Source organism: Vibrio caribbeanicus ATCC BAA-2122, from assembly GCF_000165125.1.
Taxonomy (GTDB): domain Bacteria; phylum Pseudomonadota; class Gammaproteobacteria; order Enterobacterales; family Vibrionaceae; genus Vibrio; species Vibrio caribbeanicus.
On the sequence record NZ_AEIU01000002.1, the window covers coordinates 1 to 57,671 of the forward strand.

At 41.6% G+C, this 57,671-nt stretch carries 49 protein-coding genes, 2 tRNA genes and 2 pseudogenes; 34 read left to right on the top strand and 19 right to left on the bottom strand.

The features are described from left to right. Both RH40_RS00010 and RH40_RS20870 read right to left on the bottom strand, forming a co-directional pair. Positions 1-269, bottom strand: a 269-nt coding sequence (locus RH40_RS00010; RefSeq protein WP_009599173.1) for a disulfide bond formation protein B, incomplete at its 3' end; no start/stop codon positions are given. 12 nt (positions 270-281) lie between these two features. Next, a complete protein-coding gene (locus RH40_RS20870) occupies positions 282-437 on the bottom strand; it encodes a DUF5993 family protein (RefSeq protein ID WP_167317714.1) in 156 nt (51 codons plus the stop codon). Between the two features lie 597 nt (positions 438-1,034). Here RH40_RS20870 and RH40_RS00015 point away from each other — a divergent pair. Next, positions 1,035-2,252 carry a S1 family peptidase gene (locus RH40_RS00015; protein ID WP_009599174.1) on the top strand — a complete coding sequence of 406 codons (1,218 nt, stop codon included), beginning with the start codon at positions 1,035-1,037 and terminating at the stop codon, positions 2,250-2,252. 461 nt (positions 2,253-2,713) lie between these two features. After that, positions 2,714-3,946, top strand: coding sequence for a serine protease (locus RH40_RS00020; protein ID WP_009599175.1), 1,233 nt, complete (start codon positions 2,714-2,716; stop codon positions 3,944-3,946). A 43-nt stretch (positions 3,947-3,989) separates the two neighbouring features. Here the strand turns inward: RH40_RS00020 and RH40_RS00025 are convergent, their stop codons facing one another. Next, on the bottom strand, positions 3,990-4,562 hold the full coding sequence (locus RH40_RS00025) for a UPF0149 family protein (protein ID WP_009599176.1): 573 nt from the start codon (positions 4,560-4,562) through the stop codon (positions 3,990-3,992). A 129-nt stretch (positions 4,563-4,691) separates the two neighbouring features. On the opposite strand from RH40_RS00025, the gene RH40_RS00030 reads away from it, so the two are divergent. The 3 genes from RH40_RS00030 (at position 4,692) to sph (ending at position 9,966) form a co-directional block, all read left to right on the top strand. Next, entirely contained in the window at positions 4,692-6,887 is a 2,196-nt protein-coding gene (locus tag RH40_RS00030; protein ID WP_009599177.1) for a hybrid sensor histidine kinase/response regulator, read from the top strand. A 478-nt stretch (positions 6,888-7,365) separates the two neighbouring features. Further along, entirely contained in the window at positions 7,366-8,205 is an 840-nt protein-coding gene (locus RH40_RS19980; protein WP_009599178.1) for a winged helix-turn-helix domain-containing protein, read from the top strand. Between the two features lie 291 nt (positions 8,206-8,496). Next, entirely contained in the window at positions 8,497-9,966 is a 1,470-nt protein-coding gene (gene sph / locus RH40_RS00040; protein WP_009599179.1) for a sphingomyelin phosphodiesterase, read from the top strand. Between the two features lie 67 nt (positions 9,967-10,033). Here the strand turns inward: sph and manA are convergent, their stop codons facing one another. Together manA and RH40_RS00050 are read right to left on the bottom strand one after the other, a co-directional pair. After that, the gene (gene manA, locus RH40_RS00045; protein WP_009599180.1) at positions 10,034-11,251 is read right to left on the bottom strand and encodes a mannose-6-phosphate isomerase, class I; all 1,218 of its coding nucleotides are present in this window, start codon (positions 11,249-11,251) and stop codon (positions 10,034-10,036) included. Positions 11,252-11,309: 58 nt separating this feature from the next. Continuing rightward, positions 11,310-13,208: a PTS fructose transporter subunit IIABC gene (locus tag RH40_RS00050; RefSeq protein WP_009599181.1), complete on the bottom strand. Its 1,899-nt coding sequence runs from the start codon at positions 13,206-13,208 to the stop codon at positions 11,310-11,312. A gap of 377 nt (positions 13,209-13,585) precedes the next feature. On the opposite strand from RH40_RS00050, the gene RH40_RS00055 reads away from it, so the two are divergent. Further along, entirely contained in the window at positions 13,586-14,425 is an 840-nt protein-coding gene (locus RH40_RS00055) for an AraC family transcriptional regulator (RefSeq protein ID WP_009599182.1), read from the top strand. 163 nt (positions 14,426-14,588) lie between these two features. Here RH40_RS00055 and RH40_RS00060 read toward each other — a convergent pair whose 3' ends face one another. Then, a complete protein-coding gene (locus RH40_RS00060; RefSeq protein WP_009599183.1) occupies positions 14,589-15,368 on the bottom strand; it encodes a PTS sugar transporter subunit IIA in 780 nt (259 codons plus the stop codon). 9 nt (positions 15,369-15,377) lie between these two features. Continuing rightward, positions 15,378-15,680 (bottom strand): PTS fructose transporter subunit IIB, encoded by a 303-nt coding sequence (locus tag RH40_RS00065; RefSeq protein ID WP_009599184.1) that lies wholly within the window; start codon positions 15,678-15,680, stop codon positions 15,378-15,380. 200 nt (positions 15,681-15,880) lie between these two features. Here RH40_RS00065 and RH40_RS21270 point away from each other — a divergent pair. The 7 genes and pseudogenes from RH40_RS21270 to RH40_RS00100 form a co-directional block, all read left to right on the top strand. Beyond that, positions 15,881-16,274: pseudogene (locus RH40_RS21270) on the top strand (PTS sugar transporter subunit IIA); the annotation flags it as partial. A gap of 134 nt (positions 16,275-16,408) precedes the next feature. Beyond that, a pseudogene (locus tag RH40_RS00070) lies at positions 16,409-17,743 on the top strand (PTS fructose transporter subunit IIBC); the annotation flags it as partial. 215 nt (positions 17,744-17,958) lie between these two features. After that, positions 17,959-18,046: transfer RNA gene (locus tag RH40_RS00075), tRNA-Ser, on the top strand. A gap of 230 nt (positions 18,047-18,276) precedes the next feature. Further along, entirely contained in the window at positions 18,277-18,564 is a 288-nt protein-coding gene (locus RH40_RS00080) for a Bor family protein (RefSeq protein ID WP_009599186.1), read from the top strand. Between the two features lie 318 nt (positions 18,565-18,882). Then, entirely contained in the window at positions 18,883-20,664 is a 1,782-nt protein-coding gene (locus RH40_RS00085; RefSeq protein WP_009599187.1) for an AIPR family protein, read from the top strand. A 71-nt stretch (positions 20,665-20,735) separates the two neighbouring features. Next, positions 20,736-20,815: transfer RNA gene (locus RH40_RS00090), tRNA-Ser, on the top strand. Positions 20,816-21,042: 227 nt separating this feature from the next. Beyond that, the gene (locus RH40_RS00100; protein ID WP_009599189.1) at positions 21,043-21,327 is read left to right on the top strand and encodes a Bor/Iss family lipoprotein; all 285 of its coding nucleotides are present in this window, start codon (positions 21,043-21,045) and stop codon (positions 21,325-21,327) included. 96 nt (positions 21,328-21,423) lie between these two features. On the opposite strand, the gene pyrF is transcribed toward RH40_RS00100, so the two are convergent. Continuing rightward, a complete protein-coding gene (gene pyrF / locus RH40_RS00105) occupies positions 21,424-22,236 on the bottom strand; it encodes an orotidine-5'-phosphate decarboxylase (RefSeq protein WP_009599190.1) in 813 nt (270 codons plus the stop codon). Between the two features lie 836 nt (positions 22,237-23,072). Here pyrF and RH40_RS00110 point away from each other — a divergent pair. The 11 genes from RH40_RS00110 to RH40_RS00160 all read left to right on the top strand — a co-directional run bounded on the left by RH40_RS00110 (position 23,073) and on the right by RH40_RS00160 (position 33,116). Then, positions 23,073-23,477 carry a hypothetical protein gene (locus tag RH40_RS00110; protein ID WP_009599191.1) on the top strand — a complete coding sequence of 135 codons (405 nt, stop codon included), beginning with the start codon at positions 23,073-23,075 and terminating at the stop codon, positions 23,475-23,477. Between the two features lie 177 nt (positions 23,478-23,654). Next, positions 23,655-24,563: an HNH endonuclease gene (locus RH40_RS00115; RefSeq protein ID WP_009599192.1), complete on the top strand. Its 909-nt coding sequence runs from the start codon at positions 23,655-23,657 to the stop codon at positions 24,561-24,563. Positions 24,564-25,182: 619 nt separating this feature from the next. Further along, entirely contained in the window at positions 25,183-26,487 is a 1,305-nt protein-coding gene (locus tag RH40_RS00120) for an MATE family efflux transporter (RefSeq protein WP_009599193.1), read from the top strand. Positions 26,488-26,677: 190 nt separating this feature from the next. Next, the gene (locus RH40_RS00125; RefSeq protein ID WP_009599194.1) at positions 26,678-27,289 is read left to right on the top strand and encodes a hypothetical protein; all 612 of its coding nucleotides are present in this window, start codon (positions 26,678-26,680) and stop codon (positions 27,287-27,289) included. A gap of 182 nt (positions 27,290-27,471) precedes the next feature. Then, positions 27,472-28,329 (top strand): endo alpha-1,4 polygalactosaminidase, encoded by an 858-nt coding sequence (locus tag RH40_RS00130; protein WP_009599195.1) that lies wholly within the window; start codon positions 27,472-27,474, stop codon positions 28,327-28,329. Positions 28,330-28,883: 554 nt separating this feature from the next. Continuing rightward, positions 28,884-30,005, top strand: coding sequence for a CRISPR-associated ring nuclease Csm6 (gene csm6 / locus RH40_RS00135; RefSeq protein WP_039953901.1), 1,122 nt, complete (start codon positions 28,884-28,886; stop codon positions 30,003-30,005). A 178-nt stretch (positions 30,006-30,183) separates the two neighbouring features. Further along, entirely contained in the window at positions 30,184-30,378 is a 195-nt protein-coding gene (locus RH40_RS20750) for a hypothetical protein (protein ID WP_009599198.1), read from the top strand. A gap of 2 nt (positions 30,379-30,380) precedes the next feature. Then, complete coding sequence (locus RH40_RS00145; protein WP_050790404.1) at positions 30,381-30,905, top strand: outer membrane beta-barrel protein; 525 nt, start codon at positions 30,381-30,383, stop codon at positions 30,903-30,905. Positions 30,906-31,105: 200 nt separating this feature from the next. Continuing rightward, positions 31,106-31,753: an outer membrane beta-barrel protein gene (locus RH40_RS00150; RefSeq protein WP_039953904.1), complete on the top strand. Its 648-nt coding sequence runs from the start codon at positions 31,106-31,108 to the stop codon at positions 31,751-31,753. 135 nt (positions 31,754-31,888) lie between these two features. Then, positions 31,889-32,149 (top strand): DUF5062 family protein, encoded by a 261-nt coding sequence (locus RH40_RS00155; protein ID WP_009599201.1) that lies wholly within the window; start codon positions 31,889-31,891, stop codon positions 32,147-32,149. A gap of 331 nt (positions 32,150-32,480) precedes the next feature. After that, positions 32,481-33,116, top strand: a complete 636-nt coding sequence (locus RH40_RS00160; RefSeq protein ID WP_009599202.1) for a class I SAM-dependent methyltransferase — start codon at positions 32,481-32,483, stop codon at positions 33,114-33,116. Between the two features lie 354 nt (positions 33,117-33,470). Here RH40_RS00160 and RH40_RS00165 read toward each other — a convergent pair whose 3' ends face one another. Together RH40_RS00165 and RH40_RS00170 are read right to left on the bottom strand one after the other, a co-directional pair. Beyond that, a complete protein-coding gene (locus RH40_RS00165) occupies positions 33,471-33,869 on the bottom strand; it encodes a cytochrome C (protein WP_206536081.1) in 399 nt (132 codons plus the stop codon). After that, positions 33,866-35,092 carry a sulfite oxidase gene (locus RH40_RS00170; RefSeq protein WP_039953874.1) on the bottom strand — a complete coding sequence of 409 codons (1,227 nt, stop codon included), beginning with the start codon at positions 35,090-35,092 and terminating at the stop codon, positions 33,866-33,868. Before RH40_RS00170 ends, RH40_RS00165 begins: the two co-directional genes overlap by 4 nt. Positions 35,093-35,769: 677 nt before the next feature. Between RH40_RS00170 and RH40_RS00175 the strand changes: the two genes are divergently transcribed. Continuing rightward, on the top strand, positions 35,770-38,133 hold the full coding sequence (locus RH40_RS00175; RefSeq protein WP_009599205.1) for an SGNH/GDSL hydrolase family protein: 2,364 nt from the start codon (positions 35,770-35,772) through the stop codon (positions 38,131-38,133). Positions 38,134-38,237: 104 nt separating this feature from the next. Here the strand turns inward: RH40_RS00175 and RH40_RS00180 are convergent, their stop codons facing one another. The 4 genes from RH40_RS00180 to RH40_RS00195 form a co-directional block, all read right to left on the bottom strand. After that, a complete protein-coding gene (locus tag RH40_RS00180; RefSeq protein WP_139056825.1) occupies positions 38,238-38,759 on the bottom strand; it encodes a hypothetical protein in 522 nt (173 codons plus the stop codon). 313 nt (positions 38,760-39,072) lie between these two features. After that, positions 39,073-39,918 carry a sulfurtransferase gene (locus tag RH40_RS00185; protein WP_009599207.1) on the bottom strand — a complete coding sequence of 282 codons (846 nt, stop codon included), beginning with the start codon at positions 39,916-39,918 and terminating at the stop codon, positions 39,073-39,075. A gap of 8 nt (positions 39,919-39,926) precedes the next feature. Continuing rightward, on the bottom strand, positions 39,927-40,391 hold the full coding sequence (locus tag RH40_RS00190) for a cupin domain-containing protein (RefSeq protein WP_009599208.1): 465 nt from the start codon (positions 40,389-40,391) through the stop codon (positions 39,927-39,929). Between the two features lie 49 nt (positions 40,392-40,440). Continuing rightward, positions 40,441-40,806, bottom strand: coding sequence for a nuclear transport factor 2 family protein (locus RH40_RS00195; RefSeq protein ID WP_009599209.1), 366 nt, complete (start codon positions 40,804-40,806; stop codon positions 40,441-40,443). Between the two features lie 164 nt (positions 40,807-40,970). On the opposite strand from RH40_RS00195, the gene RH40_RS00200 reads away from it, so the two are divergent. After that, complete coding sequence (locus RH40_RS00200) at positions 40,971-41,840, top strand: LysR family transcriptional regulator (RefSeq protein ID WP_009599210.1); 870 nt, start codon at positions 40,971-40,973, stop codon at positions 41,838-41,840. A 556-nt stretch (positions 41,841-42,396) separates the two neighbouring features. Then, positions 42,397-43,053, top strand: a complete 657-nt coding sequence (locus RH40_RS00205; protein WP_009599211.1) for a hypothetical protein — start codon at positions 42,397-42,399, stop codon at positions 43,051-43,053. Positions 43,054-43,201: 148 nt separating this feature from the next. Here the strand turns inward: RH40_RS00205 and RH40_RS00210 are convergent, their stop codons facing one another. After that, positions 43,202-44,410 carry a hypothetical protein gene (locus RH40_RS00210; protein WP_009599212.1) on the bottom strand — a complete coding sequence of 403 codons (1,209 nt, stop codon included), beginning with the start codon at positions 44,408-44,410 and terminating at the stop codon, positions 43,202-43,204. A 236-nt stretch (positions 44,411-44,646) separates the two neighbouring features. Between RH40_RS00210 and RH40_RS00215 the strand changes: the two genes are divergently transcribed. The 4 genes from RH40_RS00215 (at position 44,647) to RH40_RS00230 (ending at position 50,358) form a co-directional block, all read left to right on the top strand. Then, positions 44,647-45,603, top strand: a complete 957-nt coding sequence (locus tag RH40_RS00215) for a hypothetical protein (RefSeq protein WP_009599213.1) — start codon at positions 44,647-44,649, stop codon at positions 45,601-45,603. 178 nt (positions 45,604-45,781) lie between these two features. Then, entirely contained in the window at positions 45,782-47,077 is a 1,296-nt protein-coding gene (locus RH40_RS00220; protein WP_009599214.1) for a sphingomyelin phosphodiesterase, read from the top strand. 69 nt (positions 47,078-47,146) lie between these two features. Further along, positions 47,147-48,154 (top strand): TAXI family TRAP transporter solute-binding subunit, encoded by a 1,008-nt coding sequence (locus tag RH40_RS00225; RefSeq protein ID WP_009599215.1) that lies wholly within the window; start codon positions 47,147-47,149, stop codon positions 48,152-48,154. A gap of 68 nt (positions 48,155-48,222) precedes the next feature. Continuing rightward, the gene (locus RH40_RS00230; protein ID WP_009599216.1) at positions 48,223-50,358 is read left to right on the top strand and encodes a TRAP transporter permease; all 2,136 of its coding nucleotides are present in this window, start codon (positions 48,223-48,225) and stop codon (positions 50,356-50,358) included. Positions 50,359-50,372: 14 nt separating this feature from the next. Here the strand turns inward: RH40_RS00230 and RH40_RS00235 are convergent, their stop codons facing one another. From RH40_RS00235 to RH40_RS00245, 3 genes are read right to left on the bottom strand one after another with little or no spacing between them, the layout of a single operon-like run. Then, positions 50,373-50,795, bottom strand: coding sequence for a PPC domain-containing DNA-binding protein (locus tag RH40_RS00235; RefSeq protein ID WP_009599217.1), 423 nt, complete (start codon positions 50,793-50,795; stop codon positions 50,373-50,375). Next, positions 50,796-51,110: a DUF1496 domain-containing protein gene (locus RH40_RS00240; RefSeq protein WP_009599218.1), complete on the bottom strand. Its 315-nt coding sequence runs from the start codon at positions 51,108-51,110 to the stop codon at positions 50,796-50,798. A 9-nt stretch (positions 51,111-51,119) separates the two neighbouring features. Beyond that, on the bottom strand, positions 51,120-52,016 hold the full coding sequence (locus tag RH40_RS00245) for a pyridoxal-phosphate dependent enzyme (RefSeq protein WP_009599219.1): 897 nt from the start codon (positions 52,014-52,016) through the stop codon (positions 51,120-51,122). 406 nt (positions 52,017-52,422) lie between these two features. Between RH40_RS00245 and psrA the strand changes: the two genes are divergently transcribed. The 3 genes from psrA (at position 52,423) to fabV (ending at position 56,776) form a co-directional block, all read left to right on the top strand. After that, positions 52,423-53,049, top strand: coding sequence for a TetR family transcriptional repressor PsrA (psrA, locus tag RH40_RS00250; RefSeq protein ID WP_009599220.1), 627 nt, complete (start codon positions 52,423-52,425; stop codon positions 53,047-53,049). Between the two features lie 57 nt (positions 53,050-53,106). Next, a complete protein-coding gene (locus tag RH40_RS00255) occupies positions 53,107-55,398 on the top strand; it encodes an acyl-CoA dehydrogenase (protein ID WP_009599221.1) in 2,292 nt (763 codons plus the stop codon). A gap of 175 nt (positions 55,399-55,573) precedes the next feature. Further along, positions 55,574-56,776: an enoyl-ACP reductase FabV gene (gene fabV, locus RH40_RS00260; RefSeq protein ID WP_009599222.1), complete on the top strand. Its 1,203-nt coding sequence runs from the start codon at positions 55,574-55,576 to the stop codon at positions 56,774-56,776. A gap of 42 nt (positions 56,777-56,818) precedes the next feature. Here the strand turns inward: fabV and xthA are convergent, their stop codons facing one another. Further along, the gene (gene xthA, locus RH40_RS00265; RefSeq protein WP_009599223.1) at positions 56,819-57,625 is read right to left on the bottom strand and encodes an exodeoxyribonuclease III; all 807 of its coding nucleotides are present in this window, start codon (positions 57,623-57,625) and stop codon (positions 56,819-56,821) included. Positions 57,626-57,671 lie beyond the last annotated feature (46 nt).

The following is a 57,671-nucleotide window of genomic DNA, read 5'->3' on the forward strand; positions in this document are numbered from 1 at the left end:
GGGATCACATGCAAGGAGATTTGTCTAAGCGCGGTTGCGGCTCCAAATAGTGCCCCCAGAAGGATAACGCCGTAGTGTCTTTGCGTAGGCCCATATTTAACATTGAGCAGAAAGCCGAACATAACCATAGCAAAGCCGACACGCTGAAGCAGACACAGCGGACACGGAAGCTCATTTAGGGCAAATTGGAGCACAAAGCCTATCAGCAGAACAGCGGTTAATCCGAGCAAACCTAGAGTGTTTAAAAAGTTAATATGATCACGATTCATTCCGCAGACTCCTTATAACAAGATGGAAAGAGAGTCAGTAGCATGGTGATTAAACCAATACAGCCCGACGATAACGGAAACACTGAAAAGACCATATCCGAGTGATTTTTTGCCGCAAAATGCTACGAGCATTGCAGCAAATAAGATGAAAAAAATGAGTGACATCATAAGGAAACCCTTACCTATAGTTTAGATATGTCCAAAGCAATTCAGTTCGTTGTCTCTACGATAGAACAAATTATCCGAAGGCATGAATGTAAATCGACTTGAGTATTGCTTTTGTTAGCATTGAGAGCCTGTCACTTCCTGTGTACTACTCTTGGACATAAATTTATGTTTGTATTATCCCTCAACTACCTTAGATTGACTTAAGCCATCCTTCAATCTTTAAAGCAACAAGATAAGGTTGCGAAAACGTAAAGCACGAATGTCAGTAAGAAATAGGTTGAGAGCTCTGCCTTGTATACAGAACCCGAAATGTGCTGCAAAAATTATCTTGAAAGGTCCAACAGACCCTTGCAATGCGGGTATAACTACACGTTGATGATTTAGTATTTCGCGGAGTTTGATTATTAAAACGACGTTATTACGTAAAATTGATTTTGATAGGCACAGAATATTAATTATAAGTCAATGAGTTAGGGTTGGTTAGCTAATCTATGGTCACCCTTGCTGTATGTGTTGCTAACTAATTATGTGAATAATTGATTGGTTTATTATATTTCTGTAATATCCCCACTATTATTTAACAAGTGTTACATAAAAATGAATAAAAAAAGGTTTGTTTTAGCAAGTTGTTTTGCAACAACATGCGCAGTTTCTGTGTCTCAAGCGTTTGCGAGTGGAATTGAGCCACGCATAATTGGCGGTGGTGATGCTGTTAAAAGTAAGTGGCCTTTTATGGTCTCTTTAGCCAACAAGAGTTCATTGTCAGGTTTTTGCGGTGCAAGTTTTCTGGGTGGGCGGTATATTTTAACGGCTGCACATTGTTTAGTGAAGAAAAACGGTCACGTAAAAAATCCAAGTGATATTAAAGCTTATGTTGGCGCCTATAACCTGACTAATGGTACGGCAGACAAATACTCTGATATTGCAGCAGTTTATATCTATCCCGCATACGACGCTTCTCGCTTCAAGAATGATATTGCAATTTTAGAGTTAGTTCAGCCAATTTCCTCTGCCTCTGCCTCTGCCTCTGCCTCTACTATTGCTGCCGCTCCCACGATAAAAGGAGATCTTGACGTTGCTGGCTGGGGAAAAACCCGTGCTAATGATAACAATTCCTCTCCCTATATCTTACAAGAAGTAGAGGTTCCGTATGTCGATCACGGCACATGTACCAACCTCGGAAATAATTACAGTAATATTGATGAAAGGACTGCGTTTTGTGCAGGTCATCCAGCGGGTGGCAGAGATTCATGTCAGGGTGACAGTGGCGGGCCGATTATTAATGATTTGAATAAACAGGTTGGTATTGTCAGCTGGGGAGACGGGTGTGCCAAGGCGGATGCCTACGGCGTTTATACAAGGGTTCAAGCCTTCAATGATTGGATAGAAAATAGTAAGTCTGACATTAGTTATCAGCAAGTACATATTTTGCCTTCTAAAGAAGGGGTTCACCAAGTTGATGTTGAATTTACTAATCTTAGTTCCAAAGCCTATGCAGGCTTAGACTTTAATTTGCCGTCGGGCGTTACACAAGAATCTCTAGATTGTAATGTGGCTCCAAATGGTAAATGTAATGTAAGATTTAAAGTTAATGCGAGTGAGGCGCTGGCCACCAGTGATAAAGTCGTTATTCCTATGGAGAGTGTTAAGGAAGGTGCTACGAAGCAAAATCCTTCACTGGTCATTGGTACCAATGTTTTTAATGTTAAACGATCAGAACCAGTAAATACGCCTAAGGGTGGTGGAGGCGGCTCCACTTCACTCGGATTTGTGCTCCTCTCTGTATTGGCGTTATTTACCAGACGCTTTAAATAACAGGACACTCTTAGCGACTCTGTATTCGCAGGGTCGCGTTCTTCCCAGAATTATCTTGATTAGACCATATCGCCGTTTTTTCTCGTCTCTACTGCCGTTTTACCACAATCATCGTAGTGGTATCTATTTGGCTTTGTTCATTCTCTTCATATTCGTTGTTTTATTTATTAATCAATACTTCCAATGACTTGAGTTTTAAAATAGAGTCTTAACTCTGCTCCTTCTATTTCTCAAAAAAGATAAAATTTACTTTATTGTAAAAATATTACTTTAAATTTAATTTAATTAGTTCATAAGCCGTGTCGAATCTGCTTAAATTCCCGCCTCAGTAAATTTGTTCAAACAACATCCAAGGAACCGGTTAGCCAGCTTCTTTCATTTCTCGATAGATCAAGCTCGCGTTTGCTGCTCAATTTACTTCACTATCTCTTTTATCCAAGAAATTAAACGAGCATTTTAAAATGAAAAAAACAGCAACACTCTTGACACTTTTATCGCTAGTGGGGGTGGCTTCTTTTGTCCCAGCAGTAAGCAGCGAACCAGTTCCTGCTCAGTCAAAAATTATCGGCGGGGTCGATGCCAATAGAGGCGATTGGCCCTTCATGGTGCGTGTAGCTCCGAGTGGGGTTGATGTGAACTTAGGTTTAGGCTGTGGGGCCTCCTTCCTGGGGGACAAATATATCCTTACAGCGGCACACTGCTTGGACTTTCAGAAAGACAATAAAATCGCAGACCCGAGTAACATTGATATTTATGTTGGAATTTATGATTTAGACAATCCGACTCAGGCGTTACCTGTGAAAACCTATTATGTGCACAAAGACTACAACAGCAAAACGATGCACAATGACATAGCGATCATTGAACTCGAAAACTCGTTCTCAGGTTCACGTGTAGAGCTTCAAACTAAGCCTTATGCGTTCGTACCTAACGCTAATTTATCAGTAGCTGGGTGGGGAGTCATTGATGAAGTTACAAAGCAAACTCCAACGATCCTGAAAGAAGTGAAGGTGCCTTTTGTTGACACGCTTACCTGTCAGGCAGCTGGTGGTAGCTATCTCGATGTTGATGATTCGTCATTCTGTGCTGGCCTGCGATCTGGTGGAAAAGATTCATGTCAAGGTGATAGTGGGGGGCCTATCGTCAACCAAGATGGAAAGCAAGTTGGGGTTGTGAGCTGGGGTGTCGGGTGTGCACAGCCCGGTAAGTACGGTGTTTACACCAATACAGTTGAGCTTGGAGATTGGATTGATGGTCACTCTTCGGGAATAAATTACTCACAATTCCTCTTGGCTGATTCGCGCACTGGTGTGTATCATTTTAACGTGCCAATCAAAAATGACAGCCGGGATGAACTGGATATAAGAGGCGCCGTTTATGCCAATGGTATTACGGTGAGCAATAATAGTTGTGTTGGGGTTATTCCAGCAGGAACAGAGTGTTCATTTGATATTCACGTGGATGCTGGAGTGGCGATTACCGATAAAAAAGGTGCTCCGATCACTATCCGTGCTCAACATGGAGCTAAAATGATAGACCTCGATATGGCAGTTCGAGATGCCAAGTATAAAGAAGCACTATCTTGGCCTAGTAATGATATATCTTGGCCTAGAGGTGGGGATAGTGGTGGATCAACTTCGCTAGGATTTGTGATCCTCTCTGTATTGGCGTTTTTTACCAGACGCTTTAAGTAAGCTTTGAGATAGACGAAAAGCGGCCGTAGGGCCGCTTTTCATTTTATTGCCCGTTTTCGACTATCAGGGCACCACGAATGGATAACCCGCACAACATGGTGGGCATAGCGTTATAAATCTCCTCGAACTGTTCGAGACCCTCGATACCTTGTTCTGCAAGCGTGGCAATTGAAGTGGCCGGATCATAGAGCATACTGATAGAGAGGAGCACACCACCGAGAAGTGCGTTGTCTTCACTATCTTCTGGCATCACGGTTTCCCAATCATCCCTTGCTAAGTTCCAACCTTGTAACATACCTTCACAAAACTCTCTCGTTGCCTCATTAACGATATCTTGTTCATCGAGTGAGCAGCTTTGCGGCCACTGCCAGCGATTCTCAAGAAGTGCTGGTCGATATTCGTTCCAGATCGCAATAATATGTTCGATATAGGTTTCGAGTAATTCACCGTCGCCAAAAGGAGCCACTTCTTCTCCTCCCCATAAAAATGGTAGCCATTCTTGAGGAGAAAGTTCATGGGGCGCTGCGGCCATCGCGGTCACGAATCCGTGTGTCTTGGGTTCATTGACGAGTTTGCCTTGTAATTCGGGCAATGCGAGAACTTCGGTTAGTGTCACAGTAGACATCCTTTATCTTTCAGAGAAATATTGATTGGAATATGGTAACAGCCAATCGTTGATATAAAAAGGTTGCTACTACGATATCTTCGCTATAATTTTGGATAAACAGTCGAATTCTAGGGCGTCATGGATATACGTTCATCACTCAAGAAAAAGAGCATATTTGCGCTGGCGATCTATTTAGCTATGGCAGTGTCTCTTATTGGCACGGTAAGTTACTTAGTTGTAGAGCCGCCTACTCGAACGCAATTGGAGAAAAATCTCGATGCTCGTACTGAGTTAATATCAACGGAAATACGAGAGCCCATTAATGGTTCGCTTGGTATTCTTCAAAGTGTGGTGAGCATAGGCAGCATCGACGAGCCGCAAGAGCGACAAGCCATAATGCTTGCAAGTTTGTTTGGCCTTATCGATGGTGTGACAGTGAGTGGTGGCCTTTGGCCAGTTCCTTACACTATTAGTGACACTGTTCCTTTTCAGAGTATTTTTTTCAATCGTGCCGCAGACGGTGCTGTTGATCGTGTCTACTCATGGGATAACCCAGCATCTGGAGGCTATGATAAAGAAGCGTGGTATACCTCGGTGATTGATGCCCCTGTGGGGACCGTTTCTTGGTCTTCAGTCTATATTGACCCATTCACTCACGTTCAGATGATCACAGCTTCCTCCCCTTACTACGTCAATGATCGATTTGCTGGTGTTGCTACGGTTGATATTTCACTTGAGAGTTTAGTCGCTTTTGTTCGAGTGCATGCTGAACAACATGATCTCGGGGTGATCTTGCGCGATGGTTATGGCGATGTGATAACCGAGCATAATTTTCAGCTTGTTGAGGACATCTACATTAGTAAAAATCAATTTGGTGACTTCAATTGGACTGTGGATGTTGTTAATGCAAAGCGTCTAGTAAAAGAGCAAGTTTACGATTTAGTGCTCAATGTTGAGGCGGTAATCGTACCTATCATGCTTGCTTGCGTGATGCTCGGATACATGCTGATTAATCGATTTTTGATTTCACCTATTATTGTTATCGCTCGGCGTGTAGATGAGACGATGGAAGGGGGGGAGATCAAAGTTCGTTATCAAAGTGAAGATGAAATTAAATATTTGATTGACTCGTTTAATCAAAAAACTGTCTTTTTAGAAGAAGAGAAAGTTAAGGCACAAGCTTCGACTAAAGCAAAAAGTGCGTTTTTAGCGGTTTTGTCGCACGAGATCCGTACCCCAATGAATGGCGTCTTAGGAACAGCTCAGATATTGCAAAAAACGGAGATGACAGACGAGCAGAGAAAATATTTAAAAACACTGATCGACTCCGGCGAACATATGATGACTTTGCTTAACGAAATCCTCGATTTTTCAAAAGTTGAGCAAGGACATCTGGAGCTTGAGCATAAACCCTTCCCACTCGAGTCGGTACTCGGGAGTATCAACAGTGTATACAATACACTTTGCTGTGAGAAAGGCTTACAGTTTAAGGTTTACTCTGATGTGCCTATTGAGCGTTGGTATCGTTTCGATAAAGCTCGTCTTCGTCAAATACTTTTCAATCTGCTCAATAACGCGGTGAAATTTACTTCACGCGGGTATGTTGAGGTGTCGTTTACCGAAGAGATTATCGATGACCAGACATACTTGCGCCTAAGAGTTCGAGATACTGGTATCGGTATTCCGAAAGAAGCCAGAGAAAAAGTGTTTAAGCCGTTTGAGCAAGCTGAGTCCTCAACAACTCGCAGATTTGGTGGTACAGGCCTTGGTCTAGCGATCGTCAACCAGCTTTGTGAGTTAATGGGTGGAAAAATTCAATTAACTAGCGAAGTCGGTATTGGTTCGTGTTTTGAGATAAGTTTTGCCGTTGAGATAAGCGAGCCCGTTTTCACTGAAATGGCGATGCATCACAAGCATGATTACAATGGCCTAAATGCCCTTATTGTGGAAGACAATAGAACCAACGCGATAATTCTCAATACATTTCTTAAAAATAAAGGCTTCGCTTGTGATTGTGTCGAGAATGGTGAATTGGCGGTTAAGGCCGCAATATCTCAAGACTATGATTTAATTCTGATGGACAATCATATGCCGGTGATGGATGGAGCTGAGGCAACAACGGCTATTCGTAAGCTGGCAAAAAACAAAGCGGGAATGTTAATTTTTGGTTGTACAGCAGATGTCTTTCAGGATACACGAGAGCGTATGATTGATGCTGGTGTTGACCATATTATCTCAAAGCCAATCGATGAAACTGAGTTGGATGATGTCCTCATTAACTACACTGAGAAATTGTACCAATTTAAGCCAGATCTTCTTGCGAACCTTCAATAGTTGGGTGAATGCGAGGTAGTGAGTTAATCAAGCAAGCTCTGTAAAACTTATTTATTTTTAATCGTGATTTAGGAATGAAAAAAACTGAAATCATCTTTTTTCATTCAGTTTTTTATGTCTTTTTATCTAGCGGCTATTGATTAATCTAATTTATTATTCAACCATAAGATTCAGGACATAACGAAATATTGAAGTAGTCTTATTTATACCCAAGTGACTTGAAAATGAAGGATTTAGAGCGATGCCACAGTGCTGAGTTCAAGGGCAATGATGCAGTGGAATGATGGGCTCTTTTCAAGTTGTTTAACGAAGAAATAGTTGCCTTGCCTGCAAAGCAAGCCATTCTCACTAAACCTAGCATCGAGAGGTTGCTTGGATATATCATGCTTTTATATCTAAAGTCCTTACTTTTATTTGGGTATATCACCTCCTAGCCATTCTCGCTGAACTTAGCATATTGAGGTTACTCGGGTATAAAATGTATAAAGTGAACAATTGGGTTATTAGCCCAAATTATCCTGTGGCGTTCAATTACAAGAGCAAAGAAGAAAAACGCATCGGTACTCATGACTATTTAGTTCTGATGATCCTATGTAATAACTTAGGGAATATAGTCACTAAAGACGACTTATTGGAAAAAGCTTGGCCGGGAAAGTTAGTCTCCGAAGGCTCATTAGTTCAGTCTGTTCGCAATATTAGAAACCTCTTAGAAGATAATGGTAAAGAACAGAAGTATTTAAAAACCATTGCTAGGGTAGGTTATAAACTGGAATCGAGTGCTGTTTCCTATATTGAGGATCCTGAGATAGAGAAGCGTTACGTTACAAAATTGGGCGAGCCTGATGTTCTAGTAGCAATGAAAGCTAAAAGTGGAGCGTCTCGCTCAGTTGGTGATTTCAACCGTTTAAATTATTCTCTATGTGGTGTGTTTGTTTTCATTTTAGTGGTATTTCCGTACTGGTATTTGCACCAATCAGAGCGTTACCCATCTGCAACTATTTACAAAGTCTTTGAGTCTGAATTTTTTAGTCTTTATTGGAACGATGTAAAAGAGGGAGAGCGGATCGCAGAAAAACTCTCGAGATTTAATAAAGAGTTATTTGGCCGACAGAAAGACATTAAATACATTATCTCAAGAACTCAAAGGGTAGTATCAATAGTGATCCTCAGAAAAGGACAGGAGCCACTTAACAAAGTATTTCTACTGAGTGGAAACGACGATAAAAAGTTTGTTGTACGCCATATTAAAGATGAGATAAGACAATATCTGCTGTATTCAAACGAAATTAAAGCGCAAGACCTAAAATCAGCTCATTGAACGTAATGAGGATACGGTATCGATCATGAACTCAATGTTTGTGTGGGCGGCTACATAAGAGTATCAACTTACCATCTAGATGTGTTGAATGGCTCCTTTTTCAAAGCACGAATCAGGAAATCTGGGTGGCCAGGTATTGAGTAAAAGCACTATTATTAGTTCTATTAAAAAAAAGATCAAGATGGAAGACGGTTTAATTAGAGCAAAGTGATATTTTAATAAATTTCACCTTGTTCACTTTTTATTGTGGTGAGAAGTTGATGATGTATTAATCATTAGTGGGGCCGCAATATGAAAAGTAATGCACTTTTTTTCCTTGGTGTGATCTTCCTAAGCGTGAATGCGCCAGCAAATGCGGAAGTCGCTGTACCTAAGACTATGAACTATAACGTTTATATGCTCGAAAACACGATAAATCCCGGTAGAAAGCAGTTGCAAAGAGCACAAAATCTCGTTAACTCAAACCTATTTGATTCAATGGAAGTGGTTGTATTTAATGAGATATTCGATAACGCATCAAGTAATGTCTTGCTCGACGGTTTAAAAGAGGAGTTTCCCTATCAAACGCCAGTGCTTGGACGTGAAAAATCTGGTTGGGATGATACTCAAGGATGGATGGGCTATAAGCCAGAAGATGGTGGTGTTGCTTTAGTGAGCCGACACCCGATCAAATCTCAGACTCAAGTGATTTACCAACAAGCTTGTGGGGCTGATTGGTTGTCTCAGAAAGGCTTTATCCATGCGGTCATCGAAAAGTCAAATCAGCGCTTCCATTTTATCGCAACCCATGTTCAAGCTGAAGATAATGCCTGCAAAGGCGACGACGTAGCGATTCGCAAAAGCCAGTTTGAGACCATACGTGATTACATTAACCAAAAGGATATCCCGAACGATGAAATGATCATTATTCTGGGGGATTTAAATGTCATGAAAGCTTCTCCCGAGTATCGATCTATGCTGGAGACACTTAACGTTAATGAGCCAGATAGCTATGCCGGTGCTGATTATTCTTGGGATCCATCCTCTAACGCCTTAGTACATGCAAATTATCCAGATTTGAAAGGGCAGCTCTTGGATTACATCTTTGTTGAAAAAGACCACAAGCAACCACGATATTGGCATAATCAGGTTTGGGATGTGGTGTCACCTCGTCTTGAGATATTCGGAACCTTTGAAAGCTATTATATGTATGAGTATTCCGACCATTATCCAGTTGTCGCTTTTGAATTTGCCGATGAAACCACCCCAACACGCAGCTTTCGTGCTGACAACCAACCTTACGATCGCATTCAATTTCAGCATGCAGCAAGTAACAAGTTTATCTCTGCTGCGATTGATGATAGAGAAGGCTGGCTAAAGGTCGATAGCGAGGGCGGCAGTGAACAATCTTTCTTTAAGCTGGACTCTTGGACGCTTAACAGTGCTTTCTGTCTATATGATGGTGATTACGTACGCGTATCGAGAACTGATGAGTTTTCAAATTTCTATTGGAATTGGAGAAAGGATCGCTATTACACCGATCATAAAAATGCCTCACATTTCTTAAAAATTCGCAGAGAAAAACCTGCAGATACGTGTATTCAAAACGGAGATGAGGTGGTGCTGTTTGATCACGCACTATTTGGTAAGGATGAATACCTTGCCCCTAACAATGGTGAGTTGGTGTCACATTCCGAGCCCGCGAGCGACAATGACGTGTTTTACCTAAAGATGCCGGAGTTACAATACACAGATTGGTCACGCTTTCTACGTTATAATTAACCTTGCATTGATTATAAAGCCACCCATATGGGTGGCTTTATTTTAACGATAGCGTAGCACCAAGATATTAACAGTAAGCTCTTGCTACTCGTCCTGAAGAAATCAGTACATAACGTTTTGCAAAAGCTGGAATGAAAACAGATTGTCCTTTTGCAACAGAGCAGGTCTCCCCATTTTCATGCATCAATACCAGATGATTATCCAGCGGCAGTAATATTTCGGCGCCTGCACTGACCACTTCACGCATATGGCTGCTTAGGAGAATAGAAAATTTAAAGTCGCTGACTGGTATGGGAAAGTGCAAAGCACCATCTTCCTCGCTTGGCTCAATGATCAATTTGTTGGTGGGAAGCTCATCAAAACGAGTGCAGGAAACCAACTCGTCAACATCAATGTGTTTGCTGGTCAACCCTGCTCTTAATACGTTGTCAGAATTCGCCATGATTTCAAGTCCCGTACCTCTGATGTAGGCGTGTGGTGTCTGCGCATCAAGATACATAGCTTGTCCTGGGCTGAGCGTTACGACATTGAGCATTAGGGGGGCAAATAAACCAAGATCGTTAGGGTATTCTTTTTCAAGCTCTTCAATAAGTTTAAAGGTTGGGTCCTCAGATAAAGAGGCATAAACCATGAGCATGACAAGCGACATCTCTTTTTGCTCACCGTGCAAAGAGAGAAGACTAGAGAAAAATTGCTTTAAGCCTTCTTTGCTTGGTTCGGTGACTAACCCATTGACTAAATGGCGTAATTCAGGGATATCGAGCGAGGTGAAAAAGCGCAAAATTTCCTCAATGGGTCGAAATCCGTTCATTGCCTGATAATCAGTTAACGCATAAATCAATTCGGGCTTATGGTTGGCGTCCTTATAGTTGCGTTTATTGTCATCGATAGGAATGGCTAGCTTTTCTTCTTCTAGAAAGCCTTTTTCTGCTTGTGCTTTATTCGGATGAACTTGGATCGAAAGAGCTTTTTCTGCCGCAAGAACTTTAAATAAAAATGGCAACTCACCGAATTTTTGAGCAATAGTTGGATTTAAGAATAGTTCTGGGTCTTGTGATATTACGTCGTACAACAACGTGCTTTGCCCAGACAATGAAATGGTTGACCCGCCATTGGGATGGGTGCCCATCCAGAGCTCTGCTTGTGGGGCGCATTCAGGATTGGATATGTTGAATAACGTCTTGAGTGAATGACGACTTCCCCACGAATAGGGCTGAATGACATTTGTCATAGGGAAAAATGTGCGTGACGTAAGAACATCGGTAGCGAAAGAATAATCAGACATCAAAATTACCATTAGATAAGACTTGAGCAGTGCGAACTGCTCAAGTGGTTGGGTGAGATTATGCAGTAGCCGTTGTGAGATTGGATTTACGTAACTGCTTGATAATTAGGCAAGTTAGTGCGGTCACTACAGCGCCTGTTGCCATAGAGAACAGGGCAAGTAATGGTAGGTTCATGGCACCTAACAAAGCCACCACGGGACCACCGTGTGCAACGGTATTAGTGATACCAAATGAGAATGCCATCACTGCGGCAACCATAGAGCCGAGTACATTGGCAGGGATCACAGATAGTGGGTCTTGTGCGGCAAATGGGATGGCACCTTCTGAAATACCAACTAGTCCCATGGCACCTGCAGCTTTACCAGTTTCGATTTCAGAGGACTCAAACAAGTCCCAGCGTCGACCAATCATGGTCGCAATTGACATTCCTAGCGGGGCAACAGGAATAGCACAGGCCATAGCTCCCATGAACTGAGTCTGTCCACTTGCAATCATGCCCACCGAAAATAAAAATGCGACTTTATTAAATGGACCTCCCATATCGAACCCAGCCATACCTCCGAGTGCGATACCAAGTAGAACAACATTGCCTGTGCTCATGCTGGTAAGTAGAGCGTTGAGGCCAGTCATAAGATCAGCGATAGGCGCGCCGATAACGAAAATAAATAGGCTGGCAATAAATAGCGCCCCTGTAATCGGAGCGATCATGATGGGAACCAATGGACGTATGAACTTGTGATAGTTCAATGACGTTACGCCTTTGACGAAATAACCCACCAATAAACCGGCAATGATGGCACCAATAAACCCGGTCCCTGCTTCCGCACTATAAAAGCTACCGTTATTGGCAATCCAACCACCGATTAACCCCGGAGCAAGAGCAGGCCTATCAGCAATCGCATAAGCAATGTAACCTGCTAGTATCGGGATCATGAGAGTAAATGCCACGACGCCGACTTCAAGGATCTGATTCCAGATGCTGCCTTGTGGAATGACCATTCCTGCATCACTTGGCTGCCCACCGATGGCTAAGGCTAAAGCAATGAGTAATCCCCCAGTGACAACGAAAGGGATCATGTGTGACACACCGTTCATTAGATAGCGGTATAAATTCGAACGTGCATCAGAAATGGAGCTCTCGCTCGATTCTTTAGTAACGGATGGTTGATAAACTGGGGCATCAAGCGCTTGCTTTATGAGCCCTTGAGCATCACGAATAGGCGCTTTAACGTTGGTTTTGATGAGACGCTTTCCAGAAAAACGTGCAATATCAACTTGCTTATCTGCAGCGATGATAACGGCATCTGCGCGAGCAATTTCCTTGTCGGTTGGGCTATTTTTAATCCCAATCGAGCCATTGGTCTCTACTTTGATATCATAACCTAGCTTGCTTGCTGATTTTTCAAGAGCTTCAGCGGCAAGGTAAGTGTGAGCGACGCCAGCAGGGCAGCCAGTGACTCCGATAATAAACCCTTTGGCTTGGGTGACTTCCTCTTCGACGGCAATCGTAGGTTTGGTAAGCAGAAGTTCAAGCGCCTTTTCAGGGTTCTCCGCTGACATAAACTGATGAATAAAGCCGTCTTCGATTAACTTGGAGGATAATTGGGCGAGCACTTCAATATGGTGGTTGTCGCCGCCATCGGGTGAGGCGATCATAAAGAAAAGTTTGGAAGGCTCTCCATCTTCAGCTCCGTAATCGATACCTTGTTTATGAACACCGATTACAATGGCTGGTTCGATCACAGCCGAGCTCTTGGCGTGGGGAAGGGCAATGCCCTCTTCAAAGCCAGTATTACCTTGGGCTTCTCTAGCCAAAATATCGCTTAAGAAGCGTTCTTTATCAGAAATTCGTCCCTGTTGGTACAAAATCTCGATCATTTCCTTAAACACTTCGTGTTTGGAATTGGCATCGAGTGAAAGTTTTATTAGATCTTGATTGATAAGACCGTTGATCATTAGTTTCCCCAGTTAGCTTTGTGCTTGACCAGGACTATTGTGGAAGGCTTATCTGTCTCTCTGTAGTGAAGATAAAATGCATTTACTAGACGATTGTTGCTGCCTCAATTTAGTGTGATTTTGATCCCACATCAGGTCGGATGACTTATTAACGTGAGTATATATGCATCAAAACACCGACTTAAATCAGATAAAAGTCGGATATAAACAATAAATATAAAATTAGCGAGAGTGTATAGCATCCATTGAGACTATAAATTCGTTGCATTAGCTGGATTATTGTATCCATTTTCACCAATATTGACTAAAGCTAATAGAGAAATTTAATAGTTATCTGTATATGTATGCGCTAACGAAATAACTTATAAGAGTTCAAGATGGTTTTTCACGACTTACTCTCTACGATTCTTGCTGAGCGAGACTCCTCGCATCGAGTATTATTTGCTGGTGATTTTCATGCACCACCACCTTGCAGTTACCAAGTAAATTTTCCTCGTTTGGAATTGGTTCTGGAGGGCGAATACATTAATGAAATGGAAAACCATGAGCGTAAAGTGACCGAGTTTGTCGCTAAACCAGGTGATGCAATATTTATCCCCCCTAACTCTTGGAATAAACCCAAGTGGGATACGCAATGCTCTGTTTTAAGTATGTTATTTGGTAAACGTCAATTAGGCTTAAGCTTGGTAAGTAAGCGCGCTGATGATACCGAGTTTTTCGATGTACAAAAATTTAGTATTCAAACTCGTTCAGGCTTTGCGATTGATAACATTCTCGGTGCATTGAATTCATTGGCAAGAGAGCAAACTAAAAAACCAATGGATGAGTTACTACTGCAAGCGTTATTGCAATACAGTATCTCTATTCTCGAAGCGCCTACAGAAAAGTCTCACAGTCGAGTCCAAGACTTGTACCAAGGCATCTGTATTTACATCCAAGAGAACTTCCACCGGACCATAACTCGCGATAGCATTGCAGAGCGATTTAGCGTCTCTCCGAATCACCTTTCGCGTCTATTCCGACAACAAGGTCACATGACCTTAGCGGACTACATTACTTGGGTACGTATCGATCGTGCGAAGTTTATGTTAAAGAAATACAATTTTAAGCTCACAGAAGTATCCCAGCGTTGTGGTTTCAATGATGTGAACTATTTCTGTCGCGTGTTTAAACAGCGTACAGGCAGCACGCCAACGGACTATCGTAGTGCTGCTTAAAGCGAATTTAGCTTAAACACATACAATAGCACTCGCAGAGCCCACAGGGACGCGAGTGCGCAGCCTTTTGATATGATCTGATAGATAGCGTAGCGATGACTTTTTCGTGGTATCAGTGAGTATCATGCTCGAACACTTTGTGGGCGGATATTTTTGGTGCGGCTTAGCGAGGGATTAAATCTACCGAAGCGTACATTAAAAGTGCCTGCAAATCGATACGATTACGAGTGGAAAGCAGCCTCTCTGCAATAGGCTCAGCGAGCATGTTGCGAGTTAGGTTAGTGGCTGTAATGATTTGTTCACGACTTGGATTGGTAGGCAGCACCAGTGCGATAGCGAGATGTACACCACCGAGTGGAGAATCCCAATCTATCGGCGTATCGCTGCGAATGACACCGACAGCGACCCAATCAATAGGGGCGAACATAACATGAGGCATGGCGATGCCTTGGGTAATGTGTGTGGAAGAGCGCTCTTCACGTTTAACAAAAGCCAGCAGTAACTCATCGGTACATTCAGGGTAGATGAGCTGTGCTAATCCCTTGAGGCACTCAAATTTAGTCAGCACAGTATGGGCTTTGGCGTAGTACCAACAAGAATGGCATGGGGTAGCAAGTTGAGGTAAACGTTTGCCAATATCATTAGAGCAGTGGTGGGCGATTTGAGGGCCGATGACAGTGTAGTGCTCTGAGATGACGGCTTTAAGAACGAAACAAGCCAGTTCAGCATCAATGCCTATTGCAGCAATCTGGCACAAGTCCCCCTTAATCAACCCCACTTGCATTACTGCCATTGAGTTATTCAATGGTGCGGATCGATTCTGAGTAATATTAATAATACGCAGTGAACATTTGAATTTCTTGGCCAAATAACGCAAGGGCTTACCAATACGGGATCGGCTGAGAGTATTATCGACTAAAAAGCTGATTTGATACTCGTTCATATCACCACATTAGCCACGAGCGTGGCGAATAAAAACCTTATCAACGTTTCTCAACACCTCTTCTATCGGCAAACGTACAACCTCAACACGATTAAAACGCTCTGGTGATTCTATCTCAATATCAGAAACGATGAGAACTCTATCTGCATTTTCGATTTCACGTTCAGAAAGCAGGTTTTCAATTCCCATTGCTCCTTGTGTTTCTACTTTTATGTGCACTTTATGTTTCGCTGCGGCTTTGACTAAAGCATCAGCGGCCATGTAAGTATGTGCAATGCCAGTCGGACAGGCGGTTACAGCAACAATCTTCACAGGATATCTCGGTTTATTTTTTGCGGATACTAACATAACGTTTGTCGAAAAAATGTAAATTACACTTCTAATTGAACGATGTACATCACAATTTTTTGCACGTGGTACAATAGTATAGCGATTGTTTTTTTCCTCTACTATTAGATAAATTGAATGCTGGCTAATCTGAGAGTCAGCGCTGGTAATTCAGGGTTGCAGCAATGGAAATCACTCAACTAATTGAGCCCGGCCTTTTGTGTTTAGACCTTAAGGCCAAGAACAAGGATGACGTTTTAAAAGAGCTGGTTGATAAATTAGACCAAGCAGGAAAGTTGATCGATAAAGAGCAATTTCTGGCCGATGTTTGGCAAAGAGAGCAAATTGAGACAACAGGGTTTGAAGATGGTATTGCCATACCACATGCTAAGAGCAGCGCAGTATTTGAGCCAGCGGTGGTAATAGGGATTAGTCGAACTGGCATTGATTATGACGCGGAAGACGGCAACCTCTCCAACGTATTTTTTATGTTGGCATCGCCGGTTCAAGATGATCAACATCATATTGAAGTTCTGGCCCAGCTTTCAACTAAGTTAGTCCAAAGCGGTTTTGTGGATAAAATGCTCGCGGCAAAGAGTGAAAAGGAACTTTATCAACTTTTTACTACGAAAAAGCGTGAGCCAGTGTATACCCTACAAGACTATACGCAAACCCCGAGTTCAGAAAGACTGAGTGGCTGGAAATTGCGTATGGCGCAAGGGCGCGAGCACCTTTTGTTTGGGACTTCGCATATGATTCCCTTTGTGGTGGCTGGCGGCGTGTTACTGGCTTTATCGATCATGTTATCTGGTCAGGGGGCTGTTCCCCCCACGGGCATTCTGGCGGATATTGCCACCATGGGTATAGCTGGGCTGACTTTGTTTACTGCAATACTGGGCGGTTATATTGCCTACTCAATTGCAGACAAGCCTGGTCTTGCACCGGGTATGATTGGTGCTTGGATCTCTGTTACCCAGTATCACACCGGGTTTTTGGGCGCAATTTTGGTGGGTTTTTTGGCAGGGTACACGGTAAAAGCACTCAAGAAAATCCCAATACCAGAGGGTATGCATTCTTTGGGCTCGATTTTTTTGTACCCGTTGCTTGGCACCTTTATTACTTGTGGTGCGGTAATGTGGTTGATAGGCGACCCGATTGCATTGGCCATGAATGGTCTGAATGAGACGTTGGCCGGCATGGCAAATTCAGGCAAGGTCGCACTGGGTGCTCTACTGGGTGCAATGACGGCATTTGATATGGGTGGTCCGGTTAACAAGGTCGCCACTTTATTTGCCCAAACTCAGGTTAACACACAGCCATGGTTGATGGGCGGAGTTGGGATCGCCATTTGTACACCGCCACTTGGCCTTGCGTTGGCAACTTGGTTGTCACCGAAAAAGTTTAAACCAGAAGAGCGCGAAGCCGGTAAAGCAGCGGGGCTAATGGGCATGATTGGTATCAGTGAAGGTGCGATCCCCTTTGCTGCTGCCGACCCAGCACGTGTTCTGCCTGCCATCGTTGCTGGTGGGGTCGTGGGTAATGTGGTGGGCTTTATGTTTCAGGTGCTCAATCACGCGCCTTGGGGCGGTTGGATTGTTCTACCAGTTGTTGACGGTAAGCTGGGCTATATCGTAGGGACGTTAGCGGGTGCTTTGACCACCGCTCTGATTGTACTTAGCTTAAAACGCGTGATTGAAGAAGAGTCGGATGCCGCGATTAATGCATATCATTCTGTTGAACAAGAGGGGTGCGCTGAAGTACTTGCGGTGACCTCTTGTCCATCCGGTGTTGCGCACACTTTCCTAGCAGCGAAGTCGCTGGAAAAGGCGGCGTACACCATGGGCATCAAAATAAAAGTAGAAACACAGGGTGCAAACGGGATAACCAACCGGATCACCGCTAAAGATGTCCAGAACGCCAAGTTTGTGATCTTTGCTCATGACGTTGCGATTGAAGCGCCAGAGCGATTTTTGACCCTGAAGGTGGTCGATGTCTCAACCAAAGATGCCATTATCAATGCGGTTGAGCTTCTTCATACTGGACGATGATTTTTCATAGTCCCCCGGCTATGATGCAGACCCCGTGGTTACCGGGGTCTTTTTTTTATCTTTTTTAAGGCTAAATTGATGTATTGATAGACGAATTAGCCAGTAAATAGCCAATCAGTATTAAAGCACGGCTTTTTTTCACTTTTGCTCTTGACCTAACCCTCTAGAATCATTAAATTAGCGCCTCGTTGGTTAGCAATACCAACTCAAAATTTGGTGAGTTGTCCGAGTGGCTGAAGGAGCACGCCTGGAAAGTGTGTATACGGCAACGTATCGAGAGTTCGAATCTCTCACTCACCGCCATATTCTAAAAAAAGACGTCTTAGGACGTCTTTTTTGTTTTTTAAAGTATTACTGATTCATGTAAAAGCCAAACGACCACCTGTGAACATTAAGTTAAATTTCTGTTTTTCTTGCTTTTATCTTTGCGGTCACAATCAATAAATACAAATTAAATACAATACCGGTATGTTCTTTCGTAATTATTGATGTAGCCTTATGTTTTCTTTTCCCTGTAGATAGAGAGTACCAATATGAAAAAAATTATCTCTGCAGCTGTTCTAGCGCTTGTTGTTAGTGGCTGTGCTCAGCAAACTTTTGTTATGTCAGATGCAAACAATCAAATTAAAGAAGAGACGTCTCAGAACTTCTTTGTTTATGGTATTGGCCAAGAGAAAGAGATCAACGCAGCGAGTGTTTGTGGCGGCGCTGACAAAGTGGCAAAAGTCGAAACTCAAGACACCTTTGTCAATGGTCTACTGCGAGTAGTAACGTTTGGCATTTACACACCACGTGATGCACGAGTATTTTGTAAGTCATAATTTTTATATTGCATTCCTATGAAAAAAGCCTCCGTGATGGAGGCTTTTTTGTTGGTGTGACCAAAATTTCTAGGGAAGTAAATGGTAATTCGATGTGTGTCCTAAATTATCTCTATCTATCATTTAATGACCCTTATGACAAATCTATCTTTTGGACGGGTAAAGCATTATTTGACAGCTTTAGAAGGCTCCATCTGATAATTATGGGGTAAAGATAGGATTACTTTGAACAGCAGGCTAGTTCTCACAAATGCATTGATTGTGTTGATACTTTTTTTAGGATATGTCACTTTGTTCATATAGATGTCAGGAGTATATATGAGCAGAATATTGAACAGCTTACGAGATGAGTTTATTCAATCTCAGGGCCTAGTTACAAAGGGAAAGGATGTTGATTTTGAGAAGTTTTGTAACTTCCATATAATTCAAAGTGAATATAGTAAGACGTTAAACCCTGAACTTGTAACAGTTGGTGCAGGCAATGACACAGGTATCGATGGTATCGCAATAATCACTAATGGTCATTTAGTAGAGGATGTATCCGAAGTCGATGACTTGTTAGAAGCGAACGGCTCGTTAGACGTGCAATTTATATTTGTCCAATCAAAAACTTCTCCTAGCTTTGATTCTGGAGAAATGTCAAAGTTTTATATGGGTGTAACTGATTTTTTTAAAGAAGAGCATTCATTACCATCTAACGAGGATATTAAGCGTAACTTGGAAATATCAGATTACATATATACCAAAGCTTCACATTTCAGTAGCAACCCTAAAGTCAAACTGTATTATGTTACTTCTGGAGTATTCAATGGAGACGAACACCTCACGGCGGTAAGAGATACCTTCAAACAGCAGTTAATTGATATGTCGATGTTTAGCTCTGTTGAAAGTGAGCTTCTTGGAGAAGCAGAAATTACTGCAATGTATCGAAAGGCTAATAAGCCCGATGAAGCAACTTTTGAGTTTGAGCGAAAAGCGAACTTACCAAAAATAGAGGGTGTGAAAGAAGCATACTTTGGTGTTCTACCGATGAGCGAGTTTAAGTCGATACTCATTGACGAAAATGGTGATGTAAAGAATGTTTTTGATGATAATGTCCGTGATTTTCAAGGTGTAGGTAATGCAGTAAACAAAGATATTCTAAATACACTTAGTGAGGATAAATCAACGGAGTTTAGTATATTAAATAATGGTGTCACCATAGTAGCAAATGATGCCAAAGTAACTTCGTCTACATTTACAATAATGGATTATCAAATCGTTAATGGTTGTCAAACAAGTAATGTTCTTTATCAGCATCAATTATCAAATGATATAGAGGGCATTTACATCCCTATCCGACTTATCGTTACTGCTGACGATGAACTAAAATCGAGAGTTACAGTCTCAACTAATAATCAGACAACTGTTAAGACAGAACAGCTGGCAGCAATGTCGGAGTTCCAAAAGAACCTAGAGCTGTACTATTCTGCTACATCTGGTGAAGGCCAGCTATACTATGAACGACGTTCAAAGCAGTATGCTAAAGATAAAAATGTTGTAAAGAAACGGGTCATACCTATTAGTGCTCAAATTAAAACATTTTCATCGATGTTTCATCAGAATCCCCATGTTGTAACTACTTACTACGGTAATTTAGTTAAGGGAATTGGAAAGAAGGGTAGTACCGAGATATTTAAAGATGGGCATTCTTACTCTATCTATTATCTATCTGGCCTTGTCTATTACACATTAGAGGAACTGTTTAGGAAGAATGTTATTGATAAGAAATATAGGAAAGTAAAATTCTATATAACAATGTTAATACCGATGCTAGTAGAAAACGGAAAAATCCCGCCTTTAAATAGTAATAGAAAATGTGAAGAATATATGAAGAGGTTTTCGGAAATACTTCTTGACTTGAGTAGGAGTGAAGAGTTGTTTTTGAAGGCTGTCGAAATTATTGATGGCTCAGGAGCACCTATCGAAGATAAACAAGCATTGAAATCCCAAAAAATGACTTCGCAAATATTAGAACATTTTAAAACTCTATCTCCAGAGGAGATTCAGTTGAAACGAATGGAGCAGATGGATATCTTCGAATCGTTGAGTGAAGCTTGATGAATATCTACTAGCGACAATATTAGTGATAACCTGTATTATTAATTATCTAAGGAACTCAAGTGTTTGATTTCCGAGTGGCTGAAGGAGCACGCCTGGAAAGTGTGTATACGGCAACGTATCGAGAGTTCGAATCTCTCACTCACCGCCATATTCTAAAAAAAGACGTCTTAGGACGTCTTTTTTGCTTTCATCTCCTGACAAGCTTGGGTTTCAAGCGAAATAGCTATCTGTAAGCATTGAGTGAACGGTAGATTTACAGACGTTATCTTTGCGGCGACAATCGAAAAATTAACAATAAGCCTACCGCCTTTGTGTTCTTTCGTGAGTATTGATCTAGTTTTATGGTTTCTTTCCTTAAAAATAGAGCGGACTAATATGAAAAAAACCATCTTTGCAGCCGTCCTAGCGCTTGTTGTTAGTGGCTGTGCTCAGCAAACTTTTGTTATGTCAGATTCAAGCAGCCAAGCTAAAGAAGACACATCTCAGCATTTCTTTGTTTACGGCATCGGTCAAGAGCAAAAGATCAACGCAGCCAGTGTGTGTGGCGGCGCTGACAAAGTGGCAAAAGTCGAAACTCAAGACACCTTCGTCAATGGTCTACTGCGAGTAGTGACGTTTGGGATCTACACACCACGTGATGCGCGAGTATTTTGTAAGTAATCACTTTTGAATGTATGTTCATAAAAAGCCTCCGTAATGGAGGCTTTTGTGTTGTTAAAACAAGTAATTTGATGTGTGTCCTGAATTATCTAACATTTACAAATACGTATTTATCTCATCTCTTAGCTGCATCGCCACTTCTCTACTCTTGATTGCAAAATCATGGTTATTCGAAGCGTAAAGAATAGACCGAGAGCTACTAATGATGAGGCCCTTACCTTTACTGTCTTTACCAGCGAGGATCATGTCTTTCACATTTCCTCCTTGCGAGCCAACGCCGGGTACGAGAAAAACTGTGTCAGGCAGTATTTGTCTTATGGCTTTCATTTGCTCAGGCCACGTAGCTCCCACCACCGCTAAGCAATTTTTGTTTTCATTCCAATCGTCACCAATCTTTCGCGCCACTTTTAAATATAAAGCCTCACCGTCCACTTCTAAATCTTGCAAATCCTCGGCGCCTCCATTAGAGGTTCGACACAGCAGTATCGTACCTTTGTCTTTATAACTGGTGAAAGGAGCAACTGAATCGGAACCTAGATATGGATTTACGGTGACGGCATCTACTCGATACCTAACAAATGCTTCATGGGCATATTTCTCTGCCGTACTGCCAATATCTCCTCGTTTGGCGTCAAGGATGATTGGAATATGAGGATATTCTTTCTGTATATATTCAATGGTCTTTTCGAGTTCCTTTTCAGCGCCTATTGATGCGAAGTGAGCGATTTGCGGTTTATAAGCACAAACTAAGTCATGCGTTGCATCTATAACCTGCTTGTTGAAATCAAAAATTTGCCCCACGTTCTCTCTTAGGTGACTAGGAAATTTTTCTTGTATGGGGTCTAACCCAATACACAAGAGTGACTGATTTTTTGACCAAGCATTTTCAAGTTTATTTAAGAATGTCATATAACCTCAAGTTGTTGATATATTCGCAAAGCCGAAATGTTAAAGCTCAGTTTAATCGGAAAAAGTATGAATAGTGGGAAAGAGCGTTCCTCATATAAATGGTGACAGTATATTTTTTTAGTGAAGTAAATACAGTGCTGGAAGTGTCTCAACTGATTGATTTAAAAGTAATATTGTTATTTTTCAACAGCGCTGCTTTATCAGAAATACTATCATTACCGCCCGAAATCTAATAGCCACATAAGTCGAAAAAATATGTTGAATATCATAATTTTTAGTTCTTTTGATATTTGTTGTACCGAACAATTTCTTATATTGACCTTTTTATAAATTAATTTGGTTCTAATTCACAAGCTTACGAACTCCAATTTTATAGAGCAATGTTTAGAATGAGGAACTTATATTTGGTGTCTGTCCTGAATTGTTCATTAGGACAGCAAAAAGCGCAGCTCACTCGTTGCTCTGCTTTTTGCTGCCCGTGATTGTCGGCGCTACGCTGTAGGAATTTGTATCCGATATATCATCGGATACACTCCACGACTTAAAATAGTTATGCCCAAAGCCCATATAAATCTGCCTCACTAGAAGAAAATAAAACCCTCAGTTTTATTCCTTCATTTCTTATCTTTATTTGTCTTATATTTTTCAGTCATTTACTTCATAAGCTTATGAAAAAATATCGCCAAAAAAACACTATATAATTGCGACTCAATCGGATTAGCCTGTGCTTTGTAGTGGTATTTAATCTCTGAGTTTGACTCCTTTTTTGTTATTACCTTTTAATACCCACGCACATTTCACTGGTTAGTAAACGCTCAATTTGTATAGGAGATTTTATGAGTGAAGCGGTCAATAAGCCACGTGGTGAGCATTGTTTATTTTTAGAGAAATTTGCCGATGGGTCAGTGTACTACTCGGCGAAAAAGAGATGGTCGGGCAGCAGCGCAGAGAATTTGCGCTGGGCCAAAAGCGAAAGCCCACTTCGGCCTTTGGTGGCGAAGTATTTAAAGTATGAGGGCGAGGCGACTCGCACCAAACTGGCTGAGGAGCTTTCTCGCCGTGAGGCATCGCTGTTAAAATCTGAGTTAATTAAGCGCAGTGAAGCCATGGGGCAGTCCGTGCTAAATACCAAAGGCAAGATCAACGCCACATTAACGTGTATGAGAAGCATCAAGCGCCACTGTGATTGTGATTTTGAACGCGCCAATACACTGATTAAAATGTTTAACAAGATGGGATAGAAGGGCGCCTCTATCTTATCTTTGGATACCCAAGTCACCTTAAGCGGCTCGGTTCAGCTTAAGGTCACTTGGGTGTAACATCATGAAATAAATATTGTTATAGAGAGACCTAGGCTGGATATCCAGCATCAGGGCTGATAACTTATAGCGCTCAGTTGCTTATAAAACGATAACAATATGACCCTCAATCACTACCTGTCGCGTTTTCAAAACCTAAGTATGAATCAAACGAATGGCAGCAAAAGCCCACATAAAGTGTGCCTGCTGCTTGCGGTGATGGACCTGATTCAAGATAAGGTCATTTGCTCTCCTGAGATTAAGCTTAATGATGCGCTCAAAGCGCGTTTTACCCACCATTTTAATCAGCGCGCTCAAGGTCGAGACAGAGATACTCCCGAGAATCCCTTCTTTCATCTGCGTAGCGAAGGCTTTTGGCATCTTGATTATCGAGAGGGTTACGATAAAGATACAACCAAGCGTTATTCTGCCAAAGCAATTGAGAGAGCTCACTTGGATAGTGCACTGTTTGAGCATATGCAAAGTAAGCTGGTGGTGGATGAGCTCAAAGAGGCGCTAGAGGGCAACTTCGCTGAGTGTATCGACAATCAAGTGGCAATGACAAAGTTGGACTACCAAAAGCCTGGTGGCGTAGCCCATGACGTGATTTTTAATGATATCCAAGCCGTGATGGATGACCCATCGCTCACGTCGACGGAGAAGAGCATCTTGGTAAAAAGCCGTTTGGGACAAGATCAGTTTCGCTCGAAATTAATCAAGTTATGGCAAGGCTGCTCGGTAACAGGCTATCCAGCTCAATCAATGCTGATTGCATCGCACATCAAGCCTTGGCGCGCCTCAAATAACCAAGAGCGTCTCGATAAGTTTAATGGGCTATTATTGCTGCCTTCTTTGGATAAAGCCTTTGATCAAGGATTTATCTCATTTAACACCAGTGGACAGGTGCTGATCTCATCGTCACTCGAACACCCAAATGTCATTGGTATTGAAGAATCGATGAAAATTCGACTTGCCCAATCTCACCACAACTACCTAGCCTATCACCGCAGTGAAGTGTTTAAAGGCTAAAAATACCTCAATATACGCTGAGTTGAATACAAGGTTTTCTTGGCGTAATCACAGCTCACAATTATGAATAAAAGCCCAGAATTCATCTGGTGAATCTCTCTTGTCCTTCGCTAGTTTTTTATCCGAACTTTCGTCTCATTTTGGTTGTCTTTATGTAACGAATTTATTTTTGTGTATTTTAGTAATAGCGTGAACGGTGTTTTATTTATAGCAAAAATGCAACATTAAATATAAATTTAATCTTATAAAGCATTGAATTAATGTAACTTTTCATTTACGGTTATTTCTCATTTTTAATACGATTGGCTTGTTGACCAAGCTAATTTTTGTAGTAATCTCAAGAATAATTATCATTAGTATTATCAATTGAGTCTATTTATGTGGTCTAAAAACTGATTACCGCAGCCGCTATTGCGTCTACTGCGGTGCTTCCTGTGCCAAAAGACTCATTGTTTTAGTACTCAGAAAAAGAAAGGTGAGGTGCGGCTTTGGCAGAGCACAAGGCTAATCCTTAAATTACGTGACGGCGTCACTTGTATTGCTTGAGTGGATAAGAATGTAACCTGATTAAGGCTGCAAGTTACTTACAAATACCATTGGAAACTGAGTTCGAAAAACAATGAAGCTGACCCATAAAGAATATTTGAAAATCGCCATTCCTTTTGTTGTCTCGACGGTGACTCAACCTCTGTTGGGAGCCGTTGATACCGCGGTCATCGGTCGCTTATGTGTAACAGAGCTGCTCGGGGGCATTGCCATTGGTACTTTGGTGATGAACACCATATATTGGCTGTTTGGTTTCTTTCGCGTCAGTACGACTGGGCAAAGTGCTATGGCGCTGGGCAGTAATAACTCAGCTGATCAAATCAACAGCTTGCTTCGCCCAGCGGTCCTAGCTGCCTTTGTTGGGTGTGTATTTATCTTGTTGCAAGGCACGATTTGGCAAGTTGCAGAATGGGGCATTGCACCGGATCCTGCGGTCAGCCAACACGCTAAAGCTTATTTCGATATTATGATTTTTGGTGCGCCTTTTGTCTTGGTTAACTATACCTTGATAGGGTGGCTAATGGGACAGGAAAAAGCGCGCGAGACTTTGATTATTCAGGTGATGGGTAATGTGCTTAATATGGCCTTGGATATTCTCTTTGTGCTTTATTTTGATATGGGAATTGCTGGCGTAGCTGTCGCGACCTTGATTGCTCAAGTCGCTACGTTACTACTCGGTATCACTTTGGTGCTAAAGACAGGCCAATTTTCTTTAGTGGATCATTTGAAATCTCTGACGCTGTCGCGGGGAGAGCTCAAGGTGATTTTGTCCTCGAATATTGATTTATTGCTGCGTACGGTGTGCTTGTTGGTCTTCTTTAACATCGTGGCTAGGGTTGGTTCTCAATTAGGGACGGACGTGTTGGCGACCAATGCGATTTTTCTTCAAGTCGTCTACGTGATGAGTTATCTGTTTGATGGCATCGCCAATGCATCAAGTGTCTTCGCTGGTAAAGCGGTAGGGCAAAAAAATCCTAAGCTGCTGGACAGTGTTATTTGTATCACAGCTCAATATACCATGGTGCTCATCGTGGCCTTGACTCTGTTGACCTTTATCTTTGAACGGCACATAGTTTCTGTGTTTACTTCGATACCCGAGTTGATAGAACTTTGTCTAAGTCTCAGCACTTGGCTGTTGATATTTCCACTGTTTGCCGGGTTTGGCCTTACCTTTTATGGAATATTTACCGGCACTGGCACAACCAGACCTGTGCGCAATGCAAGCTTTATGACGCTGGTGGTTTTCTTATTGGTTCAACTCGTTTCTGTACCTAATTTAGGAAATGATGGTCTTTGGTTGTCTTTTACCTTGTTCTACGTTGGTCGATTTGCGTTTATGTATCCTTATATCGGCCAAGTTCGACAAAAATGTCTATAAAACAATAGCTTTAGTATTTTTTGATTAGAGCAAGGAATGAACTGGAGAGATAGAATAGTGCCACGTTAGGCTCCTAGCAGTGCTAGGGGTCTATATGAAGTTGTGTTACAGATTAATTTATTGATCAAGTTGCATATGGAAAAGTCGCTACCTATAGTTATTGAACAATTAATAAAATAAGGCTTACCCTATGTTCAAAACAACGTTAGTTTCTTGTGCACTCCTTTTGACATCGACTTGTTATGCTTCTTCTGAATTGCTCTCTGCGAGCATGTTGCAAGATGTGGCAAGTCAATCATCTCCTGAAATCCAAGCCAGTCTAGAGGCGAACCCCAATTTACTGACTGGCCTTGCTGCTCGCGTGAATTTGGCCTACAAAACTGCTCACAGAGGAAATCAAAGCTCGATCAATGCTGCCAGCTCAATGGTGACGAGTTACATCAGTAGCCAAAAATACGCATATCGCATGCCGAGTAGCTTGTCGGGCATGAATGATTGCTCTGTTGAACTTGCTTTGTCACAAATGGCGGCACAAGATGCGCTAAATACCATCACTAACTATAATTTAAGCCGTTATGCGCCAGAAGATAACCTTCCTCCAGGCTCAAGATATAATGCAATGGATATCATCGCAGGGGTTCTGCAAGGTGCGATGATAGCGGGGGTTGGAGGGATCACCGCCGATCAAGTGGCTATCGGGACTTACAAGGTCTGTAATGACAGCAGTCAAAAAGCGTTGTCATATATGACCACTATAACCAACCTCACCAATACGCTGTTCAATGCTATTGTTCAGGAATAACCTGCTTTTATTTTAGGCGAAGACAAGGGTTTGTCGTCGCCTAAACCATCTCTTGCTACGTTTTTCGGCCATCAAAAATATTTCTTGGTAACAAATCACTTAATAGCTAATTCATTGTTGAGGTGAATGATTTTATAAAATACGTTTAATAAAATTGATGGAATAATAGGCAGAGAGAATACGTGAAACAGTTGTTGGTGATTTTTTGTTCAGTATTGAGTTTTGGTTGTAATTCAGATGATGATAATTCTCAATCTAATCATTCAAGTGCTCAAGGAGGGCTTGATCCTAATGTCGCTCCAATTACAGCGGGATCTTGGTATCGACCTGAGGTCTCAGTGACTTGGCAATGGCAGCTTGAAGGAAGTTTGAATACCTCTTATCCCGTCACTCTCTATGATGTCGACCTTTTTGATACTGCGACCACGACAATAAAAAGCCTGCAAGGCTCTGGAAAGAAAGTGGTGTGTTATTTTTCAGCAGGCTCCTTCGAGGACTTTCGAGATGATAAAGACTTATTCATCCCAAGCGATCTCGGTAACACACTCGACGGTTGGGAAGATGAGCGCTGGCTCGATATACGCTCGGCCAATGTCCATGACATCATGAAAAAGCGTTTGGATGTTGCTAAGCAAAAAGGCTGTGATGGTGTTGAGCCAGATAATATGGATGGGTATACCAACAAATCAGGCTTTACTCTGACTGCTCAAGATCAACTGGCGTACAATCGGTTTATTGCCAACGAGGCACACAAAAGAAATCTTGCTGTGGGATTGAAAAATGACCTTGATCAAGTGACAGAGTTGGTAGAGTACTTTGACTTTGCGGTCAACGAGCAGTGCTTTGAGTACAATGAATGCGATACGTTGCTACCTTTCATCAATCAGGGAAAACCTGTTTTAACTGCAGAGTACTTAGATAAGTATGTTAGCAATGCAAGTGAGCGAGCGGCAATCTGTCAAGAGTCGAGGAATAAGCAATTTAGTACCCTTATTCTACCTCTTGATTTGGACGATAGTTTTAGATTCAGCTGTTTGTAAATCGCGTAATCATCATTAAAAGAACTAAACGATGTTTAAGTTATCAAGAGAGATTTGAACATCGTTTTTTACTGTCTGTTTTTTGCGCTTATATTCATTTTTTATATCTTTATTGATTGTAATATCTACACAATTAATTGTCATAACTTTTATTAACCTGTAATAAGTTGTATTTTTTTAAAAAATATAACTTTATATATCAATATTTTAGATTATTCTTTGTTGTTTTCGTAAGCTTACGAACTTTTTATAGAGTAAAAGATCTATATACTTATTCACTCTTAGGGGCATTTTATATTTATCTTATTTATATTCTCAGGCGACCTAATGATTGGTGTTTTTGCCATAAATATTGGCCTTGAGGTACAAAAATATTTAGATAAATAGAGGTTCGTATAACCGTAAATTGAGTCTAATTTTCTGTAAGAATGAGTGTAATAGGGCTCACTAGCTTGGTTATCTGCTGTATTTTTGCAGCAATAGATACAATTATGCAATAAGTTTTATATTGGGTGTGTGATATCGTCATTGCACTTAACAATTTAATTAATCTTATGAAAAACATCCTTTTATCAACTCCAGGGGCGAGGCCACAATTACTGACAGAGACGTTGTTTGCCATCCATCAGTCTGGTCAGGCGTTCCCTGATGAAGTATACGTAATGATCACTCAGAAAAGTTATGAGCCACTTGTCGATGGCCTGTTTAGGAAAGGACACCTTCAAGCACTTAAGGAAGAATATCAGTTACCAGATTTTGAGTTTGATGAGAGTCATATTCTACTGATCAAAGACGAGCAGGGCAATTTTATTGAGGATGCGAAATCAGCCGCTGATCAAACCGCGATGGCGACATTCATCACACGCAAAGTCTATGAATTAACACAAGATGAAGGCATCGCAATCCATGCTTCTCTTTCTGGAGGACGAAAGACACTTGGCTTTTATTTTGGCTGTGCAATGTCTATGTTCGGTCGTGAGCAAGATATGCTAAGTCATGTTTTTGTGGATGATCAGTATGAATTTGTAAAAGATTTTTGGTACCCAACTAAGCACCCCAAATGGGTAGCAGACAAGTTTGGTCATGGCTTTGTCGATGTAAGTCGAGCCAGTATTACCCTTGCGGAGATCCCTTTTATTCGATTGCGTGGTTCGATTGACAGCACCTTGTTGGTCAATATGGCAAGTGTTTCATTAAGCAAAACGATGGGGCTGTTGAAGCAAAAAGGCTCGCATGCTGTAATCACAATCAATAAAGCGGCTAGGTTTATCTCGGCACTTGGGGTTGAGGTTAAGCTGACTGCTAAGGAATTGGCGTTTTATTTATGGCTATTAAATAAAGGTCATGATGGTGTGGTGGTGAATCGAAATTTTGAGCGCAGCAAAGTACATAGCATTGCTTTTTTAAAGATGTATTGTGAAGTAGGGACTGACCCACGTATTTTTTCAACATTCAACACCACACCCGAAGATTTTAGCCAAGAGGACTATAAGTCTCTTGTCGGAATGGGGCGTGAATTTGTTCAGCCAGTGTGTTCAGCAATCAACACCAAATTGAAGAAAACCATGCCTCCTCAAATTTTTGAACGGCTGCAAATTTACTCAAAATCTGAAGCTGGTGAGCAGCGTTATCAATTAAAACTTTCGTACTGTAACGGTGAAGTTGAGCTGGATTGATACTTTTTTCTTCTTTCATTTTTTTATCACGCTCATTTTTTTCGTAACTACATGATTTTTAATGATTTGATTTTTACCATGTTGATTTTTTGTTAGTAACAATTATATGAATTGTTAACAAATGATAATTATGTACAATGTTTGTTATTTTGTATAGATAACTTAATTAGAGAACATTATGGTAAAAAACACTCTTTGTGTCCTAACTGTCGCTATGGCGTCTAATTCTGTCTTAGCTGCCGATAGCCATTGGTATTTTGGAGTCGATGCTTTGAATACCAAAGCAAATCAGAAGAACACTTTCGAATCCAAATCTCAGGTCTTGGTGCCAGCTGGCACAGTAGCGAATGTCCCATTTCCACATTTCCAGTAACTGTGGTTACAACGGAGACGGATAAGATTTCTGATCTGTCCTCGGAGACTGGTTTTGGTATTCATGTTGGAACACAATTCTTGTTGGCAAGTCAGTTTGCGTTGGCGGTTGAGGCCGAGTATCTGTCGTTTGGATCATTTTCCGGTAACCATGTATATACGGTTACCAATGCTGGAGTAGTTTCAGGTGTTAATGTATATCAGGAAACTGACACTGTAAGTTACTCACAGGAAGTGGACGTCACAGCTACTAATCTCAACATCAAGCCCAAGTATTACTTTGGAGGAAACAATTTTTATCTTGGTGCTATTGCTGGCGTTGGTGTCTACAAGGTTGACTTTAAATTGGATGATGGCTCAGATTGGGGCTTTAACTATGGTGTCGAAGCGGGCTATGAGATCACGCCAGAGCTGACCTTCTCTGCGGGCTACCGAATGTTCACAACATCAATTGATGTTAAAGATACCGATCAGGACTTTGAATTAGAACTTGATAGCTTCTATGCAGGCCTTGATTACAAATTCTGAGCACACAAGCAGTACAAAAGAGGAGCCAAATGGCTCCTTTTTTATTGAGCAATATATAACGCGTATTCTGTCGACCGTTTATCCTAATTGATTAATTTTACATCATTGTTCATTGCCTATCGATATTTTTTATTGATATTATTGATGAAGCTTGTAATATGCGCGGCTTTATAATTATTATTATCCAGTGGTATATTACAATGAAAAAAGCTTTTTCTCTTTTGGCACTTAGTGCTGTTGCCTCTTCTGCATTTGCTCAAGATGATAACTGGTATGTTGGTTTAAATGTCTTAAACACAAATGCAGAGCATAAAAGTACTGTCTCAGGTATAGTAAGCGACTCATACGGCGTCACCGTTCCTGCTAGGGTTAATTTCTCCGATATGTCGAAAGAGACAGGTTTCGGTTTGAATTTAGGTAAACAGATCCTACTCAACAATCAATTTGCTGTTGGTGTTGAAGCTGAATATCTTTCGTTTGGCTCTTTTTCTACCACTTTGAAGATGAGCAACCCTTCTACAGGGATGGTTTATGATATAGTGGATGATAAGTCGGAAATGAAAGTGACCGCCTTTAATTTAAACATCAAGCCTAAGTATTATTTCTCAGACACAGATTTTTATCTTGGTGGTACTGCTGGTGTTGGTAAATACAAAGCTGATTTTAAGAGTCTAGGTGATGGCTCAAATTGGGGTTTTAACTATGGCATTGAAGTGGGTTATGACATTACCTCAGAACTTAGCGTTTCGGCGGGTTACCGTTTATTTATGACAGATATTGGCTATAAAGGTGGTGACATCGAACTAGAACTTGATAGCTTCTATGCTGGACTTGCATACAAATTCTAAGCGCACAAGCAGTACAACAGAGGAGCCATATGGCTCCTTTTTAATTGTTTTGCCAAATTGCGACTTAATGGGCACGAGTCCCAGCTAACTATCTGATATACTCACGGCTTAATCAAAATAGTGTGAGGTGAATGGATGTCAAAAACCACCAAAATCTTAAATGAAGATAAGTTGGTCAAAAAAGCGATCGAAATTGGTTTTAAAATGGCAAAAATGCAAGGACTTGAATTACCCGCCTCGTCTCAGCCTATTAAAACGAAAGCCGTTTATTTGTTTCTTGTTGAAGTTAAGCAAATTACGCCTCTTCCGGACGATAAACTTGATGGGCCAAACATCAAAAAACGCTTGGCATTGTGGATTCGGAGCGTGCTGCCCGATGGTGACGATCTAAAATAACGGTCAGTTTTGCTGTCAGTCAAGAGAGTGATCTTTGTCGTAAAAGTGAAAAGAGATTTGTGACACCGTGACTAACTTTTGGCATCAAATTCGCAATTGTCACTTTTCCATTTATGGTTATTTTTATGACTGCTTTTAAGAGGCTTGGAGTGAAAATAGCGAAAGTTCGTCTTGCCGTGTCACTTTGACAACCTTGGGTTGTTGAGGCATTTGTGACAATAAATCGGGTCTAATTGGATAAAAAGTGTGACTTGTGTCACATTTATTGTTTTTCGTATGATGTCTTATTTTTTTATGAAACCAAGATATATAAGACCTCTTGTAATTATATATGGTTGGTACTATGTGTTTCACCTCTTCCTTTTATGAGAAGAATGCGATTGAGCTAGCAAATCAATACGATTCGATTGAATTCGAATCGGTACACTATGCATGGAAAAAAGACTGGCCTAAAAAAGGAAAGAACGTACTTGATGTGGGTGCAGGATCAGGTCGTGATGCTAAGTGGTTTGCGAAGCATGGTTGCAACGTTTTGGCAGTTGAGCCTGCAGAAACAATGCGAAAGCTCGGAGAGGAAAATACGCCGGAAGAAGTCACGTGGTTAGAAGATGAATTACCGACTCTGTATAAAGTGCGTAAGCTCTCTTGTCGTTACGATTTGATTTTGGTTTCTGCAGTATGGATGCATTTGCCAGTCATGCGCCGTTACAAAGCCTTATCGGTATTGGCCAAGTTGCTAACCAAAAAGGGCAAGATAGTGATCACCTTGCGTCAAGGCTCTTTTGATGACGGGCGAAAAAGTTTCGGTGTCTCTTTAATAGAGATCGAAAGGCTCACTAAACAAATTGGTCTTAACATTGCTTACATCGCTGATTCAGGCGATGCTCAGGGCAGGACAGATGTAACTTGGCAAACGGTCGTCCTTGATCAGAACAGCAAGCCTACTAACAAGCATCATCAAGCCTGAATCAAGTTTTAATCCTATCTGTTACTCTCCGAGTAGCGTTGCCATTCTTCTTTTAAATTCCTAGTCTCAATAAAATCATTATATTTCACTATTCTCTTACGAAATTGCAATGCGACAATACCGAGCGTAGACGTTGATATATGATTGTGACCTGCTTCTAGTTGTCCGGTTGCGAGCCAATATAATTGGATGATTAATGTTCCCCAAAGGATCGCCGAAAGCACTACCCAAAAGTCTTTGATCTATTCATCTGTGTTACGATGTGTTTACTCAAGAAAAACAAAGTATCACGGTATAAGTTTTTATTGTCAGGGTTTGTCAAATATGCACTTATATTTTACTTGGGTATTGAGATCACTTGGGTTGATAGAGACTCGCTAGTGGTTTACGTCTAAATATACTCATGTCGATTTCCTCCTGAGGATAGCACTGGCTCAGATAAGTCAGTATTGGCTCCCAAGCATCCGATAAATCCCATAAGCCTTGTGTGTTAATCATCCATTGTATTGTTTCCCTCCACTCAGCTTTAGTGCCATGGTTCTGGGTGATTAGCTTTGTTGAGTGACATGCACTGCAATTTCCTAGTACCAATTGCCAACCAGGTGCTTTGACCAGTCCCGTTGTCTTGTCAGTGGCATATTGTGTACGGCTACAATCGAGTGTATTTGCTTTTACGGGTTCGCTTAAATGTAGTGATAAACAAAGGAAAACGGTCGTTCTGATGAATTTTCTCAAAGGCGTAATCTTCATCATACCACCCTGACTGCGATACGATGGCAGCCATTAAAAAGATAGCCTTTTGGATTCCATTGAGGTTGAACGACCGGCTGGCTATCTCCTAAGCTGTCTGTCGCTTTTACCCAAATTTCATAGTAACCCTTGGTGAGTAATGAGAGCGATAGGTACCATTGTTGCCAAGCTCCTTTATTTACTGGTGCTTTGAGCTTTGCTAGATGCCATGTTGTTCCGTAATCGTAACTCAGTTCAACTTTTTCTACGCGTCTCAATCCAGCCCAGGCGTGACCACTGACGATTAGCTCTTTTCCTAAGGTTAATTCCGTTCCACTTGGTGGTGATGTGATCAGAGACTTTACGATCATTTCTTCAATAATGCGGAAGTCTTTGTTCGCGACCTGTTCCCCGGGCGCGATAGGGTAATTTGGCACTTGATAAGCCGGTGCTGCCATTTTATGTCCATCGTGGATTTTATTTCTGACACTGATACCGCTGGCACACTTTTGTGAAACCGAGCCTGGCCGCCCGCCAAAGACAATTCTTAGTGGGTATCCATGCATATAAGGGATGGGGTGGTCGTTCATAGACCAAGCTATGAGTGCATTTTCGGTCAGTGCTGCTTGGATTGGCACACCTCTTGAAATTGCTTCACCTCTTCCACTTAGATGAAGATCAGGACTATGGTGGCCTGTATAGACAGCATCCTCTCTGATACCGCAATATTTAAGTACATCACTCAGTAATACACCAGTCCAGTTAGCGCAATATACCCCGGCATCATTCCACTGATTGCCTTTTGTACTAGGGTAGAAGTTTTTACGGCTATTTCCGCCACATTCAATAACCAAGGCTTGCGTATGTTGAGTGAACTTAGTTTTGAGATCGTCTATGGTGAAGATCGTTGGACGAATAACAGATTCTCCTTTTACCTCAAACGTCCAAGATGCTGGGTCGATAGTGTCGAAGTGAGGCAGTAGGCCATTCCACCGAATGAAAGATTGGTGAGCGGGAGTCACAGCAGATGAAAGCATCGCCTCACTGGGATGAGCACACAGTGGTTTTGTGTTGAGTATAGTGAAGTCTTTTGGCAAATCATCTGCGTTCATCCAACGTAATGAATCAATATTTAACGGCTCGATGAACTTTGGACGCTGTTGAGCGAATACCCACGGTACGGGTAAAGTGGATATTGCCCCAACAGACATTACAGTCTTTATAAAATTTCTTCTATCCATATTTATTTGCTCACATCCATATATAATTTTTAAATATTGTTATTAAATTCTTTCCTTAACGCGTTATTCATTAATGATTATTTTATTTTTAATTTTTATAGAGTGGTGTTTTTTAAAATTAAATCTGCGCGCATTAGAACGAATATTCTAATAGAATGATATTCAGAAATACTTAACTTAAGTTCACACTTATTTAACATTGAGATCAGACCAGAGTGGTAAGTCATAGTATATATACGATCAAATAGAAAATGATGAATTAATTATTATTATTACTTAATTTCTATATTTTATAAATTAAAAGATGCTGATATATTAACTGATATACTCAAGTAACGTTAAGATGCTAGGTTCAGTGAGAAAGACTTGCTATATAGGTAAGGTAACGATCTGAAAATCTAGTCATCTAAATTGAAAATCGGTAACGACGCATGTAAAGCAAGACAATCCGCCCTTTGGTAGCCTGCCACAGTGCCGATTGCATCGTCAAACAACTTGGTAAGAGTCGACTATTACGCTGCGTTATTTTCCTTGAACTCAACACTGTGGCATCGCTCTGAATCCTGCATTTTGAAGTCACTTGGGTATATGATCAATCATAAAAACTCGAATATATTCGTGCTTGTATAATTATGATAAAAAAAGAGTTTTTAATTCAATAATTCTATTTTTCAGGAAGAGCTATGAAGTTTGGTACTTTAACGGTGCTTTTTTGCGCTGCTATGCCTATTTTTAATTTATACGCCGATGATACAAAACCATCTATCAATATGGTTGTTGTAAATAAAACCAATAAAGTATTAGATTTATCTACTGTAAGTAATGAGTCTGATATTGTTCATCATTCATTAAATGCTAAAGAAATATTGTCGGTTGATGATACTATTAGTTTTATATTTCCTAAATTATGCACTCAAAGTAAATTATATCCTAATTCTGTTTCAGCGGATGGTTCACGCCACAATTGGGTAATGAAATCTTCATCAACATTAGATTTTAACCTTAATGCTTCTGGTCTCGGAAAAGCGATAACGTGGCCAAATTTCACAGCATTAGATCTTTATTCTTGCTCGACTCTGCCCGCAAGCGCTTATCAAGATTTTATGTCTCAGTTTGGCTCACGTAATTTTACCGTTGGAAGTAATAATATCGAGTACAACCTGGCCCAACATGATGGAGCAGGATCGATGCAGGGTACGCTGATTGATAATGGACATATATACACTTGGTGTTCCTATCACTCAAACCCTGCCCTCAACAAGTGTCACTCTGACCTTTCGCAACAAACAAAACGATTTTTAGACCAATATATAAGCACACACCATCAGCCTACTTATCTAATACAGGTTGCCGAACTGCCGAAAAATCAGACACCATACAGTGATATCTTCTTTTTTGGTGACAGTCTGACGGATACTCACAATGCGTTTAGCATCAGCGGTGGGGATCTGCCCAAAGGTGTGTTTTATAATGGTCGCTGGGCAGACGGTTTAATGTGGCCTGACTATGTGAGTATGTTGACGGGGATTCCGGGTCACAACTACGCGTTTGGTGGTATGAGAGTGACTCGTCGATTTGATGCGAATTTAAGCGCAGCGACGCATATCGAAAAACTGAATACGGATATCATATTCATGCCCTCTGGATTTCCGATGTCACCGAGCTTGGAGGATGAGCTGAATGTCGCAATGCCTCATTTAAAACGTAGGCTGCGTAGTACAAGTGTCGAACGTAAAGTGATGACGACTTTTCTAATGGGAGGCAATGACTTTATGGCTATGGCGGGTGGAGAGATAGAGCGAAATTACCCTATGGTCTCTGAATCCTTGGTAAACAATATTCGCCAAAATTTGATTGCAAAGCTTAACCGGGGTGAACAGGATCGAATCAGCATTGTCCTTTTTGAACTTCCTGATATCAGCATTGCGCCTCAACTATATCATTCAATGCGAGATGGGATCACGGCAACAACCTTAGATCAATTTCGGTTGCAAGTTGTACTATTTAATCGACGATTGGCTCGAGCATATGAGCAACTTAGAAGTGATTACCCACATATAGAATTTATGTATATACCTACTCATTCTTGGCTAGGCAATATTCAACGATTAAAAGCGAGCTATGGTTTTTTTGATGGCTTATACGAAGGCAACTACTATCAGGGGATTTCGGCTCAGATATGGGGGCAGCCCAAAACCATGCTCAATCAACCAAGCGAAAACAATTCTCTTCTTCGCAACATCAACGACAGTAGTAACTTTTTAGGGGTGTTTAACTTACGGGGTGATAATGAGACGGCTGGAACGGTAGGAGTCGGTTCGATAACCGCAGGGCCGATGGACAACTTTGCCCAAGACTCCCTCATTCCGTACCGCCCGAGTTTAGTCAATAAAGCGGTCGTAGGAGGAGCTGTTCACCCATCAACTAAGACACATTTTATCCTCGCATCTCATTTTATTTTTCAACTTCTTATCGGACCAAATAATTATGCATCATCGATGATGATGGCCGATATTTTTCATACAGAGGGCTTTAGGCCACAAACAACACCATGGGAACGTAGTGCGTTTTTTAGACTACTCGATTATGCAAATAATACACACAAAGCTCCGGACTTTGCAGGTTGCGCTGATGGTGAAACGTGTCACTTTCGAAATGGTAACGACAAGTATGTTCACTCTGATGGATTTACTCCAAAGACCTACAGAGTTGTAAATCATTCAGCAAACCCGAATTGTCCTGATGGGAATTGCTCCGTATTTACTGTGTTTAATGCTCGTGGTTACTCACGTAGTCGAGAAAAAGTCGAATACCTACGTTTATTTCCCACCGATGGTTCAGAATTGGTGATTCCGCTAGGTAGCTACTCTCGATTAAAATTTAACCTCAAGTCGCCTTATACAGACTTCTCTGTTAAGTCTGAAAAGATACAAACACATGGTGTTTGTAAAGTACTGGCTGTGAGTCACGGTGCTTGGGGAACGACAGATGGGCGTTGCTTTAATGAAGATTATTCGGTCTGTATCGCAGGAAAAGGATGCGATTAGAAAGGTAATTAGCGCGATTGAATCGAGATAGGACAGCAACGATTTTTGACTGAGGGAGCCTCAGTCAAAAATCTTGTTTTGTTAATGAATTAGCTAACCAAGATCTATTGTAGAGCACGATAGAAGGGGGCATCCATATTTAACTGGTTATGGCGGCTATCGTTATCTCTTCCTGAGTGATCAATCGTTGATTGGCCAAGGTAGAGGATATCGTTATCAATTAAACCAATGCTAAATATAGTCGGAGACTGATTCCATCTCACGGTGGCTGGATTGACATTCTGAGTCTCAATATCAACAAATTGAATTGGAAAGCCATCAATACTGTAGTCGGCTTCTTGGATCACAAAGCGACTATTAAGTTGAATAGACTGGTAATCACTCGCACAGTCTCTGTCGTTTGCATCGTAGACTTTTACATAGCTCGATACATTGAACTGTGGTGATATGGTCAACATGGTAGAGTTGAAGTTAACGATAGTCTGAAACTGAAGATCGTAGACTGGAAAACACCGAGCTTCCCAAACACCAACAATGTCTTGGTTGAAGGTTGTTGCTTGAATGTTCATAGATATGATTGACGTACTCACCACTAAAAGATGTGTTTTTTTTGTTATTAATTTCATAATTATATTTGTTATTTTATTGATAGATAAATTGTATATTTTACAAATTATTGGCCCTCAATTGTATACCGTTTTTTTGAATTAAAGTTCAAAAAAAAATATTTTTTCTTTATTAATTTATTGATGATTTAGTTGTTATAAATAGTGCTTACATTGTTAATAAAAAAATGCCGCGCTGAGGGGACAGTGCGGCAAAGGCAAGGTTAATTCGCTATGGTATTCCTCTACGAGGGTACCTCCTTAAAAAAGGGGCGCGAAAACAAGAAACTATGATGATAAAAAGTTACTGAATCTTGATTGTAGTTCAATTTTTTCACTTTGTTTGAACCAATGGATTTTTCATCATTTTCCATTCGGAAATTGAGCCATCATACAAAGGAGAATTAATTCCTATTAACTTAAGTGCGATTAAAAAAATAGTACCAGCGTATCCAGAACCACATGAGGAAATAATAATCTTATGCTCGATATCATCTATCGATTGTTTAATAATATTGTTTATTTCATCATGAGACTTAAATAAACCTGTTTCCTTATCAATTAGTGATAGAAATGGTATATTTATTGCCCCTGGAATGTGTCCCGACTCGGGGTCTGTAATTTTTCCATCAAACCCCGCTTTACCTCTTGCATCCACCAACAGTACATCCTCGGAGCGCTGACTCACCTCATTGGTAGTTACTCTATACTGTGGTTGCTCTGAAACTAAAAAGGTTCCTCTACCTAGAGTTTTTACCGATGTTGAGACAGGTAAATGCTTTGCTTTCCAGTACGAGAGGCCACCATTTAGTACTTTCACGTTCTGGAATCCCCAATAGCTCATTGCCCACCAAACTCGTCCTGCTAGCATATGATGATAATCGTCATACACTACAACCAGATCGTTTTGGTTAATTCCCAAAGCAGAAAAATCTGCTTGTGCTTTCTCTTTGCCAGCGACTGATGCTTGACTTATCGGGACGTCTGTCTCGACAAAGTACTGCAACCAATCCAAAAAGTGTGCTCCTTCAATATGCTCATCTAGGTACTCTGAATAAGCATCTTGGTTGTTTTGTCCCCAACGTCCACGAACATCAAACACTTTTACATGAGACTCATTAAGTATTTCTGCTAGCTCAGTGGCAGAGATAAGCGGAGTTTCTATATTCGTACTTAGCATGAAACCTCCTACTTACTTGGATACGGAACAGCGTCAATGGCTGTTTCGTAAGCGACAAACATAATACATGCTTCGTCACTCGCACAATATCCATCATGAGCAAGGTTTCCCGGGCCATAAGCGTAGTCTCCGGCCTTGAGTATCACTCTGTTCTGGCCTACATAAGTCGTGTGAAATTCACCTTCAATGAGCACCATGTGTTCGTTAGAACTGTGGGTATGGAATGGAATCTTTGCCTTGCTAGGGAACCGAATAAAAACGTCATTATTTGGTGTTCCCAGTGCGCCATTTAGAGGCGCAACTTCACAGGGCAGAAAATCCGGACAACTCACCCACTTAAGTTTTTCATTATCGTGAGAATAGACCAAAGCTTTTTCCGTTGACTCGCTACTTAGAACACCACAACTGGTAAAAATGGACAAGAGGACAGGTAGGCTTAATAGAAGGTGTCTCTTTTTTGATTTAGTTTTCATATTGATGTCTCATATATAAGATCTAAATTAATCGTTGTTTTATATGGATTTATTTGTCAATAATGGTGAAAGTCTTACTGACAATCTTCCAGCCTGAATCCAATTTAAGTAGAGTGAGGTAATCGAAGAAATCAAACTCTTTCAATATGAGCCGTACTTTGACTAAAGCCATGTCGTTGATCACTTCTACCGCTAATATCTCGCCTATCGTTTCAGGCATATCTCCTGTTACGTATTGAACGAGCGCGTCCCGAGGTAGAAATTCTAGTGTTCCGTCTGCTCCGACTGAGTGAAGGTTGGTGCTAGAGTAGAAAGCTTTTTCTATATTTTCTTTCGCATCTTTTTTGCTCTCTACTCCAGTAATATAATAATTAACAGTATCAATAACGGCTTGTTCTTGTGCATTGTATGACATGATATTTCCTCTTATGTTGAGTGGTCTGTTTTTTATCTTGTTGATGTTTGCATTCACGCTATAAGATTTAATTGTTCTCAATCGTGGTTCGGCTTGAGTGTAACCTTGACCATTATTTGTGATAATCTACTCATTTAAGAAATGACTTTTGCAGGTGAGCAACAATGTCTATGTTCGATGGAATTCCAGAGTTTCTCGCTGTTGCTGAGACACAAGGCTTTAGTTCGGCGGCGCGGCGGCTCGGTGTTGCTACCTCCCAGATTAGTCGCAGAGTGTCGGATTTAGAGGCGAAGTTAGGGGTAGCTTTGGTGGCGAGAACAACACGCAAAGTTAAGTTGACAGAGGCTGGGCTTACTTATTACGAGTACTGTCATGATATCGTCAATCAGCTCGATCAAGCGAACGAAATTGCCACTGCGGGTCAAGGTAAACTCAATGGTACTTTGAGGGTAACAGCAGCAGGGGATTTTACTGAAACGCACATCGTTCCTGCGCTAATTGAATTCGTTGCTCAGCACTCTGAATTGGAACTGGAAATTAATCACGATACTAGGATGATTGATTTTGTTGAAGAAAATTATGACTTTGCTATTCGTTTCGGTACCTTACCGGATTCAAATTTAATCGCAAGGAAATTGTCGGATCACCCTTATGCAGCGGCAGCGAGTCCCGAATACCTCGAAAAGTTTGGCATCCCCCAGACTCCTCAAGAGCTGACAAAGCATCAATGCATCACCACCACCTATAACCGATGGACGTTTCAGCACAATAATGAAGACATTAACGTGTCGGTCAAAGGAAAAGTCAAAGCCAATAGTATCAAAACACTTATTAGTGCATGTAAATCAGGCCTAGGTATTTTGTATCTGCCACAATCAACCTTGGCTGAAAATTTTGAGGCGGGGCAGCTTGTGCCAATATTAGAGCCCTATTGGAAGTGTCGTGGTTCGACTTGGATTGTGTATTCTGATCGGAAATACTTACCAGCCCGCAGTCGCTTAGCGATAGAATTTTTGATAGCGAAATTCCGCTAGGGTTGAATATCCCAACTGTCATTCATCGATAATTAACTTAAAAAACTCTTGTATTCAGAGAGTTATATACCCAAGTGACGTCAAAATGCAGGATTCAGAGCGATGCCACAGCGTAGAGTTCAAGGAAAACAACGCAGCGTAATAGTGGGGCTCTTACCAAGTTGTTCTGCCCTTTGGACTCTAATTTGTGACAGACTTCTGAATCCCGTGTGTTGAAGGGACTTTGGTATATTTATAGTCATAACATTATAAATTTCTATAATAATTATCTTTGTATTATGAATTATTTATAACTTATTTAGTTTAAGTGTCCAAATTAAATAGAGTTATAGCTCTATGGTTGATGTGTCATATTATGAAAATGCAAACCTATTTTAACCTATACAAACTCTTAAAATTGTTTTATTTAAATTAAAATCCAATAATATCAATAGTTTAATTTATATATTTGCCATTTATAGTTTTGTGGATTTATATCACAAATTTAAATAACAAGCCTGTTGCATATATATTTTGTCATGTAAGTTTCGCTGCAGTTTTTAAGAGGAAAATAATAATGAAAATTAGCAATATATTAGCTTGCATGCTCGGTTGTCTATCTGCTTCAGCTTTTGCTGAGAGTGTTCCCGAAATTATAGATACTACGAATAGTGGTGTATTTCATAAGTTTGAGACGACTCACCAAGTACAAGAGCGAATGACACAAACAGGTTTTAACTTTCATCGATGCGGTGTTCGTTCGGTCAAACAAAGTGCGCCAATGCAGCAACAGGCTGACACACCACATAGCCAATTCCAGTGTGTGTACTCAAAGCCAGGGGCGACCGTAGGTGATGAATCTCAATTTGCATATTGGCATCTCAATGTTTTGTATAATGCAGAAAGCGGCTTATATCGTGCAGGCAACGAGTTTACCGATTTCTATACAACGAATCTGTATACGATTGAACCTGATTATATTTTGGATGCTGGTCCTCATTACTACAAAATGCGCGCGCAGCTTGAGTCTATGGGTATGACTATCGGTGATTGTAAGATCCAACAGATTCATTACTTTATGAAACCAATCGAGAATATATACCTTTCACATAGTGCATCATGCCCAACTTATAATGCTGATGGCACCATATCAGGACGTATAAGTTTGGATATTGATTATAACCGAGATAACCGTGCCTACAGTGAAAGTCAGGTAAACTTTATCTCGTTTTAAACCGAAGATATATACCCAAGTAACCTCAAGATGTTAGGTTCAGCAGCATTGCAACGATTTGAAAACCTAGTCATCTACATTGAAAATCGGTATGGGTATAAAGATGAGGCTTGCGGAAACCTGCAGCCTCATTTTTATTTTTGGGTCGCTATAGGTATTTATACGCGATCAACTGCCAATTCTTTTCACCAACAATACGAGTTAACCTTTCGATGAACCCTTGGCTAAATTGTCCATTTTCATCAAAATCTAAAAACTTAATCATGTCGTCTAGGTCACTATGTTTACTTTGTAGGGCTTTATCAAGTTCATACCAAAATGCCGCACCTTTGATTGAAAAAATAGGGTAGTACTGATGGAGATTTTTTTTAGTTACATTCTCATTAGCCTGTATCAGTCCAGTACCTGAAAGGGAAAAGTTTTTGGCAAAAGTGCGCCAATTTTCAACCGGTTTGTCCATAGCATAGCCAGTTCCGAATAAGGATTTAATGCCATAGTATTCCGCCAAGCTTTCGGCGGCCCAAACCGGGTGTTGGCGATTTTCTAGCAAATGAACGGATTCATGAGCGGCGAAGACAAGCATAGAGTGAATCGACTCATCGGTTAACATTCCACCCTGCATCGGTGTATTTACAACCACAGTATTTTTACCAATCACGCCTCTCCTTGATGTGAAATTGAAATGACTAGAGAAAAAAGCAATTTGCCAACTTGAAGAATTAGGGGCTGGGAAAATACGACTTATATAATTGAGTTGATGCTTTAAGGTCGGTTTCCAAATAGATAAATGATTCATCACCACTTTACTATCGCTTTGCACGGTAATGGTCTTATTTTTAATTTGTATGTCTTCTTTCTTTTGTCCTAATACCAGAAGCAGAGGCGGCTCCTCACTTTGGGGTAAAGGTTTACAAATACCACTAGGGGAGCAGACTGTTGCAGGGAGGTGGCCATGATGGCTTTCGAAACTGGGGAACGAGTTGTATTCGCTAATAAAAATCCATTGTTTATCAGGACTATAAGTATCAATGTGCTGCGTAGGATCGAGCCCTAGACGATCGACTTCTTGTAGAGTTAACGTCCATGTCACCTTTTCACAAAAAGTTGGTTCTTGATAATTTAACGTCTGACTGATCTTTGATGTGACGCAATACAGAGTGGGCTGATTATTACGAGTTCGAAAAGAACGAGCTGGAATAGCTTTTATACTACCAAGTAATGAGGTATCGACTTCTATCATTATTTTAGAGGGATCTTTAGGAGATATTGATAATTGATAGAATAGTAAGTCCTGAGCATTGGATAAACTGATATTAAAGTATAAAAAGATAGCTACAATATATCCATATTTTCTCATTGTCTTCCTCTTATGAATTGGAATAAATTATCATTATTTTTAATAAGTTAAATTCAAATTTTAAATATCAATTTATTCCTTAACTTATACGAGCAAATATATCAGTAGTAAGATGTGATTGTATTGAATTTTATCACAAACAAACAAATAAAATTAATATTCTATTTTTAGTCAGTTGAATGATAGATACATATAAATGATATTATTTTTCCCAAATAATAATAAGGAAAAATACAATGTACAAAATACTAGCAATGTCGGCAGCTTTGCTTGCTACTTCGGTTGCGGCTGAAGAAATCAGAATAGTCCCAGACATCAAGCGAGAACTACCCACTTATATTTCCGAACCTGATTTATATTCCGAACCCAGCTTTAATCCACTTGAGTTTGGTGAGGATTATCTGACGGGTTGGGCAGAGGCAAAGGTAAAGTTACCGGAGACATTGTCGTCCATCGAGCGAGTTTGTATTAATATATTACATGCTGAAAAACCAGATAGTTCTGCCCCTCATCCTCAATCTGGCGTTGTTATCTATACATACAAAACAAATCAAAGTGGCAATAAATTTTTTAATACAACGATTGGAGATAGGGTACAGCAAAAACGGGTCTCCGAGCATTGCTTCGATGAGTCTCCTTGGGTTTACCAAAACTGGTTAGCAGATAAAGAAATATTATTTACACCCTATAATTCGAGCGGTGCCGAGATTGAAAAGGTCGAGGTCGTCGTTCGTGGCGACCTATCGCATTCTGATGAACCTTCAGAGTACGTTTTGGAGTATTTCGATTTTATAAAGACTTCTGGAATGGGACAAGCAAGTTCATTTTTCCACAGGGACGCTATTACAGAACTACAAGCAACCTTTGTTCAAGCTCTTCGAGAAGATAAACCCAATGCGATGAGCATCAAATGGTTTACTTATGGATATGATAAGAGCCCTGAAGATATTGAATCGATGAACCCATATGATTTTATGAATCGTTTGTTGGCGATGTCAGAAAAGCCAGCCTTAAAAAGCGTAAAAATTATCAATGAATTTGGCACTGGAAGCAAAAAACATCTTGTGATTGAAAAAGTCGAGAGTGTATTTGAGGAGGATCTGACCCTTTTTGAAGTAGTGACGCTTGAGCAACGAGCTGGTCAGTGGAAATTAGAAATACCAAGACAACTGGCGATTATTCTTAATCATTAATTTTTTTCAAACTATATAACCAAGCGACTTCAAAATGCAGGATTCAAAGATTTACCTTGCCTGTAAAGCAAGCCATTCTTGCTGAATCTAGCGTTCTGAGGTTATAAGGGTATAAAGGCACTCGCTACCGGGTTTACTCAGGTATCGAGTGCTTTTTTTTTAATTGTTGGAGTAAGAGATGCGTTTATATTTGTGTACTTTTATCATTCTCTCCATAATTCCGTTACAGACAGCTATCGCTGGAACGATTGTAAAACTTACCAATAATACCAGCCAAACCATTAATACGATTATAGTGAGTGATGGACCAAATGATTTATACACACCTTTGGAATCTGTGGTGACGCCACTGAGAACGGAAAAGATCCTCAACTTGTCTCGCTATAGCAATATTGAAGCGAATCGAGAATATTGGGTTTACCTTTTTCTCGGAGAGAATTTCTATGGGTTGAAAATTCATTTGCAAGGCAGTGTGTGGGGATCGTCAATGAGTTATAATCTATTTGATCCCCAGGGCTCTGATGGTTTATCAGTTTCTGACCGAGACATTCACCACGTTTCTGATGGTGGTTTTAATTACTACCTAAAAGCGGTTTATACGGGTGGCTATGATGATTTGCATATTGTTGTCGATGATATAGAGTCAAAGATCCCGACCACAGTGGATGATGGTTTGCGTATGATGACTTATAACACATGGATGCTTCCTTATATTGGCCAAGAGAGAGATACTCGAGCTCGGTACATTGCTGAAGCAGTGAAAGGCTATGATGTGGTTTTTCTGCAAGAAGTCTTTGATCTTGGCAATGAAGATACGATTAATTTTTTGATGTCAGAAGAGTACGTCTATCGCAGTGAAAAACTTACTGCTAATGATTCCAATACTTTTGATGGTGGTGTCCTGACGTACAGTAAATATCCTATCGAATTTCAAGATCAACTTGTTTTTGAGCATTGTACAGGCACAGACTGCTCAGGGGATAAAGGTGCCGTCTACACTAAAATCAATCATTCTGGTAAAGCTTATCATTTGTTTAATATTCATCTTGGAGCTTGGAATGGCGACCAGCACCGCCAAACTCGCATGGCTCAACTGGGTGAGTTACGAGTTTTTATTTCTGCACAGCAAATAGCAGAGCATGAGCCAGTCATCGTAGGCGGCGATTTTAATATCGACCGAGAGCATTACCCCGAAGATTTTCAGCAGATGTTACGTATTTTAGACGCGTACGATCCGGGAGAATCAAGTCCTTTCAGGTATTCCAGTGATCCTTATTTAAATCACTTTAGTCTCAACAATGATTCAACGGCAATTGATCGAGAACGTTTAGACTACGTCCTGTTACTAAAATCCACCTCCCCCAAACGTTACATCAATAGTGTGTTGCCAAGAAGGGTATTTACCTCAGAGCTATGGGGTAAGTGGGAGCTATCCGATCATTTCGCCGTTGAAGCGTTGATTGAAATAGAATAAAGAGTTCAATATTAATAAAAACAGACAGAAGTAAACTAGTAAGTTCCTAAATACAAGGAGAGTATATATATGAAAATCAGAAAAACCGTTAAGGCCTTGGCGCTACTTTTCTCTACCCTGAGTTATGGAGCGCACGCCGCTCAAGATCAACGTAGCTATATACTAGCAACAGCCTCGACTGGGGGAACCTATTATCCAGTTGGAGTAGCACTAGCAACATTAAGTAAAGTGAAATTGACCACAAAACACAACTTTTCATTGTCCGCAATCAGCTCTGCTGGATCAGGTGAAAATGTAAAGCTATTAAATGATAACGAGGCTCAATTTGCTATCTTACAAGGTCTTTACGGCGCATGGGCATGGAATGGACAAGGGCCTTATAATGGTAAACAGCAAACACATTTGCGTTCAGTCTCTATGTTATGGCAGAACGTAGAACACTTTATTGTCCGTTCTGAATTAGCAAAAAGTGGTAATGTCAGTGATCTCAATAACCTCCGTGGCGAAAAGTTCTCAATAGGTAAGAAGAATTCTGGGACAGAAAACTCTGGTCGACAAATTATGAAAGGTTTGAACATCGATCCGGAACAGTTCAAATTAGCATATATGGGTTACGGAAGCAGTGCGAGTGCATTGCAAAATGGTACTATCGAAGGCATGAATACGCCAGCAGGAGTGCCAGTTGGTGCGGTAACTCAAGCATTTGCAGCTCTGGGTGAGGATATTAAGCTACTTTCTTTCACCGATGAGCAAATAAAACAAGCGAATGGTAACTACAACTTATGGACTAAATATGAGATCCCCGCAGACACTTACCCTAGCGTCAACAAGCCCATTACCACCATTGCACAACCGAACTTTCTTGCTGTGCGCGACGATGTCTCTGATGAAGACGTTTATCAGTTAACAAAAGCTATCTACGAGAACCTAACTTTCTTACAAAGCATCCATAAAGCGACGAAAGCTATGGCACTGGAAAAGGCAATCGCAGGTTTACCTGTGCCACTTCATCCGGGCGCTGCAAAATTCTATCGTGAGATGGGCATTACCATTCCTGAGCAATTGACGATCAAATAATGCATAAAACCACAAATAAAACCTATGTTAATGGGTCAAAAAATACTGGGTCGGATTAGGAGCTGTTAATGTCTGATAATTTGCAACAAGAGCTCAAGAAGTTTGAGCTCTCCACGAGAGAAGGCGTACCGTGGGTGAGAGGCACAGTAACCGTGTTGGCGGTATTACTGTCTCTATTGCATCTTTGGTTTAATACCCTGTCTACATGGTCTGAACTATGGATTTCAGCCACGCACTTTGCGGGCTTTGCTGTCATCTGTGCTTTGTGGTATCCCGCCCATTCACGTTTAATAAACAGCAAATTAGCACTAGGGCTTGATGTTTTATTGGCATTGGGTGCGTTGGCTTGCTTAATTTATCTACCCTACGCAGAACAAGCTCTTTATGAACGTGGCGTGGAATTTGTCACTAGTGATTGGTTCTTTTCGATATTAGCAATTGTTATTGTTTTAGAGCTAATACGTCGTACCATGGGCTGGTTCATTCCTTGTCTTATCCTTATATGCCTGAGCTATGTTGTGTTCTGGGGTGAGTGGGCTAGCGGGATTTTCCACTTCCCTGGCCTGAGCATGGAAACTTTATTGTATCGAAGTTTCTTTTCCTCGGAAGGTATGTTCGGTGCGATTTCACGCATCAGTTGGACATTTGTGTTTATGTTCATTTTATTCGGAGCATTTCTGGTTCGCTCTGGTGTCGGGGACTACATCATCGATGTCGCCCGAGCTGCGGCTGGTAAAGTAATAGGTGGCCCAGGGTTTATTGCAGTCATCGGTTCTGGATTGATGGGTTCGGTGTCCGGTTCGAGTGTGGCTAATACCGTTTCAACGGGCGTGATCAGTATTCCTCTGATGCAAAAAGCAGGATTTCCTGCAAGATTTGCAGCAGGAGTTGAAGCCGCGGCATCAACGGGAGGGCAATTAATGCCGCCCGTTATGGGGGCAGGGGCCTTTATTATGGCCTCATATACGCAAATACCTTATATGGATATTGTGACTCTGTCTTTGATGCCAGCACTGATTTATTTTCTATCCGTAGCGTTTTTTGTTCGTATTGAAGCTAAGCGTAGTGGTGTACAAAAAATCGAGCACACTGAAGTTTCTTTGTTAAAAGTCATTCTCTCTGGGTGGCACAATTTAATTCCGATTGTGGTTTTGGTCTTTTTACTCGTTGAAGGCTTTACGCCGACGTATGCCGCGGGAATCTCCATTCTATCTGTGATTGTTGCCTCTTGGTTTTCTAAACATCATAAAATGGGTCCCAAGGCAGTCTTTGAGGCGCTGGCTAACGGTGCGAAAAACATGGCAACGACGGCTATCTTACTGGTAGGTATTGGTCTGGTTATTAATGTCATCACCACAACGGGTATCGGTAATACCTTCTCTTTGATGATCAACAGTTGGGCTGACGGTAACCTTATGATCATGCTGATCTTGGTTGCTCTGGCCTCATTGATTCTAGGGATGGGCTTGCCTGTCACTGCGGCATACATTGTTTTGGGTACATTATCTGCGCCAGCCTTGTATAAGTTGCTGGCGGAGGGCCAACTGGTAGAGTTGATGATGCAAGGAAATCTTAATGAAGAAGCTAAGGCCATCTTTATGCTTGCCGCTCCAGATCAACTGTCTTTGTTAAATGGTCCTATCACTGAGGAGGTTGCGATGTCGCTGCTCTCTGCTGTGCCACCAGACTTTATGCCAACGCTCCTAGAGCAAAGTTTGGGCGCAGAAGTGATCGCTCTTGCTTTATTGTCTGCGCATTTAATCATATTCTGGTTGTCTCAAGACAGTAATGTTACCCCTCCCGTATGTTTGACGGCATTCGCTGCTGCGACAATCGCGCGAACGCCTCCGATGCGAACTGGCATGACGGCGTGGAAAATTGCTAAGGGTCTTTACTTAGTGCCATTGCTTATTGCTTACACTGGGCTGATCAGCTGGGATCTAGGTACTGTTATGATGACATCGGTTTTTGCGATTCTGGGGTGCTACGCCATCATCGCAGCGATGGAAGGTTACTTGGAAGGGCCATTAACTTGGCTATTAAGGCTAGTACTGGGCATGGTTGGGGTCGCACTGATTTGGCCAGATACGGGTGAAGTCTTCAAGATCATCTCGTCGGGTCTATTTATCGCGCTATTCTGGGCCAGTCGACGATTTGCTGCTTCAAAAGCAAAAAGCAATTCGTCTGATAATATAGTTAACTAACCCTAGAGACTGGCTCATATAATTGAGCCAGTCTTTGTCACCACCAATTCAGTAAACCCTGTGTTGTTATCAAACTCTCGTGCAAAGCGGTATGAGGGATAACTGAGCATTACCAACTCTGCAGTTGTATCGATAACACTATTATCGAGCAAGTGCCCACCGACCACCTCACCAGAACGTTTGGCGACCGATATATGGATATGAAGGTGCTCAGGAGATAAGGTCCCCATCAGAGAGACAATTTCTAGCGGTTCTGACAGAGACAAGGTTTCTTCTGCGCCTGCGAGGCGAATGTTGAGTGTTGACAGTGAGCCAACGCACGAAGCGATGCTGCCTGCATTCATTTTATGCTCGTGGACTAGCTCAAATATGGCTTCTTTTAGACACATCCCCGGAGCTAAACGTTTCGCAATCGGAACAACGGATAAACGGCTCACTTAATTAACCGAGTAGCTATTCGTGGAACGATTGGAACTTTTTTGGGCATTTTTTCGTTTAGGCTTAGAATCATTGAGCAGTAGCCACTTGAGTTTACCATTGGTTTCAAAGTCGTTGGCAGCACCACAGCTTATGAAGTAATCACTTACTTGAATGATCGCACCCTCGGAATAGGCGTGGTTTTGATAATAGCAGACACGTTTGGATAACTCAGTTGCATTGATACCAACGATGGCGTGATTGTTTTGTGGTAGCGTATTGGCAAGGGTGGGGAAAGACAATAAACACAGGCTCAAAGCAGTCAGTTTTCTCATAATGTTCTCCTAAATAGAACTAAATTTTCGTTGGTAACGTGGCAGCATGCTCTCGTTCCCAAGTAATCCGCCTTGGTGTACATACAACAGATGCTTGTCGGTGTTTTGCGGATACCATAATGATAAACACCGCCACATCATGGGATCATAAAGTAAATCAAATTCAACGCCAGTATCTGTACACAATTGCTGCCAAGTACGAAAGTCCTCTTCATATAGCTTGGCAAAATGGTGTTTGTTTTCAAGCTCTAATATGTGAGGAAAGTCAGACTCTCTCAGTGCCATAAACTGTTCAATCAGATATTGTTTACCTCCGACACATGGACAGGTTAGCACTTCGATGGCAGCAGGTTTAAGGAACTTATGTAAATATAGGGCTGTAGTTCCAGTTCCGGAAGGGAGTGCGACGGCAACAGGTTGGGCTACATTTTGACTTGCCCAATCGATGATTTCTTGGGCTAACCGCCGGACCCCTGACATAGCTTCTTCACTGTGTCCTCCTTCTGGAATGACCAAGGTATGACTTTGGGTCTGACGTGGCTCGCGAAAATGTTCCTCTAGTACTTTGTCGTAGTCATTGGTCTCAATGATTTGAGCACCAAGTTCGAGTGCCCCTCTATAGTTGCCCATCGGATGATTTTTCAGCCAGGTTGGAATACGTTCAACATAGAATTTAAGTTGCCAACCTTTGAGTTTTGCTAGCGCAGCCATAGAGTACAAAGAGTTGGACTGTACGCCACCTTGGCTCATCAATGTCGTGATCTCTGGTTGCTCCAGTTCGAGCCATGCGGATAGCTTACGCGCTTTATTACCGCTGAATTGATGGTGCAGCAGATCATCTCGCTTGAGAGAGAAGGGAATATCACCAAATGTGTGTGCAGTGACAGGAGTATTCGATAGCTTCATTTCGTTGTATTTCTTAGCACCAAGGTTCAAGTGCCAGGCTGAGTCAGAGTAGAAATTCGGATACTCGAAATTGTAACAAGCGTGATAAAAAAAGCCCAGAGCAAAGGGGCTCTGGGCGGATACAAATAAACATAGGAGTTAATAAAAAGCAGTGGTGGTAAGTATGCGTATTACGTCAATAAGCATAATCAGCATACTTACCACGATGTATATGACTAGCGATTTCTCTAACAGTTCAAAAAAAATTATTTTTTTTTTGAATTTCTTATTTCTGTTTCTTTTTAGACAGTTAGTTGCATCTTTTTTGATCTGGTCAGACCAATCTTTAAAAATGTGATGTTAATAACTTGTTGCTTTGCCGTTTCGGTTGTATATTTCAAACAGTTGTTTAATACGAGTGATTGAAATGGCAAGTGTGAACCCAACGAAAGAAAAAATCCTTGATGTTGCGGAAGGATTGTTTGCAGAGCATGGTTTCAAAGATACTTCTCTGCGTACTATCACAGGTAAAGCCGGGGTTAATTTGGCGTCTGTGAATTATCACTTTGGTGATAAAAAAACGTTGGTTAGGGCCGTTTTGAATCGTTATCTCGAGGCATTTATGCCGGCCGTACAGGATGCTTTGGTTAATCTCAATCTTAACTCTAGCTATGACATGGCGGATGTTTTTGAGTCGTTGCGTGGTCCGTTGCGTAACCTCAATGACGTAAGGCCAAACGGAACCAATCGCTTTATGTTATTGATTGGACGTGGCTATACGGATGTGCAAGGGCATTTACGTTGGTTTATAACCACGCGTTATTCTGAAGCACTGTCGCTATTCACCCAGTCGGTGATGAAAGCCAACCCAAAACTTTCCCAAGAAGAATTGTTCTGGCGGCTGCACTTTACGCTCGGTACTTGCGTATTCACTATGGCTTCGAGCCAAGCTTTGATTGAGATTGCAGAGAATGATTACGAAAGAACAATAGATTCTAAATCTGTTGTTGATCAACTTATACCGTTTTTAGCCGCAGGTGTGGCAGCGGATTAAACTTACCGTAAAACAATAAAAATATCGGAATAACAAAGTGAACAAAAGGATCGGATTATGAGCTCTCTAAGAAGAAAATGGGTCAGCGACCCGGCTTTCAAATTTTTTAAGAAAGTGCTTCCGCCGCTGTCTAGCACCGAAAAAGAGGCAATGGAAGCTGGTAGCGTATGGTGGGACGGAGAAATATTCTCAGGTCGTCCGGACTTTTCTAAGTTACATCATTATCCAAAACCGACATTAACCTCTGAAGAGCAGGCGTTCATTGATAATGAATTAGAAACCTTGCTGGCTATGTTAGATGATCACAAAATCGTTAAAGAGGATCGTGATTTGCCGAAAGAGGTTTGGGATTTCTTGCGCAAAGAGCGTTTTTTCTCTTTGATTATCTCCAAAGAATACGGTGGTCGTGAATTCTCTGCACTAGCGAATTCTACCATAGTTACTAAACTGGCAACGCGCAGTATTAGTGCGGCGGTTTCTGTTATGGTACCAAACTCTCTTGGCCCGGGTGAGCTCCTCTCACACTATGGCACTCAAGAGCAAAAAGATTACTGGTTGCCGCGTCTTGCTAACGGCACTGACATTCCGTGTTTTGCACTTACTGGTCCAGAAGCCGGTTCTGATGCTGGCGGCATTCCTGACGAAGGGATTGTTTGTTACGGTGAGCACGAGGGCAAAGAAGTACTGGGCGTTCGTCTAACTTGGAACAAACGCTATATCACTCTTGCACCTGTTGCCACTGTGCTTGGTCTGGCCTTTAAGATGTACGACCCTGAAGGCTTGATGGGTGATGAAAAAGATCTCGGCATTACCTGTGCACTGATCCCTGCTGACCATAAAGGTGTGGAAATTGGCGAGCGTCATGATCCACTTGGACTGGCATTCATGAATGGCCCAACACGAGGCCAAGATGTGTTTATCCCCATGGACTGGTTAATTGGTGGACAAGAGTACGCAGGTAAAGGCTGGCGTATGCTGGTTGAGTGTCTGTCTGCTGGGCGTGGTATTTCACTTCCTGCCCTTGGTACCGCCATGGGTCACTTAACTGCTCGTACTACGGGAGCCTATGCGTATGTACGTAAACAGTTTGGTATGTCAATTGGTAAGTTTGAAGGGATTGCAGAATCGCTTGGCCGCATCGGTGGCCTAACTTATCTACTAGAGGCGAGCCGTACGCTTACAACAACTTCGTTGGATTTGAAAGAAAAGCCAGGGATTGTTACTGCGATTGCTAAGTATCACATGACCGAGCTTGCACGTACAATCTTGAATGACTCTATGGACATTCATGCAGGCCGTGCTATCCAAGATGGCCCAATGAACTATTTAGCTGCGCCTTATCTTGGTATTCCGGTTGCGATTACCGTTGAAGGTGCCAATATCCTAACTCGAAACCTAATGATCTTTGGTCAGGGTGCAACGCGCTGTCATCCATATGTTCTCAAAGAGATGGAAGCGGCGGCGAACCCAGATCAAGAGCAGGGCGCTAAAGAGTTTGATGACTTACTGTTTAAACACATCAAACACGCGGTTACTAATACCTTCAGCGCATTTGGAGCTGCATTAACTGGGTCGCGTTTTATCAAAGCAGACATGAGTGGCTCAACTCAACAATACTACAAAGACATGACTCGCCTTAGCCGTGCTCTGGCGGTAAGTTCAGACATTGCGATGGCAACGCTTGGCGGTGACCTTAAGCGTAAAGAGATGATTTCAGCGCGTCTTGGTGATGTACTTGCTTTCCTTTACATGGGCTCAGCGGTACTCAAGAAGTACGAAGATGAAGGCCGTCAGCAACAAGACCTTGATTATGTCCATTACGCAATGCAACACTGTCTGCATTATGCGGCACAAGCGCTACAAGATACGTTTAGTAACTACCCACAAAAAGCGGTTGGTGTGCTCATGAAGGGGCTTATCTTCCCACTGGGTAACCACTTTGCGAAGCCAAGCGATGACTTGACGGTTAAATTGGCAGAAAGTCTGATGACCCCTGGTGCGCACCGCGATCGTCTAACTCATCTCTGCTACGTTGGAGAAGGTGAGGATGACAGTGTTGGCTTGATGGATAGAGCCTTCTTGGCAATGTACGAAATCCAAGGTCTTGAACGTAAAATGCTCAAAGCTGCGAAAGACGGCAAAGTTGCTCGTAAGGGACTGCTTGCTGATAGATTGAAGCAAGCACTTGAAGCCGATGTTCTGTCTCAAGAAGAAGTGGATAAGATTCTGGCGGCAGATCAGCTACGTTACAAGGCAATCCAAGTTGACCACTTTAGCCATGATATGAAAGAAGTTCGTACTCATGGTAAAGGGAAAAAAAGTAAGAAGAAGCTAACGAGCGCCGCTTAAGCGAGCTAACGGCTTTAAATAAGGCACCCATTGGGTGCCTTTCTTTTTGCTACAGATCTCTTTCAGGAGTGTAAGTGCTCCAACCACTTACATTTTCCAGCGATTTTGAAATAAATATGGTGCGATTTTGAGTTGAACCTTTTATCCTAGCGAGGTTTTTTAAAGGAAGCCGAATATGATCATCAAACCTAAAATTCGTGGATTTATCTGTACAACAACGCACCCAATGGGTTGTGAAGCTAATGTCAAAGAGCAAATTGCTTACACTAAAGCACAAGGTCCTATTCAGGATGCACCTAAGCGTGTTCTTGTTGTTGGTGCATCGAGTGGCTATGGTTTGTCCTCTCGTATTGCTGCGGCATTCGGTGGTGGTGCTTCTACCATTGGTGTCTTCTTTGAAAAAGAAGGAACAGAGAAAAAGCCGGGTACAGCAGGCTTTTACAACTCGGTTGCATTTGAAAAGCTAGCAAGAGAAGAGGGGCTTTATGCGAAGAGCCTTAATGGCGACGCTTTTTCAAATGAGGCAAAAGAGAAAACAATCGAGCTAATCAAGGAAGACCTTGGTCAAATTGATATGGTGGTTTACTCGCTGGCTTCTCCAGTACGTAAAATGCCAGAAACTGGCGAGTTGGTGCGTTCATCACTAAAGCCGATCGGAGAGACTTACACTGCGACCGCGGTTGATACCAATAAAGACATCATCATCGAAGCGAGCGTTGAGCCAGCAACAGAAGAAGAAATTGCTGACACGGTAACTGTGATGGGTGGTGAAGATTGGGAATTGTGGATCCAAGCCCTATCAGAAGCCGGTGTTCTTGCTGACGGCTGTAAGACAGTTGCCTACAGCTACATTGGTACAGAGCTTACATGGCCAATCTACTGGGATGGTGCATTAGGTCGCGCAAAAATGGATCTAGATCGTGCGGCGGCGGCGTTGAATGACAAGCTGTCTCAGTCTGGTGGTAGCGCAAATGTAGCGGTCTTGAAGTCGGTCGTGACTCAAGCAAGTTCTGCGATCCCTGTAATGCCTCTATACATTGCGATGGTATTTAAGAAAATGCGCCAAGAAGGTGTTCATGAAGGTTGTATGGAACAAATTTTCCGTATGTTCAGTCAGCGCTTGTACAAAGAAGATGGCAGCGCACCAGAAGTCGATGAGAAGAATCGTCTTCGCCTTGATGATTGGGAACTGCGTGAAGACATTCAGCAACACTGTCGTGACCTATGGCCTCAAGTTACTTCAGAGAATCTTAAAGAGCTAACCGATTACGTTGAATACAAAGAAGAGTTCCTAAAACTGTTCGGCTTTGGCGTTGAAGGCGTGGATTACGAAGCGGATATTAATCCAAACTTTGTTCATGATTTCATCCAAATCTAAGTATTGATGATAAAAGAAATCCGGCCAATGAGCCGGATTTTTTTATTTAAATGTTGACCAAATAGGCGCGTGGTCTGAGGGCTTTTCAATCCCGCGCAATTCGTAATCGATATCCGATTCGGTGCACTTTTCTGCTAGCTTAGGGGTAGCCAATACCACATCTATGCGCAGTCCACGATTGTCATCAAAACCGCGTGAGCGGTAGTCAAACCACGAGAATCGATCTTCAACTTCTGGGTGAATTTGACGGAAGGTATCGACCAGCCCCCAATCAAGTAAGGTTTTTAGCCACTCTCGCTCTTCAGGCTGGAATGAACATTTGCCTGTTTTTAGCCAGCGCTTACGATTTGGCTCACCAATGCCAATGTCTGCATCGATTGGACTGATGTTGATGTCGCCCATGACGATAAGCTGCTCATCATTGGTGTGATGGTCGTTAAGGTATGTCATCAAGTCTTTATAGAACTGACGCTTATAAGGGTATTTGGTCTCGTGTTCTATGTTGTCGCCTTGTGGAAAATATCCATTAAGTACCGTGACTTTCTCACCGTTATCGTCTTCCATGGTGACCATGATCATACGTTTTTGGTGATCGTCATTGTCCGTTGGAAACCCTTTTTGTACTGAAATCGGCTCTTTCTTACACAGCATGGCAACACCATAGTGCGCTTTTTGACCATGGAAGTAGACTTTGTAGCCCATGGCTTCAACGTCCTCAAGTGGGAAGGCCTCATCATGGACTTTGATTTCTTGTAGGCCAATAACATCCGGCTGATGTTTATCAATGACAGCTTGTAACTGGTGAAGGCGGGCACGTAGGCCATTTATATTAAACGAGATGACTTTCATCAAGCGAAATCCTATCAGGAAGTTTTTGATGAGGTTATCTTAAAGG

Excerpts from the sequence above, each read along its gene's own strand:
- RH40_RS19980 (WP_009599178.1), top strand. The coding sequence starts at position 7,366 with ATGTATAAAGTGAACAATTGGGTTATTAGCCCAAATTATCCTGTGGCG.
- RH40_RS00185 (WP_009599207.1), bottom strand. The coding sequence starts at position 39,918 with ATGCTAAGTACGAATATAGAAACTCCGCTTATCTCTGCCACTGAGCTA.
- RH40_RS00220 (WP_009599214.1), top strand. The coding sequence starts at position 45,782 with ATGCGTTTATATTTGTGTACTTTTATCATTCTCTCCATAATTCCGTTA.
- RH40_RS00195 (WP_009599209.1), bottom strand. The coding sequence starts at position 40,806 with ATGTCATACAATGCACAAGAACAAGCCGTTATTGATACTGTTAATTAT.
- RH40_RS00175 (WP_009599205.1), top strand. The coding sequence starts at position 35,770 with ATGAAGTTTGGTACTTTAACGGTGCTTTTTTGCGCTGCTATGCCTATT.
- csm6 (WP_039953901.1), top strand. The coding sequence starts at position 28,884 with ATGAAAAACATCCTTTTATCAACTCCAGGGGCGAGGCCACAATTACTG.
- RH40_RS00110 (WP_009599191.1), top strand. The coding sequence starts at position 23,073 with ATGAGTGAAGCGGTCAATAAGCCACGTGGTGAGCATTGTTTATTTTTA.
- RH40_RS00205 (WP_009599211.1), top strand. The coding sequence starts at position 42,397 with ATGAAAATTAGCAATATATTAGCTTGCATGCTCGGTTGTCTATCTGCT.
- RH40_RS00255 (WP_009599221.1), top strand. The coding sequence starts at position 53,107 with ATGAGCTCTCTAAGAAGAAAATGGGTCAGCGACCCGGCTTTCAAATTT.
- manA (WP_009599180.1), bottom strand. The coding sequence starts at position 11,251 with ATGTCTGATTATTCTTTCGCTACCGATGTTCTTACGTCACGCACATTT.
- RH40_RS00200 (WP_009599210.1), top strand. The coding sequence starts at position 40,971 with ATGTCTATGTTCGATGGAATTCCAGAGTTTCTCGCTGTTGCTGAGACA.
- RH40_RS00230 (WP_009599216.1), top strand. The coding sequence starts at position 48,223 with ATGTCTGATAATTTGCAACAAGAGCTCAAGAAGTTTGAGCTCTCCACG.
- RH40_RS00165 (WP_206536081.1), bottom strand. The coding sequence starts at position 33,869 with ATGATGAAGATTACGCCTTTGAGAAAATTCATCAGAACGACCGTTTTC.
- RH40_RS00120 (WP_009599193.1), top strand. The coding sequence starts at position 25,183 with ATGAAGCTGACCCATAAAGAATATTTGAAAATCGCCATTCCTTTTGTT.
- pyrF (WP_009599190.1), bottom strand. The coding sequence starts at position 22,236 with ATGACATTCTTAAATAAACTTGAAAATGCTTGGTCAAAAAATCAGTCA.
- RH40_RS00150 (WP_039953904.1), top strand. The coding sequence starts at position 31,106 with ATGAAAAAAGCTTTTTCTCTTTTGGCACTTAGTGCTGTTGCCTCTTCT.
- RH40_RS00055 (WP_009599182.1), top strand. The coding sequence starts at position 13,586 with ATGGTTTTTCACGACTTACTCTCTACGATTCTTGCTGAGCGAGACTCC.
- RH40_RS00115 (WP_009599192.1), top strand. The coding sequence starts at position 23,655 with ATGACCCTCAATCACTACCTGTCGCGTTTTCAAAACCTAAGTATGAAT.
- RH40_RS00215 (WP_009599213.1), top strand. The coding sequence starts at position 44,647 with ATGTACAAAATACTAGCAATGTCGGCAGCTTTGCTTGCTACTTCGGTT.
- RH40_RS20870 (WP_167317714.1), bottom strand. The coding sequence starts at position 437 with ATGATGTCACTCATTTTTTTCATCTTATTTGCTGCAATGCTCGTAGCA.
- RH40_RS00190 (WP_009599208.1), bottom strand. The coding sequence starts at position 40,391 with ATGAAAACTAAATCAAAAAAGAGACACCTTCTATTAAGCCTACCTGTC.
- RH40_RS00210 (WP_009599212.1), bottom strand. The coding sequence starts at position 44,410 with ATGAGAAAATATGGATATATTGTAGCTATCTTTTTATACTTTAATATC.
- psrA (WP_009599220.1), top strand. The coding sequence starts at position 52,423 with ATGGCAAGTGTGAACCCAACGAAAGAAAAAATCCTTGATGTTGCGGAA.
- RH40_RS00125 (WP_009599194.1), top strand. The coding sequence starts at position 26,678 with ATGTTCAAAACAACGTTAGTTTCTTGTGCACTCCTTTTGACATCGACT.
- RH40_RS00015 (WP_009599174.1), top strand. The coding sequence starts at position 1,035 with ATGAATAAAAAAAGGTTTGTTTTAGCAAGTTGTTTTGCAACAACATGC.
- RH40_RS00180 (WP_139056825.1), bottom strand. The coding sequence starts at position 38,759 with ATGAAATTAATAACAAAAAAAACACATCTTTTAGTGGTGAGTACGTCA.
- RH40_RS00245 (WP_009599219.1), bottom strand. The coding sequence starts at position 52,016 with ATGAAGCTATCGAATACTCCTGTCACTGCACACACATTTGGTGATATT.
- RH40_RS00060 (WP_009599183.1), bottom strand. The coding sequence starts at position 15,368 with ATGAACGAGTATCAAATCAGCTTTTTAGTCGATAATACTCTCAGCCGA.
- xthA (WP_009599223.1), bottom strand. The coding sequence starts at position 57,625 with ATGAAAGTCATCTCGTTTAATATAAATGGCCTACGTGCCCGCCTTCAC.
- RH40_RS00050 (WP_009599181.1), bottom strand. The coding sequence starts at position 13,208 with ATGATCAACGGTCTTATCAATCAAGATCTAATAAAACTTTCACTCGAT.
- RH40_RS00030 (WP_009599177.1), top strand. The coding sequence starts at position 4,692 with ATGGATATACGTTCATCACTCAAGAAAAAGAGCATATTTGCGCTGGCG.
- fabV (WP_009599222.1), top strand. The coding sequence starts at position 55,574 with ATGATCATCAAACCTAAAATTCGTGGATTTATCTGTACAACAACGCAC.
- RH40_RS00160 (WP_009599202.1), top strand. The coding sequence starts at position 32,481 with ATGGTTGGTACTATGTGTTTCACCTCTTCCTTTTATGAGAAGAATGCG.
- RH40_RS00020 (WP_009599175.1), top strand. The coding sequence starts at position 2,714 with ATGAAAAAAACAGCAACACTCTTGACACTTTTATCGCTAGTGGGGGTG.
- RH40_RS00080 (WP_009599186.1), top strand. The coding sequence starts at position 18,277 with ATGAAAAAAATTATCTCTGCAGCTGTTCTAGCGCTTGTTGTTAGTGGC.
- RH40_RS20750 (WP_009599198.1), top strand. The coding sequence starts at position 30,184 with ATGGTAAAAAACACTCTTTGTGTCCTAACTGTCGCTATGGCGTCTAAT.
- RH40_RS00225 (WP_009599215.1), top strand. The coding sequence starts at position 47,147 with ATGAAAATCAGAAAAACCGTTAAGGCCTTGGCGCTACTTTTCTCTACC.
- RH40_RS00240 (WP_009599218.1), bottom strand. The coding sequence starts at position 51,110 with ATGAGAAAACTGACTGCTTTGAGCCTGTGTTTATTGTCTTTCCCCACC.
- sph (WP_009599179.1), top strand. The coding sequence starts at position 8,497 with ATGAAAAGTAATGCACTTTTTTTCCTTGGTGTGATCTTCCTAAGCGTG.
- RH40_RS00100 (WP_009599189.1), top strand. The coding sequence starts at position 21,043 with ATGAAAAAAACCATCTTTGCAGCCGTCCTAGCGCTTGTTGTTAGTGGC.
- RH40_RS00155 (WP_009599201.1), top strand. The coding sequence starts at position 31,889 with ATGTCAAAAACCACCAAAATCTTAAATGAAGATAAGTTGGTCAAAAAA.
- RH40_RS00085 (WP_009599187.1), top strand. The coding sequence starts at position 18,883 with ATGAGCAGAATATTGAACAGCTTACGAGATGAGTTTATTCAATCTCAG.